Consider the following 57,671-nt stretch of genomic DNA (forward strand, 5'->3'; position numbering starts at 1 on the left):
ATAGAGATACGTATACGTTCTAAAGATAACGTACATTTATGGTGTTCTATAGTATTTAATGAACCTGATAAGATTGGAGATGCTACTATATCGATACTAGGTAAAATAAGAAATATTGATGAAGAAAAGAGAGAGTATAATAAGTTAATTGAGCAATCTCAAAATGATTTAATGACAGGATTACTAAATAAAAGTACTACTGAGGAAAAGATAAGACACATGTTGCTATCAGTTGATGAAAATAAGAAATATGCATTATTTATGATTGATGTAGATAATTTTAAGGATGTTAATGATACTATGGGGCATGTATTTGGAGATAAAATCTTAATTGAGTTAGCGGAATGTCTAAAAAGTAATTTTAGGAAAACAGATATTGTTGGCCGTGTTGGAGGTGATGAATTTATAGCATTTATGGAGTATAATGGAGATAAAGAAAGCCTACAAAAAAAAGGTCATGATATATTAAAAAGATTAGATACCACGTTTACATATGATAAATTATGTTTTGAAGTAAGTGTAAGTATAGGTATTTCTAGATACCCAGAAGATGGGAAACAGTTTTACGAGTTGTATCATCGTGCAGATAGTGCATTGTATAGAGCAAAAGAAGAAGGTAAAAATACATATTGTATGTTTTCCATCTAAAAATAAAATCAATCAAACACATGTTACTACAAAGCTTTTGTAATCACCTTTACTAAGCGATTAGTTATTTGTAAGTTATATAGATACATTATAATAGAGGTAACTGAAAGTGCTTTTAATGAAATATCAGAGCCAGTTAATTCAATTTTAGAAAAGCTTACTTAAAGAAACCTTTAATTGAGAAAAAGTCTACAAGTATCATTTAGTACATTATTAAAATGTCACATCGTATAGATATGTATGTTGTATGTTAAGGAATTGAAACTAAGAAAGACTTAGATTTTTTAAAGACTATTAAATGTGATGTGGGACAAGAATTTTATTTTTCTAGACCAATAGAAGAAAAAGAATTTTTTAATAAATATGTGACTGAAAAATAATATAAATATTGTAAAAGTGTAATAAGTACATAACATGCTAGAAGAATTAAAAAATTTGTAATTAAAATTAGCAATAGATAAAAAGCATTAGTAATGTAACTAATGCTTTTTCTTATTGGCTTTATTTAGATTAATAATCATAAGAATAAAATGTTCATATAATAATTGAGTTGATTTCAATTTGATTTTATTAATAATGTAATTATGTTATTTGCACAATGTCCAGTATTCATAACCAAAGATACTCTTTCTTTTACAAAGTTGAACTGAGTTATTTTTATTTGTCGAATCATACATGTTATTAGTAACTTTCATTTTTTTTATTTTATTATTTACATTTATTTTAAGATAGTAATCGTTCCCAGAGCGAGAAGGATTTATTTCTTTATCAACAACTGTTACAAATTCAAACTCAGGTTTATCTAATGTTGCTATATAATTTAATGCTGGTGTTGTAGAAAAACTAAGAATAAATGTAGATAAGGTAACCAGTAATACTTTAAGTTTTGTTTCATATCTTTTTTTGATAATTAATACTAAGGCATAAAAAATTAACAACACTATCATGTAAATAGCAGAAAAACTAAATCTTTCGTTATTTGGTGTATTTAGGGTGTTTGTTGATAAAAGTAGAGTTAACATAGATAATGAACATGCTGTTAAAGGAAATGGTATATGATACTTTCTTGATTCTTTTGCTTTAGGTATTTCTAGTAGCATTTTAGGATATAGCCATAAATACATCATCCAACTGAATAGTAATATAAATATATAGATGGAAAATTAAATTTTCATAGGAGTAAGGAGAGCAATGATAGCAAGTATTGTTAGTAAATAACGAATAATACAAGTAACCTTTTTTTCTTTTTCTATGACAGCTAAAGTCCATCTATTTTTTATAAATTCATTTTCTCTTTTTTCACTCTGTTTCATTTAATAACCCTCTATTAATAGTATAGTTTTTTAATCCATTACTTTGTTTTATTTTAACATATTTATATAAAAAAGTAACATTGAAGTTTTTTATTTTTTAGAATGTTATGTTAACTTGGGATAATGATTATACAAATTTATAATCAGAAGAAATTACTTCTATCATTACTTAAAGTTAATAAATATAATTTTCTGTAAAGCTTTTTAATTAGATACAGATTATTTTAAAACATATTTTTGATAGGTGCTATTTATTGTTATATTAAAATGAATTTATTTATCAATATTGAAAGAACATGTTTTTAGCCAATTTTGAATAAATGATTATTTATCGAAAAAGATGAAAATTTTTCAAAATAGATAAAATATGATAAAATAGATTTTAGAAGAGGTGATAAAATGATTTCATACACTCCATTGTGGAAATTGCTAATTGATAGAAAAATAAGAAAGATGGAATTTGTAAATATATCAGGTATAAGTATTTCTGTTTTAGGTAGATTAGGAAATGATAAGTCTGTTTCTATGGATACAATGGAAAAGATATGTTTAGCACTAGACTGTAAAATAGAAGATGTTGTAGAAATAAAAAAGGATGTTTAATGATGCTAAAATATTTTAATAATATTGTAAAAAACATATAAAGAATAGGTAAGGTTTAATTTAATAGATAGAGTTTTATTGGATTAAAAATAAAAGTAACTATATGTGAATAAATTAAAATTAAAGAGTAATGCTATAATGTAAACTAAATATATTTTTCCAGTAATTATATGAAGTTTTTGTGAATAGTAAAAATAATTGTTTTAGTAGTGTTATAATGTCTTGGTAGGGTATATTTATTATTAGAAAGGATTATTATATGAAAAAAATATCAATTTTAGGTTCTACAGGCTCTATAGGTAAGCAAACCTTAGATGTAGTTAGAGAAAATAGAGACAAGTTTGAGGTAGTTGCAATATCAGCTAATAGCAGTATTGAATTACTACTTGAACAAATTGTAGAATTTAGACCTAAATATGTAACAGTTTTTGAGGAAAGCAAAGCATTAAAATTAAAAGAAATATTGCCGCAAAATATAGAGATAGAAGTTTTAACAGGAATGGAAGGTTTAAAAATAATTTCATCACTAGATGAAATTGATGTACTTTTAACTGCTGTTGTGGGAATGATAGGATTGGTCCCAACACTTTGTGCTATAAAGAAGGGAATAGATATAGCATTAGCGAATAAAGAGACATTAGTAACTGCTGGAGAGCTTGTAATGGCAGAGGCAAAAAAATATAATGTAAATATTCTTCCCGTTGATAGTGAACATAGTGCTATATTTCAGTGTTTAAATGGAGAGAATAATAAAAATATAGAAAAAATAATACTTACAGCTTCTGGTGGTCCATTTAGAGGAAAGAAAAAAGAAGAACTTTTAAATATAACTAAAAATGAAGCTTTAAAGCATCCAAACTGGAGTATGGGAAGAAAAATAAGTATTGACTCTTCAACTCTTATGAATAAAGGACTAGAAGTAATAGAAGCTAAATGGCTATTTGGAGTAAAACAAGAAAATATAGATGTAGTAGTTCATCCACAAAGCATAATTCACTCAATGGTACAGTATACAGATAGTTCTATAATTGCACAATTAGGATGTCCAGATATGAGGTTGCCTATACAATATGCTCTTACATATCCAGATAGAATGGAAAGTAATTTTGAAAGAATGAATTTTTCGAAATTTAGTACTTTAACCTTTGAAGAACCAGACTTGGAGACTTTTCCATGTTTAAAATTAGCTTATGAATGTCTAAAGATGGGTGGAACTTATTCTTCTGTTTTAAATTCTGCAAATGAAGTTTTGGTAAGTGAATTTTTAGAGGATAAAATTGGTTTCTATGACATACCATATTACATAGAGAAAACTTTAGAGGTTCATAAAAGCATAAGCAAACCAACGTTAGAACAAATTTTAGAAACAGATAGATGGAGTAGAGCTTATGTTGAAAATCTGATAAAAAAATAGGAAGGTGAATTTATGACTATAATAGCTGCATTAATACTATTTAGTATAATTGTATTAATACATGAATTAGGACATTTTATATTTGCAAAAAGAAGTGGGATTAAGGTAAATGAGTTTTCTATAGGTATGGGACCTAAGATATATAGTGTAAAAAAAGATACAGAGTATTCCATAAGAGCTCTTCCAATTGGTGGATATGTAAGTATGGAGGGTGAAGACGAAGAACAAATAAGTCCAAATTCTTTTGGAAATAAATCTATACTACAAAGATTTAGTACTATTGTAGCAGGACCAATATTTAATATAATACTGGCAGCAGTACTTTTAGTACCAGTGTTTTTGTATATAGGTTCTCCAACTACTACACTTGGAAAAATAATGCAAGATACTCCTGCACAAGCAGTAGGACTTCAAGTAGGAGATAAGATAAATAAAATAAATGGTAATTCTGTTAAGACTTGGGATGAAGTTGCAAATATTATAAATACTTCTTCTGGTGGAGAATTGAAGCTTAGTATAACTAGGGATGGAAATGATAAAGTTGTAAATGTAATTCCTAAAGATAAGAATGGAAAGTATGAAATAGGAATTCAGCCACAAAGAGAAAAAGATTTCTTTGGTTCAATAGTAAATGCATGTAAAACTACTGTGGATATGACAAAACAGATGTTAACATTCTTAGGTCAAATGGTTACAGGACGTGTACCAGGAGGAATTGGTAATGCTGTTGCAGGACCAGTAGGTGTTATTGGTATGGTATCAGATGCAGCCCAAACAGGTCTTATAAATGTAGTCTATTTGGCAGCTGTCATAAGTTTAAATCTAGGTATAGTAAACTTATTACCAATACCAGCCCTTGATGGTTGGAGAATCCTTATGTTATTATTAGAAGCTGTTAGAGGCGGTAAAAAACTTGACCCAAATAAAGAAGGTATGATAAATGTAGTTGGATTTGGAGCCTTAATGTTATTTATGCTTTTTATAACATATAAAGATATATTAAGGTTATTTCAATAATTTAACTTTATATAAAGTTTAAAAAAGCTATGTAGTTTTAAGTGAGAATAAATTAATTTTAAAAGGTTAAATTTATTCTTAGTTGTTTAACTATATAGCTTTTTAATTTATAATATATATGTAGTTTGTAGTATTTTTTAAGATATTGAATAATTTTAATATAAAATAATATATAGAGGTGAAATATGAGTTACAAGAGAAGACAGACAAGAGAAGTTAGTGTTGGGAGTGTAAAAATAGGAGGAGAAAATCCTATAAGCATACAATCTATGACAAATACTGATACAAGAGATGCAGAGGCTACAATATCTCAAATAAAAAGATTAGAAGAAGCTGGTTGTGATATAGTTAGAGTTGCTGTTCCTGATATGGAAGCAGCTAAAAATATAGGAAAGATAAAGTCTAATGTAAATATACCTGTTATTGCTGATATACATTTTGATTATAAGTTAGCACTTGAAGCTATAGAACAGGGTGTAGATGGTGTTAGAATAAATCCTGGTAATATTGGAAACATAGAAAGAGTTAGAATGGTTGTTGAGAAATGCAAGGAAAAAAATCTAAAAATTAGAATTGGTGTTAATGGAGGTTCTTTAGAAAAAGAACTTTTAAATAAATATGGTTCTGCAACTGCTGAAGCATTAGTTGAAAGTGCTATGGGACATATTAAGATTCTTGAAGATTTAGGTTTTTATAATATAGTTATTTCTCTAAAATCATCTGATATTTATAAAACTGTTGATGCATATGAATTAATATCACAGAAAGTTGATTATCCTCTTCATATTGGAATTACTGAATCTGGAAGTGTTCATAAAGGAACAATAAAGTCTTCTATAGGTGTGGGAGCACTTCTTCTTAAAGGGATTGGAGATACTGTCAGAATATCTTTGACAGGTGACCCTGTTGAAGAGGTTGTTGTTGGTAAACAGATTTTAAGAAGCTTGGGTCTTTTAAATGACAAGATTAAAGTTATATCATGTCCTACATGTGGAAGATGTAATATAGATTTAATTAGTGTTGTAAATGAAGTTGAGGATAAAATTGGTAGTATGGAAAAAGATATTACTGTTGCAATTATGGGGTGTGCTGTAAACGGACCTGGAGAAGCTAGAGAAGCCGATATAGGCATTGCTGGTGGTAAGGGTGAAGGTCTTTTATTTAAAAAGGGTGAAATTGTAAGAATGATTAATGGTGATAAATTGGTTGATGAGTTACTGGATGAAATTGATAAGTTATAGAGTATATATTTAAAACATATTAAACAGCTAGATGATTAAATACTTTTAGAATAAACTTTATCTATAGTATTTAATTATCTAGCTGTTTTAAATTTTAACATTTTATAGTTGTATAATACTTTGTTTTTGATATTTTAACAGTATAAAGCTGAATTAACAAAGTTGATAGAATAAAATTGATTTAAAATTTAAGTTAAATGATTTGTCGAACAAAAAAATAAAAATTTTAAAGGAAAAAGTTGTTTAATAAAGAAATTATTAGATAGAAGTTATTTTTTATAATTTATTGTTGTTAAATAGATACAAAGGTCTTAATATATTTAGTTTATTAATATCAATTATCAGAAAATGGGGGGTGTTTATGAATTGGTTAAATGTATAGAATTATCAGTGAAGGTATACCTTCTTGAAAATATTTATTTAGATAATGTAGCCAAAGAAATATGCAAATTAATAGATGATACATTAATTATGGAAGATAAATATAGAGAGTTTCATAATAAAAATGAATTTAAGTATTATTCTTTCAATCTGCTATATCCTTTAGAAAAGGATAAAATTTATAAGAAGGATTGTATCTACACTTTTATTATTAGAACAGTAGATAGTGAGTTAGGAACTTATTTTATGAGGAATCTAAAAAATCAATATTCTGATAAAATAAAGGTCATTACAATGAGTAAAAAAGTAATTCCTAAAAAACATATTGAAAGTATTTATTCTATTACTCCAGTGATAGCAAAGTTTGAGGATGGATATTGGAAGGGTAGTAATACAGTAGAAGATCTGGAGAAAAGAATTAGAGAAAATTTAATAAAAAAATACAACGAATTTACCAACAGCAAGATAGATGAAAATTTTGAATTATTTAATATGATTAAGTTTATAAACAAAAAACCTATTTCCATGAAATATAAAAATATATCCTTACTTGGAGATAAAATAAGTTTTAAAGTATCAGAAAATGATATGGCTCAAGAAATTTCAAACTTTGCACTTGGAGTAGGGGTTGGAGAAATCAATTCTCGTGGATTTGGTTTTGTAAACTATAGATGGTTATAGGAGGTGAAGGTTTGTTAAAGGATTGCTTAGAGATTTTTGAAAAAGAATATAGGGCTATAGGGAATAGTCTTATAACAGATAATTATGTTTTATCTGAGGGCTCATATGTATTGGTAAAAGATTTTTCTATCATAGAAAAATTGGAAGTTTCAAAGGGTAATAGAGATAATACAGAAGAATTATATAGCAAGTTTTCAAAACTGGATTACTTGTCAAAACTGGTAGATATGAATAAACCTATTGATGACAAAAAGATAATTCATAGTAATAACTATCTTTCATTTTTTATTAAAAAAGAAAATTTAAGACCCGACAAAAATAACAGCATAAAGCTTACAGAAGATATTATTAATAACTATTATGATGTGTTACTAAATCCAGGGCTTAAATATGATAAAAAGAAAAAAGAAATATTTGATTCTATGGAAAAAAAATATGGTAGAACAGATGAAAATAATCTAAATAAGGTAAAGGTGTGGATAAAAAATAATATATTTACTTTAGTTGAAGATGTAAAAAAAGATAAAAACTATTTAAAAATATTTTTTGATGAAGAGATAGATATATACAATATAGAAAGTCAAAAATATGTAATTCCCAATATATATAATAAAAATGATTTTAATGTAACTATTGATGGTAAAACCTATGGATTACCAAACAATAATATGCAGTTAAATGCAAAAAAGCCATTTTTAGAATTAAAAACACGAAAGAAAAACTCAACACCATATCTAATTGATGAAGATGAAGTTTTGTTACAGAAAGCTTTCTTTGATTATTTAATGAATAAAGCATCCAGTGGAGAAGAATTAGTATATATAAGTAGTGAAAAAGGAATTCATAGGAAAACTGACATACCAAACGAATTTAGTGGCTATATACTGAGGATAAAAAAGGGTAAAGAATTAGAAATACATGATTTTGATACTGTGGTAAATTTAAATACTAAAATAAAAAAAATAAATGTAAAGTTTGTAATACCAATAGAATATGACAAGTATGGTTTAAATCCAAGTTTAGAAGTAGGATATATTAATAATCTTAAAAAATTAGAAAAAACTATTGATACTATATATTTTAATACATTTATGTGTAATAGTTATTTCAGAGAAGTTAAAGAAATAAACTTAAATGATTTAATTCTAAGAGATATATTGGTTAGAAATAGAGATGGGTTATATACATGGTTTTATAAAGGTAGGGATAATATAGTAAAACAAACTTTTTCAAACTATTCTATGGAGATAATTAAAAATTCTATAAAAAACAATAACTATGTAAAAGCCAAGGAACAGTATAACTTAAGAATAGCTATAATAAATTATTTTTATGGAGGATATAAAATGGCAGATAAAATAAAATATATTAGTGAATCTTTATTTGAAAAAATAAATTCTAAACAAACACAATGTATACAAAGTGATGAAGAATACTATTTTGCAATTGGACAATTAGCTTCATATCTTATATCTAAAAATAAGTCATCAAAAAATAAAAACCATTCTCTAATTAATCCTATATTAAATGCACGAAATAAGGAAAAGCTTATGCTAGAGATAAGGAAGTTGTTTAAAAAATATAATTATGCCATAGATTATGGTAGTAAGAGGTTTGATAATTTATATGCTATGATTGTAGGATATGAAGTAGAAGATAAAAAAATTAATGGGGATTTATTAATAGGTGGTTACCTATATTCTAATTTAATATATACAAAAAGAGAGGAGAAAGAAGATGAATAAGAGAGTATATGGGGTGTTAGGAATAAAATCTGTAATGTCAAATTGGAATGCTGATTTTTCTGGATATCCAAAAACTATATCAACAGGAGAAATTTTTGGAAGTGACAAAGCTCTTAAATTTCCTATGAAGAAAATGTGGGAAAATGAAGGTGAAAAAGTATTATATATAAAGTCATTAAAAATAGATGAATCTAAGAAAGGAGAAATCAAAGTCAGACCAAAGTCACTAAAAGAGAGATATGAAGAATTGTTTGATATAGAAGATTTAAAGGTAGAAAAAAATCAACAAAATGTGTTAGAAAATTTATTTAAAGCTATTGATGTCAAAAACTTTGGAGCTACATTTGCAGAAGTAGGAAATAATATAGGAATTACAGGAGCAGTACAAATTGGTCAAGGATTTAATAAGTATGAAGATAGCAATGTCGAAGAGCAACAAATACTTTCTCCATTTAGAGACCCAAAAGCTAAAGATAAGAAAAAATCGACAAATGAAGAAGAAAAGGAAGATGCTAATTCAACTACTTTAGGTAAAAAAATAGTTAGTGATGAAGCGCATTATTTTTATCCTTTTTCAATAAATCCAAAGGCCTATGAAGCTTTTGTTAGTATGGGTGTAACTGAGGGGTATACTGAAAATGATTATAAAAAATTTAAAGAAGTTGCTCTAGTGAGTGCGACTGCGTTTAATACAAATTCAAAAATCGGATGTGAAAATGAATTTGCAATATTTATTGAAACAAATGAAGAAGTATATTTACCAGATTTAACTCAATATATAGCATTTAAAAAGAAAGAAAATGAAAATGATTTAATTTCTTTAAATATGATTGACTTAATGATTGACTTAGCAGAAGAAATTAATAGTATAGAAATATATTATAATCCATATAAAACAGAAATAAAGCCTTCCAAAGAGAAAATAGCATCAAAATTAGATAAAGTAAAGTTTATAAATATATTTACAAGAAAAGAGGTATAAGATGGAAGTCTTAAAATTTAACCTAAGTGGGAGAACTGCATTTTTTAAAAAGCCAGATGTAAATAGTATAGTTTGTTTTACTTATGGAAATATACATAAAGTCGCACTTATGGGAATTTTGGGAGCTTGCTTGGGACTTAAGGGATATAATCAACAGACTAAAGATGACGAATATCCTGAATTCTACTCTGAACTTGAGAATATAAAAATATCGATAGTTCCAAAAAATGAATTTGGATATATAGATAAAAAGATTCAGAGATTTAATAATTCTGTAGGATATGCTTCAAAAGAAGAAGGGGGAAATCTAATAGTAAAAGAGCAATGGCTTGAAAATCCTAATTGGGATATATATATACAATTAGAAGATACAGATATTTGTAGAGATTTGAAAAATAGATTTTTATCTAATAAATTTGTTTACATACCTTATTTAGGAAAAAACGACCATATAGCAAATATAAGTGGAATTGAACTAATTAGTGATGCTTATAAATCAGAAAGTGTTGATAAAATAGATAGTTTTTTTACAAGGGAAGATTTTGAATTTGAGAAATATGATTTTGATGATGATGACGATGATTATGAAGAACCTTTTAAGTATCAAGAGAAGCTTCCTTGTAAGTTAGATAGAATAACTAATCAATATATTTTAGAAACCATAATATTTACTAATATGCCAGTTAAATTGCTTAGTAAAAAAGATGTATATAAAGTAAGGGATATGAATTTAATATTTATTTAAATTTATAAATCCAGGAGGGATATATGTATTTTGAAAAAGTTGAATTATTTGATATAAATAGCAATGTAAATAATTATCAAAATATTTATGCACATATAAATAAGGATAAATCTCCAGAAACTTTGAAAGAACATTCAGATTTGGTATACTCATACTTTATGAAATTATGTGTCAAAAAAGATTTAGAATCTTGTTTAAAAAGAATAGAAGATAAATTTTTTAAAAATAACTCTTATTTAAGTAAGGATTTTTATAGAGAACTTATGTTAAATATGGTTTACATGCATGATTTAGGTAAAATTAATGTTTCATTTCAATCTGTAAAAATGAACAATAAAAATTTTAAAAGTATTTCAACAAGATATACTAAACATTCTTTTATTTCGTCTATATTGTATTTTGATTATTATTTTGAAAAGTTAAAGAAAGTTGATGTTGAAGAGAAAAAGATATTGAAGTTGTTTTTAATGATAAATACATATGTAATATCAAAGCACCATGGAGTCTTGAAATCATTTAGGGAATTTTTATCTTCTTTTGAGAATGAATTTGTAAATATTGAAGATAATTTTAAAGATTTATTTATACATAATTATAATTTAGAGATTAAATCAACTTCAAAAACTATTAAAAAAATAATTAGTGATACATATAAGTATTTGGATGATAGTTCTATAAAAGATGGTTTAGATATAGACGTATATATATATTCAAAATTAATGTTTGCAATTGTTACATCTTGTGATTTTTATGCCACATCAGAATATAATAGTGGAAAATCTATAAATGATTTTGGGACTATTGATAATCATAATAAATATTATGATGTATTTAAAAAATCTAAAATATATGAAAATATGAATAGGTACAGAGAATATCTAAATAACGATGAAAAATGTCCATATGAAGATAATGATATAAATAAATTGAGAACAGAGATGAGTATAGAAGTTGAAGAAACAATGACGTATAATCTAAGTAAAAATATATTTTACTTAGAAGCACCTACTGGAAGTGGAAAAACTGTTACATCTATAAATTTAGCATTAAAATTTATAGAATTAAATCAATCATTAAGTAAAATATTTTATATATTTCCATTCAATACATTAGTAGAACAAACCAAAAGTGTATTTATAAATGATTTGTTTAATTCTGTTAAAGATATAGAAAAGGATGTTGTGGTTATAAATTCTATAACTCCGATACAGACCTATGATGACGAAGAAGATAATAAAGATGTTAAAGACTATAGCACAAAACAAAAAATTGACTATGAAAAATCCTTGCTAAATAGACAGTTTTTACACTATCCTATAGTACTTACTACTAACATAGGTTTTTTTAATTATTTATTTGGAGTTTCAAGAGAAGAAAGTTTCCCACTGGTACATATGATAAATAGTGTAGTTATATTAGATGAGATACAAAGCTATAAAAATGAGATATGGAAAGAGATTATTTTATTCTTAGAAAAGTATGCTGAAATATTAAATATAAAAATTATTATAATGTCTGCAACTTTACCTAGATTAAATAAATTAGGATGTAATGATGATAATTTTGCTTATTTAGTAAGGTACAGAGATAAGTATTTTAAGAATCCACTTTTTAAAGATAGAGTAAATATAAGTTTTGAAATGTTAAATTCAGAAGTTAATTCTATTGAAGAAATAGCAAAAAAGGTTGTAGAGGAATCAGAAAGATATAATAAGATACTAATAGAGTTTATAAAGAAATCATCAGCATTAGAATTTTACAAGGATATTAAAGAAAAGTTGAAGGATAAGTCAGAAAGCATTTATTTAATAACGGGAGATGATAATAAATTAGAGAGAAAAAAAATAATAAATAAAATTAAAGATATAGGATCTGTAATCTTAGTTGCTACACAAGTTGTAGAAGCTGGAGTGGATATAGATATGGATTTGGGATTTAAAGATATATCTATAATTGATTCAGACGAACAATTTTTGGGAAGGATAAATAGGTCTTGTAAAAAATTAAATTCAAAAGTTTATTTTTTTAATTTAGATGATGCAAAAGAGATATATAGGAAAGATATTAGAAAAGAGAAAAATTTAACCCTGAATGAGGAGAGCAATAGAGAAATTATTTTAGAAAAAGATTTTGAAAAGTACTACGACAAAATAATAGCTAGAATAGAAGAAAATAAAAATAAACATAATGACGAAAATATAGATGTTTTTACAAATGATGTTGTAGGTAAATTAGATTTTAAATCAGTAAATAAAAGGATGACATTGATAGATAAATTAAGAGATTATACAATTTTTTTGAACACTCAAGTAGAAGATGAATCTGGAAATATAGTTGTAGGAAGTGATGTTTGGGAAGATTATGTTTCTCTATTAAAAAACAATGATATTGACTATTCTGAAAAAAGAGTAAAGATGTCTGACATTATGGAAAAATTAGATTATTTTACATATAAACTTCGTAAATTTGATAATTCATTTAATGATTATATAGGAGATATTTTTTATATTGATGATGGTGAACAGTATTTTACAGATGGTAAATTTGATAGAAGCAAATTTAATGAAAATGTAGAACATGAGTATATATGGTAAGGTTAGATTAGAAATAGGATATATAGTATAGTGTAATTAAAATTTATCCCAAGCTAGTAAATGAAGAATAGTTTCTAAGTATTGAAATTTAAATATTTTATAACTTTTATAGATTTTTTATGATTAGCTGGGATAAAAAATCTATATATCAGTCTTTTCAATGTGTTTAAAAGCAATATCCTTTTAAGAGATATTGCTTTTACAGTGGTTAAACAGTAACATGAGATGTATTTAAATAAAATTACATTGCCAACTGAACTCCCTGTCCCTACGTTAAACAGTAACATGAGATGTATTTAAATAATATAACCTCAACTCTGGGTCTGTCACTGTAATACTGTTAAACAGTAACATGAGATGTATTTAAATAATATAATACCTCCTCTATAAAAAAGTGTCGTGCAAGTGTTAAACAGTAACATGAGATGTATTTAAATCTAATTGATAGAATTGAGGTACAGAAAGATGGTAATGTTAAACAGTAACATGAGATGTATTTAAATTATTTATAAGGTTTATATTCTTTAATTTCACCAATATGTTAAACAGTAACATGAGATGTATTTAAATCTATTTCATATGTCCCAGATGGAACGAAGATAATTATGTTAAACAGTAACATGAGATGTATTTAAATAGTCATAATCATCCGAACTATTGCCTAAATCTAAGTTAAACAGTAACATGAGATGTATTTAAATCTTTCTATAACTTTAGTTCTATGATTTTCTATTCCGTTAAACAGTAACATGAGATGTATTTAAATAAGACTTGGAAATGAAATGAATCAGCTGGGAAGTAAGTTAAACAGTAACATGAGATGTATTTAAATTTTAGTGTAGCTGGGTTTCCTATTGCATCTATTATAGTTAAACAGTAACATGAGATGTATTTAAATATAATAATTTTTCCTCTAACTCTTCTAAGTCAGTTTGTTAAACAGTAACATGAGATGTATTTAAATCAAGATTCAACTTAGGAGAATACAATTATATAGCAACGTTAAACAGTAACATGAGATGTATTTAAATTGGCTTTATTAAAACCTTTTGTTATTGCAGTATGTAGTTAAACAGTAACATGAGATGTATTTAAATCTATGTCTAGCCAAGGTTTCCGAACCTTTATAGATAAGTTAAACAGTAACATGAGATGTATTTAAATACTGAAAGCCGTAGGTTGAAGGCGTTAGTAGCCGTTGTTAAACAGTAACATGAGATGTATTTAAATTTAACTGCAATAAATCAAACTGGAGCAACTAAAAAGGTTAAACAGTAACATGAGATGTATTTAAATAAATCTATGTCATACATACTCTTATCACATTCATTTGTTAAACAGTAACATGAGATGTATTTAAATTGAAGTTGAAGTCCTTACAACCCCTTTTAATTTGTTCGTTAAACAGTAACATGAGATGTATTTAAATTCCTATTATTACTTAATATAGCCCTTGCAATTCTAGTTAAACAGTAACATGAGATGTATTTAAATCTTTGTAGCACTTATTTTCTGTGTCATAGTACACATTGTTAAACAGTAACATGAGATGTATTTAAATAGTCTTGGGCTTAGTGTAAAAGAGTTACCAACGTACGTTAAACAGTAACATGAGATGTATTTAAATTCAACTTAGCTGCTAAAGGTCCTGCTGTTATTGAGTGTTAAACAGTAACATGAGATGTATTTAAATTTACAATATATCTTTTTTTCTCTTACAAAACTCGTTAAACAGTAACATGAGATGTATTTAAATACAAATTTACCAATTTCAGCCATTACACGAGAAGGTGGTTAAACAGTAACATGAGATGTATTTAAATCGACAAACGGTTTATAACTCTTAAAGAAAGTAAAAGTTAAACAGTAACATGAGATGTATTTAAATGTGCTTCTCTTAATGCAATCTTCTAATATAACAGCGTTAAACAGTAACATGAGATGTATTTAAATAAATTTCGACGTATTTGTTTCTAACGAGTTAGCTTTGTTAAACAGTAACATGAGATGTATTTAAATTAACGTATAAAATACATTCCTGCACTTTTATTATTAGTTAAACAGTAACATGAGATGTATTTAAATTTTAATTTATATTTTATTTCTATATCATCACTAAAGTTAAACAGTAACATGAGATGTATTTAAATTATTATACAATATTAAATTAAATAAAAATAATTTTATAGTAAATTATATTGTAAAATTATAAATTTTAATATTCTGAATAAGACAATATATGATATACTTATATATAAATAATCAAATAAATAGGTGATATTATGAAGCTTACAGGAACTTTAATAAATTACTATTTTCATTGTAAAAGACAATGTTGGCTACTTGGCAATAGAATAAACCTAGAAGAAAATAGTGAAGATGTAAAAATAGGTAGAATTCTTCATGAGCTAAAAGAAAAAAATTCAAAACATAAAGAAATTGCAATTGAAAATATAAAGATAGATAAATTAACAAAAGAATATTTAGTAGAGATTAAAAAGTCTGATGCTGATGTAGAAGCTGTCAAATGGCAAGTTCTTTTATACTTAAAAATATTAAAAGAAAAAGGAATTGTTAGAAAAGGAAAAATTGAATTTATAGAAAAAAACAAAACCGACAAAAAAATAGTTTTTGTAGATTTGAGAGAAGAAACTGAAAAACAGCTTGTATCTATAGAAAAGGACATTGTCGATTTAATAAATAGGGATAAAGCACCATATCCAGATTTAAAAAAAGGGTGTAAAAAATGCGCTTATTATGAGTATTGTTATATATAAAATTAGATAACAACATATAAGGAGGTGTCATTATTGGGAAAGACAAAATATATTGGCTCAATGGGAGAGCTTTCAAGAAAAGACAATTCAATATGCTTTAGAAAAAATGGAAAGAATGTGTACATACCAGTAGAAAATACTAGCGAAATATTTTGTTTAAATGAAGTATCATTAAATTCTAAATTACTTGATTTTTTATCGAGAGCAAATATTGTTGTTCATTTTTTTAATTACTATGGTGGATATAGCGGAACCTTTTATCCTAAAGAATTTTTGATAAGTGGAAAGGTAACTGTAGCTCAGGTAAAAACCTTTGAGAATAGAAGAGAAGAAATAGCAAAATCTATAGTTAATGGTATAAGGATTAATACAATAAATACATTATCACATTATTATAAACATGGAAATTCAGAAATACAACCATTATTATCACATCTAAAAAAAGATTCTCTAAATAAATTAGAAAAATCGAATAATATAAAAGAAATATTATCAGTTGAAGGAGATATTTGGCAAATATTTTACTCTTCCTTTAAATATATTTTAAGAGAAGAATTTATTTTTAATAAAAGAGTTAAGAGACCACCAGATAATCCCCTAAATGCTATGATATCATTTGGAAATAGTATATTATATGCTAAAACTGTAACTGCTATATATAATACCCATCTAAATCAAAGTGTAAGTTTCTTACATGAACCAAGTGAAAGTAGATTTTCTTTAAGCTTAGACTTAAGTGAAAATTTTAAACATGCAGTAACATTTAAAACTATATTTGATTTAGTAAATAATAGAAAAATAAATGTTGAAAAACATTTTGATAAAAAATTGAATTATTGTATTTTAAATGATGAAGGAAAACAGCTTTTTATAAATTCCTTAGAAGAAAGGTTAGAATCTGTAAAAGAGCATCCAAAATTGAAAAGAAAGGTAAGTTTGAAAACATGTATAAAACTAGATGCTTATAAAATATTAAAATGTATAATGGAACAAAAAGAATTTATTCCTTATAATTTAAAATATAGTCTATAATTTTAAAAATAAATAAAATTCCTTAATGTAATAACACTAGAATTATAATAGTGATATTATTATTAAATATACATAATATACTATTATAATAGTGCAAATTAAAAGTAGAAATTCTCAGAGATAGTTGAAAATATGAAAGGAGGAAGTTCTGAAAAATAATTATAACATTTTGATTTATTGAAAGTTTATATGTTTTTCAGTTTAAGTAATATATTATATATGAAAAAGAAAAGTAATTTAAATTATAATTATGTATTTGTGGTTTATGATGTAGGAGAAAAAAGAGTAAATAAAGTTTTTAAAATATGTAAAAAGTATCTTTCACATTTCCAAAAATCAGTTTTTAGAGGAGAAATAACTCCATCTAAAATTATGAGTTTGAAACATGATTTAGAAAATATTGTAGATAAAGATAACGATTTTGTATGTATAATAAAATTAATGAATTCTAATATATTTGAAGAAGAAATAATAGGTAATAATAATAGTAATTGTGAAAATTTAATATTATAAATAATTTACTTAGTATACTCATAAAAACAAATATAATAAATTGTTAAAGGATAGTGAAATTAGACGATAGTTAAATTAAACTTGGAAATATTTATTAGTAAGGCTATGGCTGTGAGAAGCATAGTCTTATTTTTATATTTTTTAAAATCTTTTAAAAATCCTTTTTTATATTTAAACTTTCTAAATTAATATCTATAGCTATACATGTTGATTTGTTTATTTATTCTACTTTCGCTTCTAGTCTTATAATGTATTGAATTTATAAAATACAATTGGATAAATCATATCAGGTGGTCTATTTTACCATTCAAGAGTCAAATGCATAACTTTATCAGTAACTTTTAGCTAATAGTGAATGAGGCATATGATGTCTTGATATACTCTGAGTAGAAATACCTTTTATTTCTATGTCTATTTATAGAATTTTAGCATCTTTATTCTTATTGTAATAGCTATAATCATTTAAATGATTATAAAGCTCCGTTTCCAATATTTAATGAATTGTATTTGTAAATAAATCTTTTAGTATCTTTTAAATATATATTGTTGTTTTAACATCATATTGTTAAATAAGTTTTATATATTATGATTCAATTATATAAGTGAGTACCAAAATCCATTCTATATTTATTATAATAAAATTATATTTACTAAAATGAAAATTACAACAGTAGTATTGAAATATAATTACTATTATGGTAATATTTAGTTACTAAAACTATTGATGTATTATGTCAACACAAATATCAATGCATTTTACAAAATGTTTTAGTAAAGATTAATAATAGAAAGGAGAGCAACTTGTGGGATATAAAAAAATATATAGATTGCCTATTTTGGTTATTGCTTTATTGGTTACTGGTACGACAACGGCCTTTTCTCTTAATACAACCAATTCAGAACAAACAAGTGTATACTTAACAAATTCAGAAAGTACTTCAACACAGAAGGTTTTAGACATTTCAAATAGCAAAGGTATTGCCAATAATAAAAATCTTCCACTAGCCATAAACAATAGCAAAATACAGTTTGATGATAGTCCATATCATTGGCCTAGCAATGTTATAAGTGTTAAGAATAACAGTAAAAAGGCAATCATAGATTATGAAATTGTGTGTCTTGCATATGACAAAAACGGAAAACCACTTGAACTATATTGGGATGCTCAAAATGTAGCCACAAATGGAGAGGTAGGAAGTGTTGGATTTGGTACAGATGGTGTAGATTATGGTATTGTTGCAGGTATATCTCCTGTATCTAAGAAAGCATACTCACATACTTATAGAAGAGTGCAACAATCACCACCAAAAGATATAATAAGTATGTTTGAAAAACAACAAGGTAAGGCATGGGTAGAAAAATGGCTGAAAGAATGGCAACAAATAGAGAAAGAATATGCAAAGAAAAATGCAATAGTTCCAGGTAAGAATCAAAATGATGCTTCTTTATTGTTTGATAAATGGAACCAATCAACTGGAAAGCATGATGTGAAGTATATTATATCATGTGTAAAGCAAGTAACATTTACTGATGGTAGTGCATGGAAAAATTCATCATATGAGACTTGGATGAAAGATTTTCAAGGAAAATCAGTGTCAACTAATGTGTTAGAAAATTACTGTAAGTAATATTTGACACTAATAAGATAAAATCAGGTATACACTTAATTGGTGTTAAGCCAGCTAAATACTTATTGTTCCAATGGAAATAGACATTTTTACAGATGTATTTTAATTGTGAAAATGAATCTTATAGATAGATATACCATAGACAGATATACATAAGATTATAGGCATGTATCAACTTTTGATAGGTGCTTTTTTTATTGGATAAAAAAGATAATGAATGCTATTCAATTTAGAACCTATTTAAGAATATATACTATAATTCTTCCTTGTATCATAAGTATACATGTAGTAAATACTTAGAAATAGTTTGTTTTTAATAATGAATTTATAAAAAATAAACTATTAAATAGTAGAAAAATAGATAAAAATAGCAATTTTTTATCTATTTTTCCATTCTCTATAAATACTCTTAATTATATGGATATAATTCATAATAAGTTAGCAATAAATCAACCATTTTACCATAACTTTGGGTCCCTTCAGCAATTCCATTAGCTTTTAAATAAGAATTATTAAATTCATTGGAGATTTTATCAATTTTACCTTCATATCTTTGCCAAAATTCACTCTCATTTTTTAAATCCCTACGAACAGACTCTGAAATACCAGCAGAAATATCAGCATATGCCCTATAGTCAACTTTGCTTAAAGCAGAAGCAGTATAATTTAAGGCCAAAATATAACCAGAATAATTAAAATCAATATCAGGATGTTTTATAGAAGTGAGATAACCTATAAAGTTAGCTTCATCTTCACTAGCAAATCCTCTCTGATGTGCCATTTCATGACCAACTGTACAAGGAATATATAAGTCAGGGATTGCAATATTAATATTTGCCTCACCTGTAAAGGGAAAGTATATACCAGTTATTCCTGTATAACACATAAGATGTGATGAAATAACATACTTTGGCTTAGAGTAACTACCACTAACACTAGGTAAAATATATGAAATTTTATCATATCCTAATTGAGCTCTATTTATGACACCTTTATAATCTGTATTAGATTTTACGACACCATTTTTATCTTGTAGTGTAAGTTTTCTAGTTTCATTTGCTTTAGCTACCAAAAATTTATATAACTCAGAAAGTTCTTTAGTACTATGTTGCTTTGATTGGACAGAACTGTTGTTTTTTAAATTGTATTGGTTGATAAGGGTGTTCTCGAGTGGAACTCTATTGTAGTTTATACCCCAAAGTACTACAAAAAGAAAATAAACTATTGATAAAATGGATAATATATTTAAAATAGAATTCTTTAAAAATGTCTTTAAATTTCTATTCTTTTTAAAAATTGTAAATACAATAGAACATAAAAATAAAAAAATAGATATAACTATTATGTACATTGTAATTTCGTAGATAGAAAATGGAAATATTCCTGAAACTTTACTTAATAGCTGTATAACTTTTTTATCTATGGCTTGAGAATAATATTTTTCAACAATATGTGGAATTTTACTTGCTATGAAATTTAAAAACAAAGCAATAGGAAAAAGGATTAAAGAAAAATATTTTATTTTTTTACTCATATTTCACCTCGCAGACTTTAATTTATATAAATATATTATATATCAATTAAAGTTAGATTGTAAAATAGGTATAGTTATTTATATTTATGACTTTATACTAAATAAATGATAAGTTATAATATTCATATGAATAAACAATTTATGTATAACTAATAATAATTAAAAATAACAATTGTATAAGGAGTAAAAAATATTATGATAATAAGGCTTACTAAAGATAATTTTAATTTTAGATTTAAACAATATGAAGGGATGTTTTTTCATGCTGAAGTAAACGAAGGAGAAGAATCAATTAAATACAAAATAACTAAAGATAAAGATGGCACTGAACTAAAAGAGTTTGGAAGTACACATATAAAGGATAATATGATATATATACCTCAAATAGAAGCATACATAGATTTAAACAGTATAAAATAAAGATTGTAGGTATTAATTTAAAAAGAGGGTTATGTTTAGGGGGGAATACAGTATGAGTAAAGCATTAGACATAGTAATAAGACCAGTAAGAAGGGAAGACGCACAATCGATTAATGAAATGAGAAGAGCATATAATGTTATGAGAAATACACTAGCATTAATGAGTGATAGGCTGGATAGAACTATAGCTATGCTAGATTCTCTAGGTGAAAATGATTATATGTTTGTGGCTGAAATTGATAATGATGGAGAAAAAAATGTAATAGGTTTTGCTGGTTTACATGTGAATCCATCTCCAAGATTAAGACATAGTGCAGAACTAGGAATAACTGTTGATGAAAAGTATCATGGTATAGGAGTAGGTCAAAAGCTTATGGAACAACTTTTAGACATAGCAGACAATTGGATTAAGTTGATGAGAGTAGGGTTAGAAGTAATTGTAGACAATGAAAAGGGATTAAACTTATACAAAAAACTGGGATTTGAAATAGAAGGAACTAAAAAATATGCTGTAATTAGAGATGGAAAATTTGAAGATGTTTATATCATGGGAAGATATAATAAAGATTTAATTTAACTCATTCCAATAAAAATAGAGAAGTAGAATAGATTATCTATTAATAAAGAATTTTCATTAAAGATAATTTAATATTACTTCTCTATTATATTTTAAAAACTTTATTATCGAAAATTTATAAAAACATTCTATATACAAATAGAATTATTAGCAATATCAAAGCTACCTTAAAAGCTAGACTAGCAACAGTTTTTATAATTTTTACAGAAACGCCTATAGCAACTATAGCAAATACTATTTTAAAGAGTAAATCTATATCCATATTTAAGCCTCCTATTCTATCATACATATAGATATTATTGACAAATATCTAGGAAAAAATTCCATCAATACACTATAATAAATTGTTTATATTTGTAATTTATTGAGTCTATTATTATATAATACATAAAAGAATAAATCAAGATAGTAAAAAAATACTTATAAAAGGTATTGATATAACTGAAAATAATGTCGTAAAAAATACACATTGTGAGGCTAGTGTTACATTAGAATCATATTGATTAGCAAATATAGCAGTATTTGCAGCAGCAGGCATAGAAGAAATTACTACTGGTATAGCTAAAATCATTTTATCATTAACCCACCCTTTTAGAATAAAGTATATAATCACAGGAAGTACTAATAATCTTACAATAGTAACTAGATATAATCTTTTATTTACAAAACAATCTATTGCTGAAGAATTAGCAAGCAAACTACCAATAATAATCATAGATATTGGTGTAGTCATATCTCCTAACATCTTAAGTGGATCATTTATAAACTGAGGTAATCTAAGACCTGTTATAAATAAAAATAAACCAATAACTACTGCTATTGTAGCAGGGCTTATAAGTGATTTCATTGAAAATCCTTTAGTGGTACTACCTTTAGATAACAAGTAAATTCCCAAAGTAAAAGAAAACAAGTTAAATGGTAGATTAAAAATAGCGGTGTAGAATATAGCTTCATGGCCTAGAACTGCTTCAATTACAGGATAACCCATGAAAGCTACATTTGAAAAAACAACTATATACTGATATATCCCCAGGTCTTTTGTATCTTCACATTTTAAAATGTATTTTAACAAAAAAGCAATTATAATAGAAACTATATACATAACTAAGGATATAAATAATAATAGTAGTATTTTTTGTATCATTTTATTATCAAAGTTAATCTGCATAGAACTAATTATCATAGATGGTAAAAAAATAGTCATTGTCAAATTTGAAAGTTTAGATGTACAGTGTTCATCTAATAAGTTGAATTTTCTGACAAAGTATCCTACTAAAATAATTATAAATAAAACTGCAACTTGAACAAAAATATTGCTGAAATTCATAAAATGTCCCCCCTATATATACATTATATACCAACTCAATAATAAAATCTAATGATTATAAAATTTAAAATTCAATATTACAATATAGTGACAAAAGGTAAAAATTCAATATTATAGCATTAATTATGGTTTATAATGTATAATAATGTTTGAGAGAATATATTTTATAAAATGGGTAGGTAGCGAATAATGAAAAACACAAAATTTTCTATAAGAAAAATAAAAAATATATCTAGTGACCCCAAAGTTATACATACTAAGGGAGCTCTTTTTGAAAAAATGGGAAAGACAGAAAGTGCAATAGAATTATATAAAAGTGCAGCATTAGATAATTATGTAAAATCTCAATATACTTTGGGAAATATATATGAAAATAAAAAGCAATTTAAAGAAGCAGAAAAATGGTATTCAATGGCATATAAGAATGGAAGTGAAGATGCTGCATTTGATTTGGGTAATATGTATTATAGATTAGATGGATATGAGTATGCTATATACTGGTATGAGAAAATAGCTACTATAGGATATTTACAAGCACAAAATAATTTAGGTGTATGCCATTTTAAAATGAAAGATTTTATAAGATGCGAAAAGTGGTTAAAAGAAGCAGCAGATAATAATCTAGGTAAGGCTTGTTTTAATCTAGGAGTATTGTATACATTTTTAGAAAAAGAAGATGAGGCATATGAATATTATAAAAAAGGTTCTGTACTTTTAGATGATGATGCGAAGTATAATCTAGCAATACTAAATGGAAAGAAGAAGGACAATAAATCTACAGTAAGTCTATATAAGCAATTGTATAAGTCTGGTCATATGAAAGGTTGTTTTAACTTGGGTATGATTATGGAAATCAATGATAATTTGGAAGAAGCAGAGAGATATTATAAAAAGAGCGCAGATAGAGAAGATGTAAAATCTGAGTATAGACTTGCATATGTATATGATAGAAAAGAAGAATTAGGAGACGCAATTTATTATTATGAAAAAGCAATAGAAAAAAATCACACACTTTCTAAATATAGACTTGCAAATTTATATAATAGAGAGAATGAGATAGAAAAAGCAAAGACTTATTATAAAATGGCAGCAGAAGATGATATAACAGAAGCTAAAAACAATCTAGCAGGTATATATTTTGAAGAAAAAGATTATGAAAATGCTATAAAGTACTATGAAGATGCTATAGCTGTTGGATGTAAAAGTTCTCTTGAGAATCTTGGAGACTTATATTATCAAAATCAAGATATAGAAAAAGCAGTTTCATATTATTCTAGAATTCCAAATAATGTATCGTGTCAAATAAAATTAGGGAATATATATGAAGATTTAAATAACATAGAAGAAGCTATAAGTTGGTATAAAAAAGCATCTGAAAATGGAGATACCAAATCTAGCTATAGATTGGGATGTATATATGAGAATTTAGGAAATACAAAAAATGCTAGAAAGTATTTTGAGATGGCAAGTAGTAAAAATCATATGAATGCGCGTATACATTTAGGTAGAATTTATTTTAGAGAAGGAAAACTAGAAGAATCTAAAATGATGCTTGACACACCTGCTAATGAAAATAATATATATGCTCAACACATGGTAGGACTTATTTATGATATGTTTTACAAAGATTATGTTAATTCCAAATACTGGTATGAGAAGGCTAGAGCACAAGGTTGTGTTGAATCAATATATAATTTAGGGCAAATTTATTTAAAATTAAATGATGATGCAGAAGCTGAAAAATATTATAAAGAAGGTATTAAATTTGGGAGTAAGAAGTGTGAATATATGCTTGCAGGACTTTACTACAAAAAAAGTTTAGATATGTATATTTCTCTAGCAGATGAAGAATATGATAACTGTGGAGAAATAGTAGAAGATTTCCCTAAACTAAATATAAACTTTGATGAAATATTAATTCCACCATTTAAATTACAGGAAGAAATACTTGATGAAGAAGAGTATGTTCCAATTTATATATTGAACATAAAAGAAAGTTTAGACTCAATGTTGGAAGGTCTTGAAACTGAAATGAGTATAGATGAAGAATATGATAATTAAAAAACCTGATAAAAAGAGTATTTTTAAACTAAATAAAAGCCATTGGAGTAAATGTAAATTAATTAACTCTAATGGCTTTTTCTTATTAATATTTTATAATAGCTTGTTTCTTGACATAAAAAATGTAATTATTATGCATATTATAGAAGTAATGAGCATAATTATCCAAAATCCATTTGGGTTATCAGAAAATGGCATATTGATAACATTCATACCAAAGAATCCTGATATTATTGTAGGTATTGAGAAAATTAGTGTAACTACTGTTAAAAATTGCATAACATTATTTTGATTATTACTTATAATTGCACTGAAAGCATCCATAATTCTACTCAATATATCTCCATAGATTTTAGCCATATCAAGAGCCTGTCTATTTTCGACTATAACATCTTCTAAGAGGTCTTCATCATCTGGATATTTCTTTATACCAGCAGTTCTAACCATCTTGTTTAAGACCAATTCATTGGATTTTAAAGAGGTAGAGAAGTATACCAAAGACTTTTCTAATTCCAATAGTTGTACTAGTTCTTTATTTTTCATAGATTTGTAAATTTCTCGCTCTATTATGATTGTCATTTTATTTATTTTTCTTAAGTAATGCAAGTAATAAGCTGCATTTTTATGAAGAATTTGAAGCAAGAAGCGAGTTTTTTTAAATGTAAAAAAATCTTTAATATGACCAACTATAAAGTCATTTAAAATCTTAGTTTGTGCATTACAAACTGTTATAATAGCTTCTTGAGTTATTATAATACCTAAGGGTATTGTAGTATAATGAGAAGAATTAGAGTCACTTTCGTCTACTGGTATATCTATAAGTATAAGAGTATGATTGTCTTCAACATCTATTCTTGAGCGCTCTTCTTCATCTAGTGCAGATTCTATGCTTTCTACATCTATATTTAATAAATTAGAAATTTCGTTGATTTCACTATGATTAGGTTCAACAAGATTTATCCAACAGCCATCTTCAAAAAAACTAAGTTTCTCTAATTTTGAATCTATAGTTTTGTAATATCTTATCATGGCAACACATCCTTTATTCAGTTTTATATAAATCTCATCATTTAATAGTATCTATTAATTAACTAATTTATATAACTGAATATCTGTATTAGTTTTAAAGTTAGATATTATTAAGTGATGAAATTGTAAAAAATTCTCTCCGCAACGGACTAGTATCCATTGCTCATCACTCTCCTTATTTATTATTTTATACATGCCTATATACAAAAGAAGTATTTTAAGCACTCTTTAATATAATACCTTTTCCAGGTATATAAATCAAGTTTTGATTTAGTTAAATGATATTTTTGTCATAATTTACATGTAAAACATAACAGTCATATTTAACTTAGATAAAGTATATATATACTCTGAGTGAAAATATTAAATATATTAGAAAATGAATAGGTATCTATATCCTTACTCCTTTATAATATGTTTAATAAAAAATACTTTGTTTTTCAAAGTAAATTCTAGTAATAATTTATGATGAAAATAAAAGTATTATCAATATAATAGAATGAGAGGTTATTAGAGGTATGAGTGAATTTAAAGAGATTATGTCAGAAGAAATTAAAAGTAATCCATTTAAGTTGATAGGTAAAGACTGGACATTGATAACAGCTGAAAAAGAAGGTAAAGTAAATACAATGACTGCTAGTTGGGGTGGACTTGGAGTTATGTGGGGAAAAAATGTTGCTTTTGTAGTAATAAGACCACAACGTTATACTAAAGAATTTATAGATAATACAGATACATTTTCTCTTACTTTTTTTGATGAAGATTTTCGTGAAGAACTTTCTTATTGTGGTAAAGTATCTGGTAGGGGAGAGGATAAAATATCTAAAATAGGATTTAATATAGAATATTTGAATGATACACCTTATTTTAAAGAGGCAAAGTTGGCTATTATATGTAAAAAAATGCACTGCCAAAAAATTGACCCACAATGTTTTATTGATGAAGAGATAGATGGAAGATGGTATCCACAAAAAGATTATCACACTCTATATGTAGCTGAGATAACAAATGTACTTGTAAAAGAAGATTAAATAATATGCAATGATAGGGTTATATCAGTAAGCAGTATTATAGAAAGCAAAGAAAATTTAATTATGATATATAAGTGATTGAGTTTTTATACATGAAATTTTCTACAATTGATTGGAAAATAAATTAAGTAAGAGCAAGTGAAATTTTGAAATATACTATTAATAATGGTGTAAATTATATTTATATAGTATCTTAATAAAAATAAAGATGAGAATATAAATAAGCTAAGGATATAAATATGTTAATATAGATTGATTAGTAACATATTTAAAAATCCTTAGCTTAATAAAAATTTAATTTGTAAATTTTAAAATTATAATTCAGAAATTAATTCATTGATAACATCTTCAACAGAACTTAACTTATCAATTTTATACGCATTATTGCCACAGAATAAAAGTGAATTTTCCACATCTCCTTTAACAGCATTAATTAATGCTTGAGAAATACAGTATGGTGTTTCTTTTGGATTGCAAGGAATCAAACAGTTGTAACATTTTTTTATCTCTGGACGATTAGTTTTAACATCTTCTATAAATTTATTTCTTATAGCACGTCCAGGAAGACCTACAGGGCTTTTAACTATGTGTACATCTTCTTCTGTAGCATTTATATACGCCATTTTAAAGTTTTCATGTGCATCACACTCATAAGTAGCAACAAATCTCGTACCAACTTGTACACCACTTGCTCCCATATCAATATATTTTTTTACATCACTACTAGAAGTTATGCCACCAGCAGCAACAACTGGAATGTTCTTGCCAAATTTTTCTCCATAATTATTTGCAACTTTTAATATCTCAACAAATTCTTTATCATAGTCTATAGAATCTATGTTATCAAGCTCCTCATTAGAGTATCCAAGATGACCACCAGCTTTTGGACCTTCAACAACTATTAAGTCAGCAGTAGTTTTCTCTTTTCTATCCCACATTTTTAAGATTACACTAGCAGCTTTTGCAGTAGAAACTATAGGTGCTATTTTTACATTACTTCCTTTTACTAAAGATGGTAGTTTATTAGGAAGTCCAGCCCCTGATATTATAAGGTCTACACCAGCTTTAACAGCTTCTTTTACATATGTTTCATATTCTTTCATAGCGACCATGAAATTAATGCCAATAATGCCACCATTTGAAATTTCTTTTGCTCTGGAAATATGTTTTTTTATAGCTCTTAAATTTGCATTTATAGTGTTAGTCTCAAAATCTTCCTCATCATAACCAATTTGAACTCCAGAAACTACACCAACACCACCAAGCTTAGCAACAGCACCAGCAAGTGATGATCTAGATATACCAACGCCCATTCCACCTTGAATTATAGGAACTTTTGCAACTAAATCTCCAATTATTAACTCTTTTATGATAATCCCTCCTCAATGTAAACATGTTTAAAGAACTAGATTATAATACTTAATATTATTACCTAGTCCTAATTATTATACTACAAATTATAATAAAAGAGTAGTTATATTTTATATGTGAGACAATAATTATAGAATATTTAAAACTGCTCCTTTAGAATCACAACACAACTCTTTTATTTCCCAATTAGATTTTAAGTTTGATAGATAATCTCTCATATTATACACGAAATTATCATCATTTTCTTTTATTAAAGCCATTATAGTAGGCCCAGCTCCACTTAAGAATACGCCAATACTATTTAATTGTTCAGATTTTTTAACAATATCACTGTAGTTTTCAATTAAAGTACCCCTATAATCTTGATGCAATTTATCTTGACAAGCTACTTTAAGAAGCTCAAAGTTTTTGTTTAACAGTGCAGACACAAGTAAAGCGACTCTACTAACATTAAACACTCCATCAGAATATGGTATTTCTTTTGGTAAAACACCTCTAGCTTTTTCAGTTGACAGTTTGAAATTAGGTATCATTGCACAAAATTTGAGTTCATTAGGGATTTCTATAATATCGTAGTGTATATTGTCATTATCAGTAACAGAAACAACCATATTACCTAAAATAGCAGGAGCAACATTATCTGGATGTCCCTCTATTTCTGAAGCTATATTTAACAACTGGCATTTATCTAAATTAGCATTTGATAGAGCATTTGCAGCTATAACGCCAGCAACTATACAAGAGGCACTACTACCAAGACCTCTACATATAGGGACATCACTTTGGATTTTTATTTTGATACCAGTAGGTATTTTAGCTGGCTTAACTCTATCAAAGAAGTATTTCATAGATGTATAAACTAAATTATTTTCATTTTTGTAGGCATCTTCGCAACCTTCTATTTCAAGACCACTTTCAATTTCTTCAACATAAAATTTATTATATATATTTAAAGCAATTCCAAGACAATCAAATCCTGGACCTATATTTGCACTTGTTGCAGGAACTATAATTTCTAACATAATAATCACCTATACCTTTAAGAATTTTTCTATAGCTATTTTTAATTCATCCTTTTCATAAATATCTTTATGTAGTATTTCTGCATTTTGAAGATTTCTAATAGGTTTTGGTATATCTACCTTAGCAATATTTGATAATCTATCTATTATGGCAAAATCATCAAGATTTCCAAAATTGGAGTCTATAGATTTTAAAACATCTTCAGAAAACTTAAATGGGCTTGCAGTACTTACAACAACAGTTTTTGTATCATCAGAAGTTTCTTTTTTGTATTTTTCATAACAATTATATGCAACAGCAGTATGAGTATCGATTAAATAATTGTAATTTTTAAAAATATTATTTATCGTGTTTTTAACTTCTTCCTCATTAGAATATTCACCATAGAATGAAGCCAGATTCTTTTTCATATCTTCATTTATTTTATAAACTCCATCTTCACTAAGATTAGATAGAAGTCTGCTTACAGTTTCAGTATTTCTATTTGATATTTCAAATAATAATCTTTCTAAATTACTTGAAATTAATATATCCATAGAAGGTGAAGAAGTCAATTTCAATGCTCTATTTTTATCATATATACCAGTTTTAAAGAAGTCATAAAGTACATTGTTGTCATTTGATGCACATATCAATTTATTTATTGGAAGTCCCATTTGTTTAGCATAATATCCAGCTAAAATATTACCAAAGTTACCAGTTGGGACTACAAAATTTATTTTGTCATTTAACTTTATTTCATCACTATCTACCAATTTCATATATGAATAAAAATAGTATGCAACTTGAGGAAGAAGTCTTCCTATGTTAATTGAATTAGCAGAAGATAAGATATAATTACTATCTAATAGTTTTTCATTAAATTCCTTATTAGAGAAAATTTTCTTTACACCAGATTGTGCATCGTCAAAATTTCCTTTTATACCAACTACATATGTATTTTTTCCAGTTTGAGTCTTCATCTGAAGTTTTTGCACTGCACTTACACCATCTTCTGGAAAGAATACAATTATTTTTATCTTGTCTATATCTTTAAAACCTTCAAGTGCTGCTTTTCCTGTATCTCCAGATGTAGCAGTAAGAATTACAACATCTTTTTCTAAATTATCTTTTTTAATAGATGTTTTAAGAAGGTGAGGCATTATAGTAAGTGCCATATCCTTAAATGCTAAAGTTGGACCATGATATAATTCTAAGAAATAAGCATCATTTACTTTATTTAATGGAGCTATACTAGTGCAATCAAATTTTTCGTCATATGCATTTGTTATACAATCTTTAATCTCAGATTCAGTAAAATCGCATAAAAATTTACTAAGTACAAAAAATGCTATTTGGGAATACGTTAAATTTATTAAATCTATAAGTTCATTTTTTACATTTGGAAATTCACTTGGAACATAAAGACCACCATCGTTTGAAATTCCTTTTATTATTGCTTGTGATGCAGTTACTTTTTCTTTGGTGCCTCTTGTACTTGAATAATACATTTCTATAATCCTCCATATATTTTAAATTTTTAATTAGCTAATTAAACTAGATACAGAATATTTTAAAAACTGAATTTAGGTAATAAAAAAAGACCCTCATCCCTAAAAAAGGGACGAGAATCTGTTTCCCGCGGTTCCACCCAAATTGATTTTAAAAAATCCACTTGATACTTTAACGTAAGTAGTAAAACGTCTATTCTTACTAAAATCATAAGATAACTTCAGATAGAAGCTCATAGGTAGTTTTCAATCTTTCTAGTTAAAGAAACTTTTCAGCTAATAGTTTCCTTCTCTGGTAACCGATTCAGATTTACTCTTCCTAATCAAAGCCTTTCAATATTCTTAATATTATTAATTATTCTAGAATATAAAACAGACAAAGTCAAGTATTAATATAAAAATTTGGGAAAAATATTTTTTGAAATGTAAAAAAACTGTAATCAAATTGACTTATATACAGAATATTTTTTTAACCTTTTTAAATCTATAAAAACTTGAATTTTCATAGAAATGAAGTGGATTTTAATAAAAATTAATTAGAAGATAAGAGTTACATATCTGTAATATTAAAATTTTATGCTACACCATATTACAAAAAAAGTTTACAAAACTTTAATTTGAAAAATGTAATTATATGGTATATCATATAAATATAGATAAATAGCGTTAATATTTAAACGATTAATTGTACTTGAATTAATAAAAGTATATAATTCTTAATTTGAAAAAAATACTATTGTAAAATTACAAATATGTTCAAATTAAATTCACAAGTATTTCACATAATAAGAGTATACTGTAAACAAAAGGAGGTATTAAATATGGGAATAGTACTTATAACAGCAGCATTAGTTTTGGTTATGTATGGACTTTCAATTCTATCATATATATCAGAAAGCAATATATTAGAAGACACTGTAAATGATAACCAATAAGGTTTTAAATTATATAAATAAGTAGAACTGTAAGTAAAAATTACTTTTTATTTACAGTTTTTTTATATATTTATTAAATAAAGTTAACATATAAATAAATAAAGTTAAAATGTAAAAAATAATACTTTATTTATAGCTATCAGTTTTTAAATTAATCCTTTCTATAAACTAACAAAAATAATGTTTTGTTTATAGTATATATGGATAATAATAGTAAAGTATAAGAATAATGAGAATAATATATAAGAAATAATAATATAAAGAGAGGTAAATTGTCATGGTAGATATTATTGTAATTGGTGCTGGACCAGCAGGTTTAACTTCAGCAATTTATGCTATGAGAGCTGGTTTAAGTGTAACAGTCTTTGAAAAAAGTATTTATGGAGGTCAAGTTGCAAGTACATCTGAGGTAGAAAATTATCCAGCAGTTCAAAAAATTTCTGGTATAGAGTTTTCTACTAACATATATAATCAAGCAGTCGATCAGGGTGTTGATATTCAGTTTGATGAAGTAGAAAGGATAAGTTTAGAAGGTAAAGTAAAAATTGTTAAAACAGCATCAGGAGAACATAAAGCAAAGGCTGTTATCCTCGCAAATGGAGTCGAAAGACGTAAATTAGGATGTGTTGGAGAAAAAGAGTTTACAGGTAGAGGAGTATCTTATTGTGCAACATGTGATGGAGCCTTTTTTAAGAATAAAGAAGTTGCAATAGTTGGTGGAGGAAATACTGCATTAGAAGATGCTTTATTTTTAGCTAATAATTGTACAAAAGTGTACTTAATTCACAGAAGAGATGATTTTAGAGGTGAAGAAGTATTAGAAAAGTCAGTAAAGGCAAGAAAAAATATTGAGATACTTTATAGTCATGGTGTAGAAAAAATAGAAGGTGAAAAGACAGTATCAAGAATAGAAGTAAAAGACTTAAAAACTGAGGAGAAAAGAACTATAGATGTAAGTGGTATTTTCATTGCTATAGGACTTAAACCTAACAATAAAATGTTTGAAAATGTACTTGAGTTAGATGAAGGTGGGTATATAGTTTCAGATGAGTCTTGCACAACATCAGTTGAAGGTGTATATGTAGCAGGAGATAATAGAACGAAGTTTTTACGTCAAATAATAACAGCAGCTTCAGATGGTGCTATCGCAGCTGTTCAAGCAGCTAATTATATAAATGTTGAATAAATATAACTCTTAAATAAAAATAGCCATATAACACTATAAAGAAAATATATCTTTAAGTATTATATGGCTATTTAGTAAACAGATATTAGAATTTATTTACCTTGTCTAGACTTATTATATCTTAATCTATCATGTTCATTTAATAATCTTTTTCTAAGTCTTATAGAATCTGGTGTGATTTCAACTAATTCATCATCTTCTATAAATTCTAATGCTTCCTCAAGAGTGAATATTCTAGGAGGTGATAATTTTATAGCATCATCTGAACCAGAAGCACGTACGTTACTCATTTTCTTGTTTTTACAAGGATTAACTACCATGTCGTCTTTTCTAGAATTCATACCAATTATCATACCTTCATAAACTTCTACACCAGGGTCTACAAACATCGTAGCTCTATCACTTAAAGCATTAAGAGAATATCCCATAGTAACACCAGGTCCTTGTGCTATTAAGACACCATTTCCTCTTGAAGGTATTTCACCCTTAAATTCTTCAAATTTTTCAAATGAACGAACTAGAGTACCTTCTCCACGAGTAGCATTTATAAACTCACTTCTATATCCTAAAAGACCACGAGTAGGAGCTAAGAATTCTATTTTTACATAGTCTCCTTCTATTGACATAGACTCCATCATACCTTTTCTCATGTTCAATTCATTTATAATAGTACCTGAATAAACTTCTGGACAGTTTACAATAACTCTTTCTACTGGTTCCATCAATTTTCCATCTTCTTTATGCATTAAAACTTCAGGCTTAGAAACACCAACTTCATAACCTTCACGTCTCATATTTTCAAGAAGTATAGATAAATGAAGTTCTCCACGTCCAGAAACTTTATATCCATCAGTAGTATCAAGAGGTTCAACTTTAAGTCCTACATTTACTTCAAGTTCTTTTTCAAGTCTGTCTTTTAAATGTCTAGTTGTAACGAATTTACCACTTTTTCCAACAAATGGGGAATCATTTACTAAGAAGTTCATAGAAAGAGTAGGCTCTTCTATTTTTATCATTTCCATAGGAAGTGGATTATCTAAATCACATAGAGTTTCTCCTATAGATATATCAGGAATACCAGATATAACAACTATTTCTCCACTAGTAGCTTCATTCACTTCAACTTGTTTTAAACCTTCATATACAGAAAGTCTTGATACTTTTCCTCTAGATACAACAGAACCTTCTCTACAAATAGCAACTTGTTCATTGCTTTTAAGTGTTCCTTTATAGATTCTACCTATACCAAGTCTACCTACATAATCATCATATGCAAGAGCTGATATTTGGAATTGTAGAGATTCATTGTCGTAATCAGGATAAGCTTCAACATGATTTACAATAGTTTTAAATAGTGGAGATAGGTCTTCACTGTCATCATCCATTTCAAGTTTAGCTATACCTTGTTTAGCTATTCCATATATTATAGGGAACTCACATTGTTCGTCTGTTGCATTTAAGTCTACAAATAAATCGAAAACTTCATTAACTACTTCTTCCGCTCTTTGGTCTTTTTTATCAATTTTATTGATAAATAGTATTGGTTTTAAACCGAACTCTAAAGATTTTTGTAAAACAAATCTAGTTTGAGGCATTGGGCCTTCGCTTGCATCAACTAGTAAAATAACTGTGTCAACAGTTTTCATAACACGTTCAACTTCAGAAGAAAAGTCGCTATGTCCTGGTGTATCAACTATATTTATTTTATAGTCTTGATAGTTTATTGCACAGTTTTTTGAATATATAGTTATGCCTCTTTCTTTCTCAAGGTCGTTACTGTCCATAACGCAGTCTTTAACTACTTCATTTTCTCTAAAAACACCACTTTGAGAAAGGAAAGCATCAACTAGTGTTGATTTTCCTGCATCAACGTGGGCAATAACTGCGATATTTATAATTTTATGTTTTTGTGACATTTTTGTTGCTCCCTTCGATTAAAATAACTTATTAATTATATCACAATATATTATTAGGTACAAGGAAAAATAGATTAAAATGCATTAATATAATTTAAATTAGGTAAAAATGTTGATTTCAAATATATAAATTTATTTTGTTTAAAAAAAATTTTTAGACAAATAATAAATTTATAAATGAACATACTAATTTAAAAGTAGAGGATGATATATATTGGAAGTAACTAAAATAATCATTAAATATTTTACAAGTGAAAGTGATATTTTCATAAAAGAGGAAGTAGATAATTTTGAAGAACTTTTAAGATGTTCTAAAAAGTTTATTGAGGGTAAAAAAATAGAAGAAGATGTTTTATATATAAAATCTAAAGAAAACTACAAAGTAAATGTAGTTAAGTTTATAGAAGTTAAAGAATTGGAGATAGTAAGAAAACAGCAAATACCCCCATACATGTAATAATAGAATTACTATAAAATGGAATGCATGGAAATAATTTATTGTAAAAAAAAAATTACAAAGCTTATATTTGGGTATAACTGTATTAATTAGACATTAATTAGGAGGAACTTAAATATGATAAGAGTATGCCCAAACTGTTCAAATGTGGATGTAAATAAGCTAAAAACTTTAGTTGGAGAAGAAAATGTGAAGACTGGTTGTATAGGTCAATGTAGAGCATTTAAAAAAGAAGCTGTAGGAATAATAGATAATGAGCTTGAAATAAGAGAAACAGAGGAAGAATTTTTTGAAGCATGTAAGAAATAAACTATACATGTAAGAAAAAACTACAGTAGAAAATAAATTATATAAAAGAGAGCATATAAATTGAGTAAGTATTTAGCAATTTATTTGCTCTCTTTTTATGTACATATTTAATTATGAGTATACTTTTTTATTAAATACAAATAAATATAACTAAATTAAATTTATTTATTAAAAAAATATTGATTAAATATACCTATAGGGGGTATAATAAATACTATAGATTTCCAAATAAAGAATTTATCAATATTACATATCAAAATAAAATATACAAATTAATTGAAAATATATTGAAAGAGAGGAAGAGTTTATTATGAGTTCAAATAAAATAGTAGAAAATTATAAAATCACAGGTATGACATGTGCAGCTTGTGCAAAGGCAGTAGAAAGAGTAACTAAGAAATTAGATGGAGTATATGACCAAAGCGTAAACATAGCTACTGAAAAACTTAAGATAGAATATGACAATTCTAAAGTTAGCTTTGATGACATAAAGCAGGTTGTAGAAAAAGCTGGATATGGAATTATAAAGGAAGAAAGTAATAAAAAAATTGATATGAAAATTGATGGAATGACATGTGCAGCCTGTGCAAAAGCTGTAGAGAGAGTAGTAAAAAAATTGGATGGAGTAGAAAGTATTAGTGTAAATATTGCAACTGATAAAGCTAATATAGACTATAATCCATCAAAAGTAAAATTATCTCAGATAAAAGCAGCTATAGAAAAAGCTGGTTATAAACCAATAGAAGAAGTAAAAAATAAAGTTGATGTAGATGAAGATAAATTAAGAAAAGAAAAAGAAATGAATACTTTATTTATTAAATTCATAGTTGCAATAGTATTTGCAGTACCTTTGTTTTATATAGCAATGGGTCCTATGATAATAAAACCTATAGGACCATGGCCTTTACCAGAAATTCTAAATCCTATGACAAATACTTTAAATTATGCATTAGTTCAATTGATTTTAGTAATCCCAGTTATGATAGCTGGATATAAATTTTATATAAATGGGTTTAAAGCACTTTTTTCTTTAAGTCCTAATATGGATTCTTTGGTTGCAATTGGTACCTTGGCAGCATTTTTATATAGTCTATATACAACAGTACAAATAGCAAATGGACAAATTCAGGGTATGCACCATCATCAGTTGTATTATGAAAGTGCAGGAATAATAATAGCACTTATATTACTTGGTAAATATTTAGAATCAAAATCAAAAGGAAAAACATCAGAAGCAATTAAAAAACTTATGGGGCTACAACCTAAAACTGCAATAGTAATAGTTGATGGTAAAGAAATAGAGACTCCTATAGAAGAAGTTGGAATAGGAGATATAATACTAGTAAAACCAGGGACTAAAATACCAGTAGATGGAGTTGTAATAGAGGGATATACATCAGTTGATGAATCTATGCTTACAGGTGAAAGTATACCAGTAGAAAAAAATATTGGAAGTAAAGTTACAGGAGCTAGTATAAATAAAAATGGTGTTATTAAATTTAAAGCTGAAAAAATTGGTGGAGATACAGCTCTTGCTCAAATAATAAAATTAGTTGAAGATGCACAGGGTACAAAAGCACCCATTGCTAAACTTGCTGATACTGTTTCTGGATATTTTGTACCAATAGTAATTGCAATAGCTATAGTATCATCATTATTGTGGTTTTTAGTGGGTGGAAAAGATATAGTATTTGTACTTACTATATTCATATCAATACTTGTAATTGCTTGCCCTTGTGCATTAGGATTGGCTACACCAACTGCTATAATGGTTGGAACTGGAAAAGGTGCAGAAAATGGAATACTGATAAAAGGTGGGGAAGCACTAGAATCTGCTCACAAAGTAAATACAGTAATATTTGATAAAACAGGTACAATAACAGAAGGAAAACCAAAAGTAACAGATATTGTATTAAATAATGTGAAAGAAGAATACCTAATTAAGATTGCTTCAAGTGCAGAGAAAGGTTCAGAACATCCTCTAGGAGAAGCAATAGTTAGATATGGAGAAGAGAAAAATATACAGATTGAAAAAGTTGATAACTTTAAAGCTATACCAGGTGCTGGTATACAAGTTGCTATAAATAATGAAAATATATTACTTGGAAATAGAAAGCTTATGAACGACAATAATATTAACCTTAAAGATTTAGAGGAAAAATCTAATATACTAGCAAGTCAAGGTAAGACACCTATGTATATTGCTGTAGATGGAAATTTATCAGGAATAATTGCAGTTGCAGATGTGGTTAAAGAAAGTAGTAAAAAAGCAATAGATATTCTTCATGATATGGGAATAAAAGTTGCAATGGTAACTGGAGATAATGTTAAGACTGCAAATGCTATAGCAAGTCAAGTAGGTATAGATATGGTATTAGCAGAGGTTTTACCAGAAGATAAATCAAAAGAAGTTGAAAAATTACAAAATCAAGGTAAGTTTGTTGCAATGGTAGGAGATGGAATAAATGATGCACCAGCTCTTGCAAAAGCTGATATAGGAATAGCAATAGGAAGTGGAACAGATGTAGCAATTGAGTCTGCAGATATAGTGCTTATGAAGAGTGATTTAATGGATGTTCCAACTGCGATTAAACTTAGTAATGAAACTATAAAAAACATAAAGCAAAACTTATTTTGGGCATTTGGATATAATACAATTGGTATACCTGTAGCAGCAGGATTATTGTATATATTTGGAGGACCTCTTTTAAATCCAATGATTGCAGCAGCAGCCATGAGTTTAAGTTCAGTTTCGGTAGTTTCAAATGCGCTTAGACTTAAAAATTTCAAAGCATATAAAAAAAATTAGAATAATAAATTAAGTAAAAATGTATTTAAAAGAGCTATCTTTAATTAAAAGGATTAATTTACAAATTAAGATAGTTCTTTTTTCATGTAAAATTCACAACAATGAGATAAAATATAAGTAATATAAGAAATTTTAAAATAGAAAGGATTGATAGGATGAACTCGTCAATACTTGTAATCGAAGACGATTCAAACATACAAGAATTAATATCAGAGTTTTTAAGTGCAGAAGGCTATCAGGTTGAGTCAGCAAATGATGGATTAGAAGGTATACAAAAATTTAAGCAAGGAAGTTATGACTTGGTAATATTAGATATAATGATGCCAAACTTAGATGGTTATGGAGTTTGTAAAATGATAAGAAAATCATCAAGTGTTCCAATTATATTTTTGACTGCTTTAAACGATGAAGGAGATCAACTTAAGGGATTTGACTTAGAATGCGATGATTATATAACAAAACCATTTTCATTTAATCTTCTCATTAAAAGAGTAGAAGCTATCTTGAGAAGAAGCAACAAAACGATAAATGATAAGTTTATAGTTTTTGAAAAATTAAAGTTAGATTTAAACACATATATTGCTGAAATAGATGGAGAGCCTATAGAACTTACATTAAAAGAATTTAATATATTGAAAGCTTTGATAGAAAAATATCCACAGGTTATAACTAGGGAAGGTCTTTTAGATAGTATATGGGGTTATGATTATTATGGAGATACTAGAATTGTTGATGCACATATAAAAAATATAAGAAAAAAAATATCATTACCATATATTAAAACTGTAAAAGGAATAGGATATACACTTGAGAAGGATATTTGATAAGTGGGAAAAATTAAGTATAAAGTATAAATTATTTTCCATAACAACATCATTATTAATAGCATTAGCTTTAATAATATACCTAATTTTATATTTTTTATTGCCATCATATTATCATGAGTATAAAATTGAGTCTCTTCAAGAAAGCTTAAAATCTCTAGTAGATAGTTCAATTCACTTTGATACATATACTTTAGAAGAAAGACTCTATTATATGGCTAAAGACCAAAACCTTGCTATTTTACTAAAAGACAACCAAGGAAAAATTGTATATGGTAAAAATGAAGTAGTTATTTTAAGATATAGTAAGTATATGATTAATAGTATTGAAGATGAGTATAGAACATCTATACCTATATATACAAAAGACTCAAAAGACGGGCCATATAGTTTAGAACTTGTTATGCCATTACAGCCAATTGACGAAGCAAATGAAGTCATAAGAAAGTTAATGCCATACATTATATCAATAGCGATATTAATAGCAATTATTGGAGCATATATATATTCAATCGTAATAACAAAGCCTCTTATAAATATAATAGAGAGTGAAAGAGAACAGGAATATAGAAGAAAGGATTTTGTTGCAACGATATCACATGAATTAAAAACTCCAATAACCATAATAAGTGGTCAAATTGAAGGAATGATTTATAGTGTAGGTAAGTATAAAGATAGGGATACTTACTTGAAAAAATCATATGAATGTACACAAGAGCTAAAAGATTTAGTAAATGAGATGATAGAGGTTTCAAAATCAGAAATACTAGAAAAAGATTTAAAATTAGTATCAATAAATATAAGTGAACTTTTAAATAGACTGGTAAAAAGACAAGTATTTTTAATAGAAGAAAAACATATGAAAACTATTCTAAAAATAGAAGAAAACCTAGAAATTAAGGCAGACCAAGAGAGAATAACTAAAGCAATTAATAATATAATAAATAATGCTATAAAATATTCTCCTGAAGGCTCAGACCTTATAATTAGACTTTATGATAAAAACAATCGAATAAACAAAAAAACTTCTAATCAAAGAGTTATTTTAGAAATTGAAAATACTGGTGTAACTATAGAGAAACGTTATTTAGAAGAGATATTTAATCCATTTTATAGAATAGAAAAATCTCGTTCAAGAAAAACTGGAGGAAGTGGTCTTGGTCTTTATATAGTCAGTCAAATTTTTAAAACTCATGGGTTTGAATACAGTATAAAAAATAAGGAAAACTCTGTAGTATTTACGGTTGAATTTAAAAATTAGCTTTAAAACATATATAGAGTATCTTTTCATAAGTTGGAAAATGTCAGCATAGCCTGTATTTACGAGTTTTGATAAGGATGGTAGTAGAAAATTAGCAAAATCAAGGCTTTGCAGACAGCAGGCAGACAGTGTGATTATATAAAACTGAATATTATGATAGAAAAAGGACGCATTTTTTGAAATCTGCGTCCTTTTTCTATTGGATTTTGCTTATCCTTGAAAAGTCAGCAGGCAGTAAAGAACGTCATTGAATGGGCCTTCATTAATAGCGTTTGACTGAATGGGTTTTAGAGCCGTGTTACAGTCATTTTTAGATACCGAAGATACAAGGCATCTTACTTAGAGGATGGGCAAAATCTAGCGCTGGATAAGGTAGATTTTGGTTATCTCATTGAGCATTTATACAGGCAGACTGGAACTGAATATGAGTTATTCCCTGCTGAAGAAGAAATTTGAGAGGGATTTTTTGGATAAATTGCAAGGTTAATGCAAGGTTCTAGCAAGATTAATGTAAGATTAGAGTGTTATAATGGGAATCAGAATAGGGGGAATGTATATGAACAAATACATAATTGAAACGAAAAATCTTACAAAACAGTATGGTTCACAAAAAAGTGTTGCTGACCTGAACATCCATGTACAGAAAGGGAGAATTTACGGTCTGCTTGGTAGAAACGGAGCAGGAAAAACTACCACAATGAAAATGTTGCTTGGATTAACACAGCCTACTTCTGGTGAAGTGAAGATTTTTGGAAAATGCTTAAAAGACAATGAAAAAAAATTGCTGCCACACATAGGAAGTCTGATTGAATCGCCTGGTTTTTATCCCAACCTGACTGCTACGGAAAATCTGTGTATTTTTGCTACTTTACGTGGAATTCAAAACCAGAACGCTATCAAAAATGCTTTGGATTTAGTAGGTCTTCCCTATAAAGACAAAAAGCTGTTTTCTCAATATTCTCTGGGAATGAAACAAAGACTAGCGATTGCTCTTGCTATTATGCACGAGCCAGAATTATTGATTTTGGATGAACCAATTAACGGTCTTGACCCTATTGGAATTGCAGAAATACGCTCATTTATCCATGACCTATGTAAAAAAAGAGGAAAGACCATTTTAATCTCCAGTCATATTTTATCAGAAATAGCTCTGCTGGCTGATGATATAGGAATTATCGACCATGGAGTATTATTGGAAGAAGAAAGTCTATCTGAACTGGAACAGAAAAGCAACAAATATATTCATTTTACGATTTCTGATACAGCACAGGCAGGAAGAGTTTTGGAACACATATTCCATGGGCAGCACTTTACAATTCAAGATGACCACAATTTAAGACTGCATAATCTTGATTTATCTGTTGGAAAAATTGTATCTTCGTTTGTAGAGAATGGATTAGAGGTTTTTGAAGCACATACTTGCGAAGAGACCCTTGAAGACTACTTCAAACGAGTAACCAGAGGTGAGGGAATTGCTTAAACTCATAAAATGTGAATTTTGGAAGTTAAAACGCAAAAAGTTATTATACGCACTTTTGTCATTATCATTATTCTTTCCCTTAATTTTAACATATATGGCAAAATCCAGAACAAACACAGATATGACAGAACATTATCTTCAAACAAGATTTGATTATGTCTATACAATGATGTTAGGTTATGGATTGGTTTTTTTACTGCCTTGTTTAATTGGTATTATTGCAGCTATTCTTTTCTTTATAGAAAGAGACTGTAATACTTCAAAAAATATCAGGACAATACCTATTGCAAATACGCAACTTATCAGGGCAAAAATCTATATGTTATTTATTTTTGGAATTGCTTTTTGCCTAATAAATACCTTATCAGTTGCATTGTTTTCCAGTTTGTTTCATGCAGGAATGGTTTATGGTATGTCCTATAAGTTAATGATGAGTTTAGTTTTTGCTGTGCTTATTGTAGCGGCTTCTTTACCGATTGTTTTTCTGATTATTTATTTTAACAAAACATTTTTATTGTCCATCTTGCTTGCATTTTTCTATTCTATTTTCAACTGGGGAATATTGGGGACTGTGGGAACCTCCATAAGTGCTTCTAAAATCACTTTTTTAAATTTCTTTCCAGTTATATGTGTTATGAACTGGGCGAGCGGTTCCATGATGAATAATCTGCAAAAAGATAATCTTTTACCAGAAGCATACGATATTGTACCAACCACTAGCCATACAGTTTTACTCATGGTGATTACTGTTACTATCTCCTTATGGCTGATAGTTCGATTCTACAAAAAATGGACGAGGTAATATATATGGAAAATATAGTAAAAGTTGAATTTTTGAAATTAAAACGATATTCTGTAATAAAGGCTGGAATTATTATGACAACACTTTCTCCACTACTGTCATTATTTTATTCAACAGCTAGTGGTGGACAATCATGGACATTTGAATATTTCATGCAACAGGTTATGACTAGTAATTGTACCCTTTTCTTCCCGATTATTATTACATTGATTGCTGGATATATCATAACACGGGAATATACAGACGATACCATAAAAAACCTATTAACAATTCCTATTCCTTACAAACAACTACTTTCCAGCAAATTACTTGTACTACTACTCTTAACAATTTATTTCAGTTTTATAGGATGTGTTATAGCGTTAGTAATCAATATAATTGCTGGATTTCCAGGAGTAGGTTTTGGCAATATCATTAATATGTTTATTCATATTATCGGAGCAAACATTTTTGTATACATTGCTGTTTTGCCCATTATCTTACTTTTCTGTTGTTCAGTAAATAACTTTTTGGGTGGTGTTGCACTTTCTTTTGTATATGGATATTTTGGAACTTTTGAAGGAACATTATTAAATTATTATCCGATTAAAGCAAGTATGATTTTAATGGATTCTAATTGTAGTGTGGAGTATGGATATACTTATCGTATTTTTCCTGCTTTAATTGTACTGCTGTTCATTTTATTGATTTCTGGAATTATCCTTGCTGGCAAAAAGAAAGAAACTAGTGTATTAACGATTACTAAAAAGAAAAAAACAGCAAGAAAAAAGGGATGGTAATAATTTAAAAATAAGCCAACAGAAGATAATTCTTCTATCAGTTTATATTGGATAATTTTGTAAATTAAATACTGATGTGCAATACAATATCTTTACATATATAGTATTTTCTACATTAAAAAGTAGAAGTTTCAATAATAGTTCATTGTAAAATCATAAAAAATTCATACTAAAAATGTATTATGTAAATAGAAATAAAAAATTTTAAACCATAAAATAACACCAAGCTATAATGATGATATAACCTAATATCCTGCAATTAAATCATCATTATAGTAATTCCCAACAATTAAATGCAATGAATTTAAGAAATAACATCGAGCATAGAGTATATATGCTTGATGTTATTTTTATTTTAAAACGAAAAATAGGTAATCTTTATTAAAAGTTATATATTCAAATAGTCTTAAATTACATTTAATAACTTAAAAATTATACTTGATAGAGCAAATAAATATATACATTTTGGGAAAAATAACTGTAGGAAGTATTATATTTACAGAGGAGGTAGTTTTGATGGATAGACTTAAAAGAGATATGAAAAACATGAAAGAAGATTTAAAAGAAGGTGCTAAAAAGACAGCTTATGTAATGAAAAATACTGCTGAAGACTTAAAAGATGACGCTCAAGGTGCTATGGTAAACCTAGAAATGAAGAAAGATGAAATGATGGAAAGATATGAGCAAAAGAAATTTGCAAAAGATTTAGAAAAGCAAATGAAAGATGAAATGAAATAAAGTTTTGTCTATAGATTTAGGTACTATTGTCAATAATAGTTCTTAGATAAGAAATACTATAAAAGGTTTTACAGAAGAAATAGGCTTTCTAAAAATAACTGTATTATATTTAGAAAGTCTATTTCAAGTATGTTGTATTTAAATCATATCAATTTTAAAATTTTAAATATTAAATTTGATTATTGCTGTAATCATATAGAATTAAGGCTTTTAAGGATATTTACAAAATAATGGTTTATCTCTTTAATCTATTTGAAAAATATATCATTAAGTTTATAAAACATTCACATTAAATTCTGATAAAGTATTTACTATGTCAGGAGTAGGTGATTTTTCTGTAATTATAGAACTAATGTCTTCTAAATGAGCAAATTTAAAGTTTCCATCAAATTTAAATTTTTTATCTTCCATAACTATAAATACTTTTTTACTTGAATTTATTATAGCTTTTTTTGTAAGTCCATCTTCAATTTCAAATGTTGTAAGAGAAGAATTAAATACATCTATACCACAACTGCCCATAAAAGTTTTATCAAATTTATATCTTGATATAAAGTCTATTGTCGGAGTACCAACAAATCCATCTAAGCTAAGATTTAATAAACCACCAGTAGAAATTACATTTAAATTATTGGGCTTTGAAGTAACTACATTTAGTATATCTAGCATATTTGTGACCAATGTTACTTTCTTATTGCTTTCAGCTAACAGTTTAGCCAACAATATATTGATTGTAGATATATCTAAAAATATAGTTTCTCTATCTGAAATTAGATTAAATGCTTTTTCTGCTATTATTTTTTTTGTTGGTATATTAATTTCTTTTCTATCTTTTGTATCTTGGTTTTCAAGGGTTTCTCTGACTAGTACAGCTCCACCATAAATTCTTCGTATTGAAGAAATTTTTTCTATATTTTTTAAATCTTTTCTTATACAATCTTCAGTAACATTAAATTTTGAACTGAGTTCTTTTACAGTAACTCTTCCTTCTTTTTTTAGGATATTTAATATAGCTTGAATCCTTTCTTCCGCAAACATCTTTTACCTCTTTTCCTGAATATAGTATTATAGTAAATATTATAAGATAAAAGATAAAATATCAACTATTTTAATATGGAATACAACATTAATTTAATATAAAAAGTATATTATTCTTAATAGTTTATTTAAAACTTAATAAATAAAGAAATTATAAAAATATACAACAAAATCAAACAATAAAAAAACATAAAAAACAATAATAAAAAAGTTGAAAATAATACCAAACCAATATATAATAAGAATAAATAAAATAAAAAAATAAAGTTTAAAGGGGGATATTTTAATGCAACTAATCTTAGATACAGGTAACATAGAGGAAATTAAAGAGCTAAGTACTTATTTACCAGTTGATGGTGTAACAACAAATCCAAGTATTATTTCAAAGGAAAAAAAGAATTTTAAGCAACTTATAAGTGAGATTGGTGAAATTATAGGTGAAGATATGCCTATACATGCTCAAGTATTAAGTACAAAGTATGAAGATATATTAGATGAAGCATTATATATAAGTAGTTTGAGAGAAAACATATATGTGAAAATACCTGTAACACAAGATGGTTTAAGAGCTATAAAAGACCTTCATAAAAAAGGAATAAAAATAACTGCCACTGCAATATTTACTGCTCATCAGGGATTTTTAGCTGCAAAAGCTGGAGCAAATTATGTTGCACCTTATGTAAACAGACTTGATAATATATCTGGGGATGGTGTATCTGTGGTTTCAGAGCTTATAAAAATAATAGATACTTATAATATGGATACAAAGGTACTTGCTGCTAGTTTTAAAAATGCACAACAGGTTATAGAATTAATGAAGTGTGGAGTACACAGTGTTACAGTGCCATATGATATTTGTAAATCCATGATGAATCATCCATTGACAGATTGGAGTGTTGATAGGTTTATAGAAGATTGGGAAAATACTTTTGGAAAAGGTAGCAAAACAAATAACATTTAATTTTAGAATAAAAAATTAGTTTTTATGCAATTTTATAAATAGATTTTTATAAAAAAGATGAAAATATGAATTAACTTAAGATAATAATGTTCTAAATTATTAAAAAGAAAATTCATATTTTCATCTTTGTTAAACTTCTAGACCTATAAATCTCCACCAAGGGAAGGTTATACAGATTATTATAAAATAGGTTAAAGGAATTAAAGTCAAACCATACTTAAAAATAACCTTACTATTATATAGATTCTCACCATGTCCAACCATTATTGTTGCATGATGAAAAGGCAATATGTATTGTATACTTACTACAATATAAACAAAAAGGCAAAGAACAATACTATTTTCTTTCAATATATGTAAACTTCCAAGTAATGGTATCACCACGGAGGATGTAGTGACAGCACTTCCAAGGCATATATTCAGTATTATTGTCAGGGTTATTAAAAATAATATTGAAATAGTTTTTGAAGAGTTTGGAATTAATTTTATTAAATAGTTTCCCATTATATCAACAACTCCAGAATACTTTAGTACTCCTCCAATTGAAAACGCTGCTACAAAAAAAATGAGAACTTTCCAATTTATTTCTTTTAAAGTATTGAAACCAATTATTCCTTTTAACAACAAAAGAAGTACACAAATAGACATTATAATTAGTGTATTTAAATTATGAATAAATTGAGTTAAGAACATAAAAAACATTATTCCTAAACATAAAAATACATGTTTTTGTTCGTCACTTAATAAACAAAATTCTTTTTTTAGATTAGAATATGAAAATTGAAATTTATTAGAATTAAGATTATCATAAGAAGTAAATTTTATTAAAGATAATTCTTTTTTAAAAACAATTATAAATAAAAAATAAGTTATAAAACAAGTAATTATAGTTGGAACAGACATATAAAAAGCCCACTGCCCCCAGTTTATATTACAATTTCCAAGTTCTAGGACTACATAGTTTAAAAGAGTATCTCCATTTACAAAAAACATTGATGTAAATGTAGATGCTGTAAATATACTAAAGAGAAGTATAGATTTTGAATCATCAGCTAAGTGTTGTTCTTTAAAAAATTCTTTATAAAAAGCTGACACAAGAATGACTCTTGGAAATGGCTGTGGTATGAAAAATATTAATAATACACCTAAAATATATGATAAAAAAATCATTTTTTTAGGGGTATCTACAGTATTTAAAATTAATTTTTCAGAAATAATTTTTGCAACACCTGTCTTTGCAACTGCATTAGTAATTATGTAAGCAAGGATTATTATATAAAAATTTTCTGTAAATAAAAATTGTAAAATGACTTTCAAAGGTGCAATATTAAAAATAAAAGCTAATATTACAAAGACTAGTGCAACTACAGTTTTTTCAACAGAGTCTACAGCCCATATTAAGATAGTTAAAAACGATAAGCATATAGAAAATTTTATATTGAAACTATAATTTAGAAAGAAGTAAAGAATTATAGTAACCATAATAGTCATGCAAAATTGTTTTGGTTTAAGAATAATATCCATTTTTTGTATCCACCTCCATAATTTATTATATCATAATGAAGGTGAATACATTTTATTAAAAGATTATTCATTAATTCTATGATTTACAATAGCTTTAGTTTTCCAATAACCTTTTTTATAATAGATGACTGTAACAATAAGACCTAAAGTCCAACCAAAAGGTATACCCATCCAAATTCCATCTGTTCCAAATAATCTAGAAAATAAATAAGAAGCAGGAATTCTTCCAAGCCATAAAGATACGACTGAACTCATCAAAGCAAACATAGAATCACCAGCACCTTTCATTGCACTTGAAAGTACAAAGGAAGTACCAATAAATAAGAAAAAAGGTCCTATTATAAATAAGTAAGAAGAACCAATTTTAATGACATCTTTGTCTGTATTAAATAGAGAAATTAAGTTTTCTCTAAATAATAAGATTAAGGCAACGACAACAATTGCTAGAATTAAAGCCATTTTTATAGATTCACGAATTCCTTTTCTAATCCTTTCATTTTCTCCAGCACCTATATTTTGAGCAACAAAAGTGGAAACAGCAGAACCAAGGTTCATGATAGGTAAGCTTATAAAGTTTTCTATTCTAAGACCAGCTCCAAAAGCTGCCATGGCAGATGTACCATAACCATTAACTAAAAATTGAAGAGCCATGTTGCCAATTGAAAATAACATCTGTTGAACTCCACTTGGAAGTCCTAATCTAAGACCATCTTTAAATATTTTATTGTCATATACAATTCCTTTAATCTTAAATTTAAGTACTTCATGTTTTTTATTTAAATATATTATGCTAATTATAAATGATACTGCTTGAGCCATTATAGTGGCAAGTGCAACACCTTCAACTCCCATTTTCAAGACAACAATAAAAGTTAAATCTAAAACTATATTTAAAATTGTGGCTATTATTAAAAAATAAAGTGGAGTTACTGAATCTCCAAGTCCTCTAAGTATTGCACTTACTGAATTATATCCAGCAGAAAATAAGATTCCACCAAATATTATAGTAAGATACAGTTTTGATTGATTAAAAACTGATTCTGGAGTATTCATAAGCTTAAGCATAGGACCTCCAAATACTATTCCAATAACACTTATCAATATAGAGCCAATAAATAAAAGTATATATGTAGTATCAATAGTAGCTTTTACTTTTTTTAAATCTCCTGAACCATAAAACTGTGAAATTAAAATAGAAAAACCAAGACTGACACCCATAAGCATTGCTACAAGCAAAAACATTATAGGGTTAGCACCTGAGACTGCTGCCATAGCTTCTTTACCAATAAATCTACCAACTATAATACTGTCAGCAGTATTGTATAGTTGTTGAAATAAACTACCAATAAGCATAGGCATAGCAAAAAAGAATATAGATTTTCCCTCATGACCTGTAGTTAAATCTTTCACCCTTATTCCTCCAAATTTAAAAATTATCAATTTGCTATAATAAATATAATATAATCTTAACATAAACTTTATATCTGTACTATAAATAAATTGTATTAAATAATCATATATTTTATAAAAATGTAAAGAATATAAGTATGACGTAGATATAGAAAATTAACATTTAATATAATCGAATATTAATACAAATTTATTCTAATATATACGCATATATTGACAAAATTAACTATATAAATTAAAATAATATTCGTAAAGAAAAATTCATGTTTTATATTGTATAACATATAATTTTGACAATACGGGTCATAAGTTTCTACCGGAATACCGTAAATATTCTGACTATGTATACTATTATTTAGGTAAATAAATATTTATTTAACTAAATTATGAAGGATACGACTCAGCTTATTAGTTACTGCGTCGTTTTTTTGTAAAATTTAATAGGAGGTGTTGTTATGCAAACAACAAACAGTAGTACCATGCAGAAACTTTTTCCAATTTTGACTAATAAAAATGTCGACATGAAGAAAGAAGTAATTGCTGGTGTAACTACTTTTTTAACTATGGCTTATATAATAGCTGTAAATCCAAACATTTTATCAGCAACAGGGATGCCAGCAGGTGCTCTTGTTACAGGGACATGTCTAGCAGCAGCATTTGGATGTATTTTAATGGGAATGGTTGCAAATCTTCCTTTTGCTTTAGCATCAGGTATGGGTCTTAATGCATTTTTTGCATACACAGTAGTCTTACAAATGGGGGTTCCTTGGGAAGTAGCTCTTACAGCGGTATTTGTAGAAGGTATCATTTTTATAATATTATCAGTAAGTGGAGTTCGTGAAGCTGTTGTAAATGCAATACCAAAGAATATGAAGCTTGCTGTTACAGGTGGTATAGGTATATTTATTGCACTTATAGGTTTAGTTAATTGTGGAATCGTAATTGGAGATCAAGCTACTCTTATAAAGATGGGGAAATTTACTCCAGCAGTAATAATAGCTTGCATAGGATTAATAATTGTAGCAGTATTAGATAAAAAAAGAGTTAAAGGTTCTATCCTTTTTGGAATAGTAGTAAGTTCATTACTTGCTTGGGGATTTGCATTTATGAATCCAGAATATGCACAAAAATTAGGTATATACTTACCTAGTGGAATATTCAAGTTTGAAAGTTTAGCACCGATAGCAGGTAAAATAGATTTAGGATATGTATTACATCCAACAAATATAGGTGGTTTCTTTGTAATAGTTTGTACATTCTTATTTGTTGATTTCTTTGATACAGTAGGTACATTAGTAGGGGTTTGCTCTAAAGCAAATATGCTAGATGAAAAAGGAAATGTTCCTAATGTAGGTAGAGCTTTGCTTACAGATGCAGTTGCAACTACAGTAGGTGCAGGGCTTGGAGTATCTACAGTTACAACTTATGTTGAGAGTTCAACAGGAGTTATTGCAGGTGGTAGAACTGGATGGACAGCAGTAACAGTTGGTGTTTTATTCTTAGTTGCAATGTTTTTCTCTCCTGTATTTATAGCAATTCCATCATGTGCTACAGCACCAGCTTTAATTTATGTTGGGTACTTGATGCTTGGTACAGTTAAAGATATTGAGTTTGACAATATAACTGAAGGTGTTCCAGCTTTCGTTACTATTGCTTGTATGGCATTAACTTATAGTATAGGTGATGGTTTAACTCTAGGTATATTAACTTATGTTTTTGTAAATGTATTTTACAACATATTTGGAGCTAAAAAGGCTGAAGATAAGAAACATGTTTCAGTAGTAATGATTGTTCTTGCTATATTATTTATAATAAAACTTTGGCTATTATAATAGATATTGTTTAAAAATTTAATTCAATAAAATAAAGAACTGTAATTTCTAATCTATTTTGAGAAGAAGTTACAGTTCTTATTTTTTTGTATTACTTAGATATATCTACTAATTTTCCCTTTTCTAAGGTTTTAGGCACAATTGTTATATTAAATTCTTTTTGCAATTCTTTTATAATATCTAATTCTTTTTTTGTTATTATTGAAATAGTATCTCCACTTCGGTTTCCTCTAGCAGTTCTACCACATCTATGCAGATATTCATTTTTACTATTTGGAAAATCTAAATTAAAAACATGGCTTATATCTACTATATCAAGTCCACGAGCAGATAAATCTGTTGTAACTAAAATTTTTGCTTTTCCAAGTTTAAATTTATTTATTGCATTTTTTCTATCCTCTTTTGGCATATTTCCAAATATTCCAATTGCTTTATAATTATGATAGTTTAATTTTGATATTATAACATCTATGTTTTTTTCATTGTTTACAAATACAATAGCTCTTTTTGGGTTTGTAGCAGCTAATGTTTTTCTAAGAAAATTAAATTTATCTCTTATTTCCCCTAACATATATGTATGATTTATATTAGGATTTATCTGTGACTTTTCTTTTGTTTTTATTAATTCAAATTCTTTCATAAATTTATCACAAATTTTTATAGTACTATCTGTAAGACTTGCAGAACAACCTATGATTTGTCTATCTCTTAATGTAGTTTTTATTATGTCTTCTACACAAGTTATGTTTTTACCATTCAACAAATTGTCCACTTCATCTAAAACGATAGTTTTTATGTTGTGTGATTTTAACTTCTTCTGCTTTATTAAGTCTAAAACTCTTCCACAAGTTCCTATTACTATATGTGGTTTTATAGCCTTTATATTTTTTATTTGTTTTTGTATATTAACTTCTCCAATTAAGGATAGTGAAGTCAAAGGAGTTTCTGAGTTTTTTGCTAATAATTCAATTTGATTTGTAATTTGCATTACTAATTCATGTGTTGGTGCAAGTATAAGAGCCTGAGTTTCTCTTTTTGATGTATCAATTCTTTCAAATATAGGTAAAACATATGCAAGTGTTTTTCCTGTTCCAGTTTGTGAGTTGATTAATAAATCTTTATTTTGCATTATATTTTCTATAACAAGTGACTGAACTTCTGTTGGAGAAGTTATGTCTTGTTTTTTAAGTCCATTTATTAGAGTAGAACTTATCTTTAATTGTTCAAATGTGTTCATCTTTTGCTCCTTCTATTAAAAACTTATATTATTGTAGTTAACTATTTCTTATTATACATTGTTTAGTCAAATCGAACTATACATTATTTTATAATTATGTGCAATTTAGAAGTAAATATAGATGTTTTTTGTATATTTATATTGAGTTCAGTATTTTTACAATTGTCTAATACTTAAATTTAAAAATTTAGCAAATTGTAGTTGCAATTGTTTAATACTTGTTATATATTATATATAACAAGTATTAAAACTATAATATATAACATGGAGGGAAATTATGTTAAAGATAAGTAATGTATCTAAATCATATAAAAATAAAAAGGTAGTAAATAATATTTCATTTGAGGTAAATGATGGAGAGATTTTTGGCTTTATAGGTCATAATGGTGCAGGAAAAACTACTACTATTAAAGCAATTGTTGGGATACATGATTTTGAGGGAGGAGAAATACTTATAAACTCTAAATCTATAAAAAAACAATCTGTTGAGTGCAAAAAGGAAATGGCGTATATTCCTGATAATCCAGATTTATATGAAGATCTAACTGGAATACAATACCTTAATTTTATAGCAGATATATTTGAGGTAGATAAAAATGAAAGAGAGGAATTAATAAAATACTATTCAAATAAATTTGAAATTAATAGGGCATTAGGAGATTTAATATCTTCGTATTCACATGGAATGAAACAAAAACTAGCTATAATTTCAGCTTTAATCCATAATCCTAAAATTCTAATTCTTGATGAACCTTTTGTAGGTCTTGACCCAAAAGCTTCCTTTATATTAAAGGAAATAATGAAGGAGTTTTGTAAAAAAGGTGGTTGTATATTTTTCTCAACGCATGTATTAGAAGTTGCTGAAAAAATCTGTGATAAGATTGCCATAATAAAAGATGGAAATATAATTGCTTATGGAACTACTGAAGAAGTGAAAGGAAACAATTCTCTTGAAAATATTTTTATGGAATTAATAGAAAAATAAAATGCTATTTTTACAGAATATAATGTCTAAAGTGAGGTATGATAAATTATGAGTAATCTAAGTATATTAATAAAAACTAATATAATAAATGAGTTTAAATTGAATGCTTTAAAAAATATAGACAGCAAAGAAAAACAAAAAATAATAGGAATGATGTTTTCAATAGTTGTTGTAGTAGGGCTATTAATATTTTATGTAACAAGTTTAAGCCTTTCTCTAGTTGATATTTTAAAACAAATAAATCAAATGGAAATGTTGCTTGTGTTTGGCTTTGGATTATCAACAGTAATGGCAATTGTTACATCATTATATAAAACTTCATCATATCTATTTCAAGCGAAGGATTTAGAGTTATTAACTAGTTTGCCAATAAAAGAATCTACTATATTGGCTAGTAAAATATTAATGTTAGTTGGAACTAATTATTTGTTTTCTTCAGTGTGTATGATTATACCAGCAGTAGTTTATTTTTTTAATGCCAATGTAAGTATAACCTATTTTCCTTACTTAATATTATTATTTTTGGCTCTGCCATTACTACCAATAGTTGTTTCATCAATAATTTTCTTATTTATAGGACAGCTATCATCAAGGCTAAAATATAAAAATTTAGTGTTAATCATAGGTAATGTAATATTAATTTTGGCTTATACTGTACTTATGTCAAAACTAAACTCTATATCAGTTGAGTTATTAAAAAATAGTGTATCTATTTCAGAAACAATTAATAAAATATATCCACCTATATACTATTTTGTTGATGCTCTTAAAACTGGAAGTATAGTTTCATTTTTAATGTTTATGGCAACATCATTAATACCATTCTTTATCTTTGTGACTCTATTTGCAAAAGGATTTACAAAGATAAATGCTAGAATGGGTGAAAGTTATAAGATTAAAAACTATAAATTTAAAAGTCAAAAAATTTCAACACCCTCAAAGGCTCTATTGAAAAAAGAATTTAGAAGATATACTTCTTCATTTATTTACTTTTTGAATTCATCTATTGGTCTGTTATTTTTAATAGTGGCTACAATCGGTGTGTTGGCATTTGGAGCTGATAAAATAGGTGAGTTACTAAAAATGAATATAGATTTTAGTATTATAAAAATACAGTTATTAGGTGCGTTTCTATTTATAATAGTAATGAACTGCACAACATATTGTTCAATTTCTTTTGAAGGAAAGAATCTATGGATACTAAAGTCTTCTCCAATAGATGAAAGGGAGATATTTTGGTCAAAAATATTGATGAATTTTTTATTAAATGCACCATTATCTGTTTTATGTCTAATATTAGTGTCTATAAAACTAAACTTTGAAATTCAGTTCGTGATGGTAGCAAGTTGCTTGATTGTAACTATGTCAATGTTTGTAGCTTTAATGGGATTGTTATCAAATTTACTTTATCCAAACCTTGATTGGAAAAATGAAGTGGCGGTAGTAAAAAGAAGTGCAAGTATGATAGTTACAATATTAGTATCATTAATTTATATAGTTATACTTGGAGGCACATATATGTTATTGAAAGTTTCATTTCTAAATATATATTTGATTTTAGCAAGTGTGCTTACACTTATATTAGACTTTATGCTATGGAGAATTATTTCCACTAAAGGAGTAAAAATATTTAAAAATTTATAGATATATTTGTGTTAAAAATAGACTTATTTTTTAAAGTATTGCAAAGAATATGCTAAGTAGTATACTATTGTATAGTGATATGAAAAAATTTAGGAGAAAATAAATGAGAAAATTATCCAAAAAAGAGAAAGATTTTATTCAATATGGATTTCTGATATTTTTGATATGTATTACTACTTATTTAGTATCAACCACTTTAGATGTAAAACTAATACCTAAAATTATAAGTCTAGTAAATAAAACCTATATATTTCTTGGCATACTAATAATGTTAATATATATGATAATTGAATCTATTGTGACACATTTGATAATAAATGCAGTTCAAAAAACAAAAGTAAAATTTATAGGTATCAAAATGGCTACAATGGGATTTTATTATAATTTAGTTACTCCCTTTGCATCTGGGAGTCAGCCAATGCAAATATATGCACTTACAAAGTATGATGTTAGTCTCAGTAAATCTGTAGCCATAGTTACTAATAAGACCGTTGTATTTCAAAGTACAGTTACTATATTTTGTGGAATTTTAATTTTATTGAATAAGTCATTATTAATGGAACAAGTGCATTCAGTTAGAGTTTTAATCGCCGCTGGGATGACCATGAATGTAAGCATGCTATTAGGAGGACTCTTAATAGTATTTAGTCCTAAGCAAGTAAAAATGATAGCAGAGGTTTTGATTAATTTTTTATCTAAATTTAAAGCATTTAAGTTTTTAGATTTAAAAAGAGATAGAATAAATCATTATATTGATGACTACAATTATTCTATAAAAATATTTATCAAAAATGTAAGGATTTTATTTTTAAGCATATTGCTTACTGCACTACAACTTATAGCATACTTTAGTATAGTTTATTGTGTGTATAAAGCTTCAAATTTAAAAGGAGTATCATATATACATATAATGACATTGCAAGTATTTTTATACATGGCAATATCACCAGTTCCAACACCAGGAAATGTTGGAGCAAATGAAGTTACATTTTTTACCATGTTCTCAAACATAATTCCAAAAGAATTATTGGGATATTCAGTGCTTTTGTATAGTGGATTTGTATATTATATGTTATTAATAATTTCAGGATTGTTTACATTCAGAACACATTATACATTGAATAACTGGAAACATGATAACAAAAGTAATTCTAGTTTAGGAGAAGTTATTGAAAAAGTTTAATTATTAGAAAATAAAAAGAAATATAAATTACTTAGTTTGTAAAATTTAATCGATAAAATTATTATTAGGGAAATTCTAAATATAAATATACTGCTAAAATAAGCTGTATTGTATTGAGATATTTCCCTTTTTTGATTAAAATTATAGAAATTTGAAATAATAAGTAATAAATACAAACTCTATATTATTTAGAAAAGGAGAAAATATGAAACAAAATAAAGAAAATGAAAAACAAATGAGTAATTCTAATATTAAAAAAAATAGTGATAATAAAATCGAAATTGCTGAAGAACTATATCCAAGTAAAAATATAGGTAGTATGCTTGGAGATAGAATAGATAAGAAAAAAATCAATCGTCCAAGTTAATGAAGTGGTTGAAAATGGTGTGTTTTAAAAAAATAATATAATGAGATGTTTTATTGTTAAATTTAAACTTATTTTAATGAGAAAAAAAGTCGAAAATCGTCTAAAATACACCTGTATGGGGGACAACGTTATTTTATAGATGCATAAAACTTGACAAAATCAACCTTTTCTTGGCAAGAAAAAAAAGATAAAATTATATGAGCGTTATTTAATTGTCAAAAATGAAGGTAAAGTTGCAAGTGATAAAAAATATGATTGATAACATTTATTTCTGTGCTATAATTGTATAGTAAAATGAATAAATGAATATGTTGTATACATGCATATTAGGAGGAGAGACTGACATGGAATCATCTATACATACAATTGCCAGCAATAATTTATTGATAATTTTTGCTATTGTGAGTATAACTGGAATAATTTGCAGCAAACTTAGCGAAATCGTAAAAGTTCCAGATGTTGTATTATTTTTACTTGTAGGTATTTTAATAGGACCATCATTTTTGAAATTTATAGATATTCGTGGATTCCAAATAGAGAATCAACTGATACTTACATTTGGTTCTGCATTTATATTATATTTAGGTGGAAAAGAAATAAGTTTAAAAGTTTTGAGAAATGTAAAGATATCTGTATTTTTACTAGCTACTGTAGGAGTAGTGATATCTGCTTTTATAATGCAACAAGTAATAGGATTTACTTTTGGAGTAAGTGCAATGACTGCTTTATTAGCAGGAACTATAATAGCATCAACAGACCCTGCTACTCTTGTACCTATATTTAATCAAGTAAAGATAAAGGATAGAGTAAAACAAAC

49 protein-coding genes, 1 CRISPR repeat array, 1 riboswitch and 1 other annotated feature (2 of these 52 running past the window's edge) are annotated in these 57,671 nt (G+C 26.8%); of the genes, 35 read left to right on the forward strand and 14 right to left on the reverse strand.

Annotated features, from left to right (window positions below; all coding sequences use genetic code 11):
• A protein-coding gene (locus JJC01_09025) for a diguanylate cyclase (GenBank protein ID UDN59984.1) crosses the window boundary here: on the forward strand, positions 1–648 show its final stretch. It extends 2,397 nt beyond the left edge of the window; only the last 648 of its 3,045 coding nucleotides appear in the window; the start codon falls outside the window, past its left edge; its stop codon occupies positions 646–648.
• Positions 649–1,235: 587 nt separating this feature from the next.
• Here the strand turns inward: JJC01_09025 and JJC01_09030 are convergent.
• Positions 1,236–1,772 carry a hypothetical protein gene (locus tag JJC01_09030; GenBank protein ID UDN59985.1) on the reverse strand — a complete coding sequence of 179 codons (537 nt, stop codon included), beginning with the start codon at positions 1,770–1,772 and terminating at the stop codon, positions 1,236–1,238.
• A gap of 39 nt (positions 1,773–1,811) precedes the next feature.
• Positions 1,812–1,961: a hypothetical protein gene (locus tag JJC01_09035; GenBank protein UDN59986.1), complete on the reverse strand. Its 150-nt coding sequence runs from the start codon at positions 1,959–1,961 to the stop codon at positions 1,812–1,814.
• A gap of 399 nt (positions 1,962–2,360) precedes the next feature.
• Between JJC01_09035 and JJC01_09040 the strand changes: the two genes are divergently transcribed.
• The 13 genes from JJC01_09040 (at position 2,361) to JJC01_09100 (ending at position 19,314) form a co-directional block, all read left to right on the forward strand.
• A complete protein-coding gene (locus JJC01_09040) occupies positions 2,361–2,564 on the forward strand; it encodes a helix-turn-helix domain-containing protein (GenBank protein UDN59987.1) in 204 nt (67 codons plus the stop codon).
• A 259-nt stretch (positions 2,565–2,823) separates the two neighbouring features.
• Positions 2,824–3,978 carry a 1-deoxy-D-xylulose-5-phosphate reductoisomerase gene (locus JJC01_09045; protein ID UDN59988.1) on the forward strand — a complete coding sequence of 385 codons (1,155 nt, stop codon included), beginning with the start codon at positions 2,824–2,826 and terminating at the stop codon, positions 3,976–3,978.
• Positions 3,979–3,990: 12 nt separating this feature from the next.
• A complete protein-coding gene (rseP, locus tag JJC01_09050; protein UDN59989.1) occupies positions 3,991–4,995 on the forward strand; it encodes an RIP metalloprotease RseP in 1,005 nt (334 codons plus the stop codon).
• A 185-nt stretch (positions 4,996–5,180) separates the two neighbouring features.
• Positions 5,181–6,236 (forward strand): flavodoxin-dependent (E)-4-hydroxy-3-methylbut-2-enyl-diphosphate synthase, encoded by a 1,056-nt coding sequence (ispG, locus tag JJC01_09055; protein UDN59990.1) that lies wholly within the window; start codon positions 5,181–5,183, stop codon positions 6,234–6,236.
• A gap of 366 nt (positions 6,237–6,602) precedes the next feature.
• Positions 6,603–7,298, forward strand: a complete 696-nt coding sequence (cas6, locus tag JJC01_09060) for a CRISPR-associated endoribonuclease Cas6 (GenBank protein ID UDN59991.1) — start codon at positions 6,603–6,605, stop codon at positions 7,296–7,298.
• Positions 7,289–9,043 carry a CRISPR-associated protein Cse4 gene (locus JJC01_09065; protein UDN59992.1) on the forward strand — a complete coding sequence of 585 codons (1,755 nt, stop codon included), beginning with the start codon at positions 7,289–7,291 and terminating at the stop codon, positions 9,041–9,043. Before cas6 ends, JJC01_09065 begins: the two co-directional genes overlap by 10 nt.
• Positions 9,036–10,025, forward strand: a complete 990-nt coding sequence (locus JJC01_09070) for a type I CRISPR-associated protein Cas7 (GenBank protein ID UDN59993.1) — start codon at positions 9,036–9,038, stop codon at positions 10,023–10,025. The genes JJC01_09065 and JJC01_09070 overlap by 8 nt, the downstream gene beginning before the upstream one ends.
• A gap of 1 nt (position 10,026) precedes the next feature.
• A complete protein-coding gene (gene cas5b, locus JJC01_09075; protein UDN59994.1) occupies positions 10,027–10,770 on the forward strand; it encodes a type I-B CRISPR-associated protein Cas5 in 744 nt (247 codons plus the stop codon).
• Between the two features lie 23 nt (positions 10,771–10,793).
• A complete protein-coding gene (gene cas3 / locus JJC01_09080) occupies positions 10,794–13,364 on the forward strand; it encodes a CRISPR-associated helicase Cas3' (protein UDN59995.1) in 2,571 nt (856 codons plus the stop codon).
• 207 nt (positions 13,365–13,571) lie between these two features.
• A CRISPR array of direct repeats spans positions 13,572–15,514; the repeat unit is 30 nt; unit sequence GTTAAACAGTAACATGAGATGTATTTAAAT.
• 132 nt (positions 15,515–15,646) lie between these two features.
• The gene (gene cas4 / locus JJC01_09085; protein UDN59996.1) at positions 15,647–16,141 is read left to right on the forward strand and encodes a CRISPR-associated protein Cas4; all 495 of its coding nucleotides are present in this window, start codon (positions 15,647–15,649) and stop codon (positions 16,139–16,141) included.
• A gap of 33 nt (positions 16,142–16,174) precedes the next feature.
• Positions 16,175–17,173 (forward strand): type I-B CRISPR-associated endonuclease Cas1, encoded by a 999-nt coding sequence (cas1b, locus tag JJC01_09090; GenBank protein ID UDN59997.1) that lies wholly within the window; start codon positions 16,175–16,177, stop codon positions 17,171–17,173.
• 219 nt (positions 17,174–17,392) lie between these two features.
• Positions 17,393–17,686 carry a CRISPR-associated endonuclease Cas2 gene (cas2, locus tag JJC01_09095; GenBank protein ID UDN59998.1) on the forward strand — a complete coding sequence of 98 codons (294 nt, stop codon included), beginning with the start codon at positions 17,393–17,395 and terminating at the stop codon, positions 17,684–17,686.
• Between the two features lie 803 nt (positions 17,687–18,489).
• A complete protein-coding gene (locus JJC01_09100; GenBank protein UDN59999.1) occupies positions 18,490–19,314 on the forward strand; it encodes a hypothetical protein in 825 nt (274 codons plus the stop codon).
• Positions 19,315–19,723: 409 nt separating this feature from the next.
• Here JJC01_09100 and JJC01_09105 read toward each other — a convergent pair whose 3' ends face one another.
• Entirely contained in the window at positions 19,724–20,848 is a 1,125-nt protein-coding gene (locus tag JJC01_09105; GenBank protein UDN60000.1) for a DUF3810 domain-containing protein, read from the reverse strand.
• A gap of 195 nt (positions 20,849–21,043) precedes the next feature.
• On the opposite strand from JJC01_09105, the gene JJC01_09110 reads away from it, so the two are divergent.
• Both JJC01_09110 and JJC01_09115 read left to right on the forward strand, forming a co-directional pair.
• Entirely contained in the window at positions 21,044–21,268 is a 225-nt protein-coding gene (locus tag JJC01_09110; GenBank protein ID UDN60001.1) for a hypothetical protein, read from the forward strand.
• A gap of 52 nt (positions 21,269–21,320) precedes the next feature.
• On the forward strand, positions 21,321–21,845 hold the full coding sequence (locus tag JJC01_09115; protein ID UDN60002.1) for a GNAT family N-acetyltransferase: 525 nt from the start codon (positions 21,321–21,323) through the stop codon (positions 21,843–21,845).
• Positions 21,846–21,960: 115 nt separating this feature from the next.
• Here the strand turns inward: JJC01_09115 and JJC01_09120 are convergent, their stop codons facing one another.
• Positions 21,961–22,107: a hypothetical protein gene (locus JJC01_09120; GenBank protein ID UDN60003.1), complete on the reverse strand. Its 147-nt coding sequence runs from the start codon at positions 22,105–22,107 to the stop codon at positions 21,961–21,963.
• Positions 22,108–22,245: 138 nt separating this feature from the next.
• Entirely contained in the window at positions 22,246–23,172 is a 927-nt protein-coding gene (locus JJC01_09125) for an AEC family transporter (GenBank protein UDN60004.1), read from the reverse strand.
• A gap of 189 nt (positions 23,173–23,361) precedes the next feature.
• Between JJC01_09125 and JJC01_09130 the strand changes: the two genes are divergently transcribed.
• Positions 23,362–25,233, forward strand: a complete 1,872-nt coding sequence (locus tag JJC01_09130; GenBank protein ID UDN60005.1) for a sel1 repeat family protein — start codon at positions 23,362–23,364, stop codon at positions 25,231–25,233.
• Positions 25,234–25,326: 93 nt separating this feature from the next.
• Here the strand turns inward: JJC01_09130 and JJC01_09135 are convergent, their stop codons facing one another.
• Positions 25,327–26,262 carry a magnesium transporter CorA family protein gene (locus JJC01_09135; GenBank protein ID UDN60006.1) on the reverse strand — a complete coding sequence of 312 codons (936 nt, stop codon included), beginning with the start codon at positions 26,260–26,262 and terminating at the stop codon, positions 25,327–25,329.
• A 518-nt stretch (positions 26,263–26,780) separates the two neighbouring features.
• Here JJC01_09135 and JJC01_09140 point away from each other — a divergent pair.
• Positions 26,781–27,293: a flavin reductase family protein gene (locus JJC01_09140; GenBank protein UDN60007.1), complete on the forward strand. Its 513-nt coding sequence runs from the start codon at positions 26,781–26,783 to the stop codon at positions 27,291–27,293.
• 314 nt (positions 27,294–27,607) lie between these two features.
• On the opposite strand, the gene JJC01_09145 is transcribed toward JJC01_09140, so the two are convergent.
• The 3 genes from JJC01_09145 to JJC01_09155 form a co-directional block, all read right to left on the reverse strand.
• On the reverse strand, positions 27,608–28,669 hold the full coding sequence (locus tag JJC01_09145; protein ID UDN60152.1) for a nitronate monooxygenase: 1,062 nt from the start codon (positions 28,667–28,669) through the stop codon (positions 27,608–27,610).
• 123 nt (positions 28,670–28,792) lie between these two features.
• A complete protein-coding gene (locus tag JJC01_09150) occupies positions 28,793–29,686 on the reverse strand; it encodes a homoserine kinase (GenBank protein ID UDN60008.1) in 894 nt (297 codons plus the stop codon).
• 9 nt (positions 29,687–29,695) lie between these two features.
• Positions 29,696–31,177 (reverse strand): threonine synthase, encoded by a 1,482-nt coding sequence (locus JJC01_09155; GenBank protein UDN60009.1) that lies wholly within the window; start codon positions 31,175–31,177, stop codon positions 29,696–29,698.
• 106 nt (positions 31,178–31,283) lie between these two features.
• Positions 31,284–31,513 (reverse strand) — a binding site (T-box leader).
• Between the two features lie 876 nt (positions 31,514–32,389).
• Between JJC01_09155 and trxB the strand changes: the two genes are divergently transcribed.
• Entirely contained in the window at positions 32,390–33,298 is a 909-nt protein-coding gene (gene trxB, locus JJC01_09160; protein UDN60010.1) for a thioredoxin-disulfide reductase, read from the forward strand.
• 92 nt (positions 33,299–33,390) lie between these two features.
• Here trxB and typA read toward each other — a convergent pair whose 3' ends face one another.
• Positions 33,391–35,214, reverse strand: a complete 1,824-nt coding sequence (gene typA, locus JJC01_09165; GenBank protein UDN60011.1) for a translational GTPase TypA — start codon at positions 35,212–35,214, stop codon at positions 33,391–33,393.
• A 214-nt stretch (positions 35,215–35,428) separates the two neighbouring features.
• Here typA and JJC01_09170 point away from each other — a divergent pair, with 214 nt between their 5' ends.
• From JJC01_09170 to JJC01_09210, 9 genes are all read left to right on the forward strand, one after another.
• The gene (locus JJC01_09170) at positions 35,429–35,671 is read left to right on the forward strand and encodes a hypothetical protein (protein ID UDN60012.1); all 243 of its coding nucleotides are present in this window, start codon (positions 35,429–35,431) and stop codon (positions 35,669–35,671) included.
• A 117-nt stretch (positions 35,672–35,788) separates the two neighbouring features.
• Positions 35,789–35,980, forward strand: a complete 192-nt coding sequence (locus JJC01_09175) for a DUF1450 domain-containing protein (protein UDN60013.1) — start codon at positions 35,789–35,791, stop codon at positions 35,978–35,980.
• A gap of 310 nt (positions 35,981–36,290) precedes the next feature.
• Positions 36,291–38,789, forward strand: coding sequence for a copper-translocating P-type ATPase (locus JJC01_09180; GenBank protein UDN60014.1), 2,499 nt, complete (start codon positions 36,291–36,293; stop codon positions 38,787–38,789).
• Positions 38,790–38,944: 155 nt separating this feature from the next.
• Positions 38,945–39,613, forward strand: coding sequence for a response regulator transcription factor (locus JJC01_09185; GenBank protein UDN60015.1), 669 nt, complete (start codon positions 38,945–38,947; stop codon positions 39,611–39,613).
• Entirely contained in the window at positions 39,597–40,874 is a 1,278-nt protein-coding gene (locus JJC01_09190; protein UDN60016.1) for a two-component sensor histidine kinase, read from the forward strand. The genes JJC01_09185 and JJC01_09190 overlap by 17 nt, the downstream gene beginning before the upstream one ends.
• Positions 40,875–41,430: 556 nt before the next feature.
• Positions 41,431–42,354: an ABC transporter ATP-binding protein gene (locus tag JJC01_09195; protein ID UDN60017.1), complete on the forward strand. Its 924-nt coding sequence runs from the start codon at positions 41,431–41,433 to the stop codon at positions 42,352–42,354.
• Complete coding sequence (locus JJC01_09200; protein ID UDN60153.1) at positions 42,347–43,156, forward strand: ABC transporter permease; 810 nt, start codon at positions 42,347–42,349, stop codon at positions 43,154–43,156. Before JJC01_09195 ends, JJC01_09200 begins: the two co-directional genes overlap by 8 nt.
• 5 nt (positions 43,157–43,161) lie before the next feature.
• Entirely contained in the window at positions 43,162–43,935 is a 774-nt protein-coding gene (locus JJC01_09205; protein ID UDN60018.1) for an ABC transporter permease, read from the forward strand.
• A gap of 516 nt (positions 43,936–44,451) precedes the next feature.
• Complete coding sequence (locus JJC01_09210) at positions 44,452–44,673, forward strand: hypothetical protein (GenBank protein ID UDN60019.1); 222 nt, start codon at positions 44,452–44,454, stop codon at positions 44,671–44,673.
• 273 nt (positions 44,674–44,946) lie between these two features.
• Here the strand turns inward: JJC01_09210 and JJC01_09215 are convergent, their stop codons facing one another.
• On the reverse strand, positions 44,947–45,711 hold the full coding sequence (locus tag JJC01_09215; GenBank protein ID UDN60020.1) for a DeoR/GlpR transcriptional regulator: 765 nt from the start codon (positions 45,709–45,711) through the stop codon (positions 44,947–44,949).
• A gap of 286 nt (positions 45,712–45,997) precedes the next feature.
• Between JJC01_09215 and fsa the strand changes: the two genes are divergently transcribed.
• On the forward strand, positions 45,998–46,672 hold the full coding sequence (fsa, locus tag JJC01_09220; GenBank protein UDN60021.1) for a fructose-6-phosphate aldolase: 675 nt from the start codon (positions 45,998–46,000) through the stop codon (positions 46,670–46,672).
• Between the two features lie 129 nt (positions 46,673–46,801).
• Here the strand turns inward: fsa and JJC01_09225 are convergent, their stop codons facing one another.
• Positions 46,802–48,196 (reverse strand): SLC13 family permease, encoded by a 1,395-nt coding sequence (locus JJC01_09225; protein ID UDN60022.1) that lies wholly within the window; start codon positions 48,194–48,196, stop codon positions 46,802–46,804.
• A gap of 63 nt (positions 48,197–48,259) precedes the next feature.
• The gene (locus tag JJC01_09230) at positions 48,260–49,606 is read right to left on the reverse strand and encodes an MATE family efflux transporter (protein UDN60023.1); all 1,347 of its coding nucleotides are present in this window, start codon (positions 49,604–49,606) and stop codon (positions 48,260–48,262) included.
• Positions 49,607–49,865: 259 nt separating this feature from the next.
• A riboswitch (purine riboswitch) is annotated at positions 49,866–49,968 on the forward strand.
• Between the two features lie 93 nt (positions 49,969–50,061).
• Here JJC01_09230 and JJC01_09235 point away from each other — a divergent pair.
• Positions 50,062–51,438 (forward strand): NCS2 family permease, encoded by a 1,377-nt coding sequence (locus JJC01_09235; protein UDN60024.1) that lies wholly within the window; start codon positions 50,062–50,064, stop codon positions 51,436–51,438.
• Between the two features lie 91 nt (positions 51,439–51,529).
• On the opposite strand, the gene JJC01_09240 is transcribed toward JJC01_09235, so the two are convergent.
• Complete coding sequence (locus JJC01_09240) at positions 51,530–52,675, reverse strand: DEAD/DEAH box helicase (protein ID UDN60025.1); 1,146 nt, start codon at positions 52,673–52,675, stop codon at positions 51,530–51,532.
• Between the two features lie 277 nt (positions 52,676–52,952).
• Between JJC01_09240 and JJC01_09245 the strand changes: the two genes are divergently transcribed.
• The 5 genes from JJC01_09245 to JJC01_09265 form a co-directional block, all read left to right on the forward strand.
• Positions 52,953–53,660, forward strand: coding sequence for an ABC transporter ATP-binding protein (locus JJC01_09245; protein UDN60026.1), 708 nt, complete (start codon positions 52,953–52,955; stop codon positions 53,658–53,660).
• Positions 53,661–53,708: 48 nt separating this feature from the next.
• Positions 53,709–55,304: an ABC transporter permease gene (locus JJC01_09250; protein ID UDN60027.1), complete on the forward strand. Its 1,596-nt coding sequence runs from the start codon at positions 53,709–53,711 to the stop codon at positions 55,302–55,304.
• Positions 55,305–55,407: 103 nt separating this feature from the next.
• Positions 55,408–56,487 carry a flippase-like domain-containing protein gene (locus JJC01_09255; protein ID UDN60028.1) on the forward strand — a complete coding sequence of 360 codons (1,080 nt, stop codon included), beginning with the start codon at positions 55,408–55,410 and terminating at the stop codon, positions 56,485–56,487.
• A gap of 205 nt (positions 56,488–56,692) precedes the next feature.
• Positions 56,693–56,854, forward strand: a complete 162-nt coding sequence (locus JJC01_09260) for a DNA polymerase III (GenBank protein ID UDN60029.1) — start codon at positions 56,693–56,695, stop codon at positions 56,852–56,854.
• Between the two features lie 344 nt (positions 56,855–57,198).
• On the forward strand, positions 57,199–57,671 hold the start of the coding sequence (locus JJC01_09265; GenBank protein ID UDN60030.1) for a cation:proton antiporter. It continues 796 nt past the right edge of the window; only the first 473 of its 1,269 coding nucleotides appear in the window; it begins with the start codon at positions 57,199–57,201; its stop codon lies beyond the right edge, outside the window.

The organism is Clostridioides sp. ES-S-0010-02, from assembly GCA_020641055.1.
Classification (GTDB): Bacteria; Bacillota; Clostridia; order Peptostreptococcales; family Peptostreptococcaceae; genus Clostridioides.

Excerpts from the sequence above, each read along its gene's own strand:
- JJC01_09030 (UDN59985.1), bottom strand. The coding sequence starts at position 1,772 with ATGTATTTATGGCTATATCCTAAAATGCTACTAGAAATACCTAAAGCA.
- JJC01_09035 (UDN59986.1), bottom strand. The coding sequence starts at position 1,961 with ATGAAACAGAGTGAAAAAAGAGAAAATGAATTTATAAAAAATAGATGG.
- JJC01_09040 (UDN59987.1), top strand. The coding sequence starts at position 2,361 with ATGATTTCATACACTCCATTGTGGAAATTGCTAATTGATAGAAAAATA.
- JJC01_09045 (UDN59988.1), top strand. The coding sequence starts at position 2,824 with ATGAAAAAAATATCAATTTTAGGTTCTACAGGCTCTATAGGTAAGCAA.
- rseP (UDN59989.1), top strand. The coding sequence starts at position 3,991 with ATGACTATAATAGCTGCATTAATACTATTTAGTATAATTGTATTAATA.
- ispG (UDN59990.1), top strand. The coding sequence starts at position 5,181 with ATGAGTTACAAGAGAAGACAGACAAGAGAAGTTAGTGTTGGGAGTGTA.
- JJC01_09065 (UDN59992.1), top strand. The coding sequence starts at position 7,289 with ATGGTTATAGGAGGTGAAGGTTTGTTAAAGGATTGCTTAGAGATTTTT.
- JJC01_09070 (UDN59993.1), top strand. The coding sequence starts at position 9,036 with ATGAATAAGAGAGTATATGGGGTGTTAGGAATAAAATCTGTAATGTCA.
- cas5b (UDN59994.1), top strand. The coding sequence starts at position 10,027 with ATGGAAGTCTTAAAATTTAACCTAAGTGGGAGAACTGCATTTTTTAAA.
- cas3 (UDN59995.1), top strand. The coding sequence starts at position 10,794 with ATGTATTTTGAAAAAGTTGAATTATTTGATATAAATAGCAATGTAAAT.
- cas4 (UDN59996.1), top strand. The coding sequence starts at position 15,647 with ATGAAGCTTACAGGAACTTTAATAAATTACTATTTTCATTGTAAAAGA.
- cas2 (UDN59998.1), top strand. The coding sequence starts at position 17,393 with ATGAAAAAGAAAAGTAATTTAAATTATAATTATGTATTTGTGGTTTAT.
- JJC01_09105 (UDN60000.1), bottom strand. The coding sequence starts at position 20,848 with ATGAGTAAAAAAATAAAATATTTTTCTTTAATCCTTTTTCCTATTGCT.
- JJC01_09110 (UDN60001.1), top strand. The coding sequence starts at position 21,044 with ATGATAATAAGGCTTACTAAAGATAATTTTAATTTTAGATTTAAACAA.
- JJC01_09115 (UDN60002.1), top strand. The coding sequence starts at position 21,321 with ATGAGTAAAGCATTAGACATAGTAATAAGACCAGTAAGAAGGGAAGAC.
- JJC01_09120 (UDN60003.1), bottom strand. The coding sequence starts at position 22,107 with ATGGATATAGATTTACTCTTTAAAATAGTATTTGCTATAGTTGCTATA.
- JJC01_09125 (UDN60004.1), bottom strand. The coding sequence starts at position 23,172 with ATGAATTTCAGCAATATTTTTGTTCAAGTTGCAGTTTTATTTATAATT.
- JJC01_09130 (UDN60005.1), top strand. The coding sequence starts at position 23,362 with ATGAAAAACACAAAATTTTCTATAAGAAAAATAAAAAATATATCTAGT.
- JJC01_09135 (UDN60006.1), bottom strand. The coding sequence starts at position 26,262 with ATGATAAGATATTACAAAACTATAGATTCAAAATTAGAGAAACTTAGT.
- JJC01_09140 (UDN60007.1), top strand. The coding sequence starts at position 26,781 with ATGAGTGAATTTAAAGAGATTATGTCAGAAGAAATTAAAAGTAATCCA.
- JJC01_09150 (UDN60008.1), bottom strand. The coding sequence starts at position 29,686 with ATGTTAGAAATTATAGTTCCTGCAACAAGTGCAAATATAGGTCCAGGA.
- JJC01_09155 (UDN60009.1), bottom strand. The coding sequence starts at position 31,177 with ATGTATTATTCAAGTACAAGAGGCACCAAAGAAAAAGTAACTGCATCA.
- trxB (UDN60010.1), top strand. The coding sequence starts at position 32,390 with ATGGTAGATATTATTGTAATTGGTGCTGGACCAGCAGGTTTAACTTCA.
- typA (UDN60011.1), bottom strand. The coding sequence starts at position 35,214 with ATGTCACAAAAACATAAAATTATAAATATCGCAGTTATTGCCCACGTT.
- JJC01_09175 (UDN60013.1), top strand. The coding sequence starts at position 35,789 with ATGATAAGAGTATGCCCAAACTGTTCAAATGTGGATGTAAATAAGCTA.
- JJC01_09180 (UDN60014.1), top strand. The coding sequence starts at position 36,291 with ATGAGTTCAAATAAAATAGTAGAAAATTATAAAATCACAGGTATGACA.
- JJC01_09185 (UDN60015.1), top strand. The coding sequence starts at position 38,945 with ATGAACTCGTCAATACTTGTAATCGAAGACGATTCAAACATACAAGAA.
- JJC01_09195 (UDN60017.1), top strand. The coding sequence starts at position 41,431 with ATGAACAAATACATAATTGAAACGAAAAATCTTACAAAACAGTATGGT.
- JJC01_09205 (UDN60018.1), top strand. The coding sequence starts at position 43,162 with ATGGAAAATATAGTAAAAGTTGAATTTTTGAAATTAAAACGATATTCT.
- JJC01_09210 (UDN60019.1), top strand. The coding sequence starts at position 44,452 with ATGGATAGACTTAAAAGAGATATGAAAAACATGAAAGAAGATTTAAAA.
- JJC01_09215 (UDN60020.1), bottom strand. The coding sequence starts at position 45,711 with ATGTTTGCGGAAGAAAGGATTCAAGCTATATTAAATATCCTAAAAAAA.
- fsa (UDN60021.1), top strand. The coding sequence starts at position 45,998 with ATGCAACTAATCTTAGATACAGGTAACATAGAGGAAATTAAAGAGCTA.
- JJC01_09225 (UDN60022.1), bottom strand. The coding sequence starts at position 48,196 with ATGGATATTATTCTTAAACCAAAACAATTTTGCATGACTATTATGGTT.
- JJC01_09235 (UDN60024.1), top strand. The coding sequence starts at position 50,062 with ATGCAAACAACAAACAGTAGTACCATGCAGAAACTTTTTCCAATTTTG.
- JJC01_09240 (UDN60025.1), bottom strand. The coding sequence starts at position 52,675 with ATGAACACATTTGAACAATTAAAGATAAGTTCTACTCTAATAAATGGA.
- JJC01_09245 (UDN60026.1), top strand. The coding sequence starts at position 52,953 with ATGTTAAAGATAAGTAATGTATCTAAATCATATAAAAATAAAAAGGTA.
- JJC01_09250 (UDN60027.1), top strand. The coding sequence starts at position 53,709 with ATGAGTAATCTAAGTATATTAATAAAAACTAATATAATAAATGAGTTT.
- JJC01_09255 (UDN60028.1), top strand. The coding sequence starts at position 55,408 with ATGAGAAAATTATCCAAAAAAGAGAAAGATTTTATTCAATATGGATTT.
- JJC01_09260 (UDN60029.1), top strand. The coding sequence starts at position 56,693 with ATGAAACAAAATAAAGAAAATGAAAAACAAATGAGTAATTCTAATATT.